Here is a 56,681-nt window from a genome sequence, read left to right as displayed (position 1 = left end):
CGGCCCGCACGCCGTACCCGCGACGGCGTAGGGAGCCGTACCCCTGGCGGCGCCCGGACCTGAGCGACCCGAGCGGAGGGAGATCCGCCGCATGGCCGAGCCGAGGATCCGCGACGACCGGGCGAACGGTCGCCTGGAGGCGTTCGAGGGCGACACCCCCGTCGGTGTCGTCGTCTACTTCGTCCTCGACGACGCGCCCCACGCGCTGGTGGCGGTGCACACGGTCGTCGAGGACGGCCACGAGGGGAAGGGCGTCGCCGGAGCGCTCGTGGGCGAGTTCTACCGGATCGCCGCCGCCGAGGGCGTACCCGTCGTGCCGCTCTGCCCGTACGCCGCGAGGTGGGCCGAGCGCCACCCGGACGAGGCCCCGGTCGCCCCGCCCGAGGTGGTCGGCGCGGCGAAGCGCCGGCTCGGGGCCACGCCCGGCCTGTGGTGAGCGCGGGGAGGGGCCCAGGGCTCTCCCCGCCGTCTCCCGCGTACACCACCGATCACGGGGTACCCGAAGAGCGGGGTTCGGCGGGCGGGACAGAGTCCGGCGCGCCACCCTGGAGAAGGAAGAACCCGTCGACCGAGAGGTCCGTGATGACCCAGCCCTACCCCGATCCCGTGCCCCCCTCGCCCATCCCGCCGCCGGTTCCCTCGCCGCCGCCCGTCCCCCCGCCCAACCCGGTGCCGACGCCCCCGAGCCCCGAACCGGGGCCGCCGCAGCCCGGCGGACCCGTACCGGAACCCGAGCCTCAGCCCCAGCCGGGCCCCGCCGGCCACCGCTGGGAGTCAACACAGAGGTGACGTAAGAGGGTTGGGCTTTGGCGAATCGCTTGTCACGGAGCGTGCGCCACCCCTAACTTGGACGGCTGCTGCTGTGTTCAAGGGGGGCCCATGGCCGTACGCGGACGTCACCGCCGCCACCAGCCGAGCCGGATCAACCGTGCCTCGCTGACCGTCACCGCGGGAGGCGCCGGAATGGCGCTGCCGCTGATCGGCGCGGGCGCCGTGCAGGCCGCCTCGCTCGATGTCTGGGAGAAGGTCGCGGCCTGCGAGTCGACCTCCACCTGGCACATCAACACCGGGAACGGCTACTTCGGCGGCCTGCAGTTCAGCCAGTCCACCTGGGAGCAGTACGGCGGGACGCACTACGCGCCGCGCGCCGACCTCGCCTCCAAGGACCAGCAGATCGCCATCGCCGAGCGGGTCCTGAAGGGCCAGGGGCCCGGCGCCTGGCCGTCCTGCGGGCCCCGGGCGGGTCTCGCCCGGGGCGGGGACGCGCCGGGCGTCACCCCGGCCGCCACGGCGGCGAAGCCGTCCGGCGGCGGGAACGCGGTGAGGACCGCCTCGGTGCCCGGGCAGCGCGCGTTGTCCGAGAAGCCCGCCAGGAACGTCGGCCCCACCGCCGTGCCCACCGTCCGCGAGATGTACACGGTCACGCCCGGCGACTCGCTGTCGAAGATCGCGCGGGAGGAGCGGGTCCAGGGCGGCTGGAAGGGTCTGTACGAGACGAACCGGCCCGTCGTGGGCGACGACCCCGACCTCATCCACCCCGGCCAGCGGCTGACCCTGCGCATCGCCGCGCCGAGGAAGCCGGACGAGGCGAAGGCGACCACGCCGTCCAGGGTCACCCCGCCGGCGAAGGCGACCCCGCCGAAGTCCTCCGCGCAGGCCGCCGTTCCCCGGACCCGGCCCGCCGCGCATCCGTCGACGAAGCCGACCACGAAGCCCACGGCCCGGCCGACCGCCCGGCCCGAGTCGCGGCCGAGCGCGAAGCCGAGCACCGGTCCGCAGTCGAGGCCGACGGCCAAGCCGCAGTCGAAGCCGGTCGCCCGGCCCGAGTCGAAGCCGACCACCAGGCCGCAGACCAACCCCCAGCCCAAGCCGCAGACCAAGCCCAAGCCGCGGTCGGTCTCCTCGGAGGTCCGCTTCTCCGCCCCCGTCTCGGCGGACATCGGGACCCGCTACGGCACCCGCGGCTCCTCCTGGTCCAGCGGATACCACACCGGCGTCGACTTCCCCGTGCCCACCGGCACCTCGGTCAAGGCCGTCGCCGGGGGCCGGATCGTCTCCGCCGGATGGGGCGGCGCGTACGGCTACCAGATCGTCCTCCGCCACGACGACGGCCGGTACAGCCAGTACGCGCACCTCTCCGCGCTCTCCGTCCGTGAGGGCCAGCGGGTCACCGCCGGTCAGCGCATCGGGCGCTCAGGATCGACCGGCAACAGCTCGGGACCGCACCTCCACTTCGAGGTGCGAACGGGTCCCGGGTACGGGTCCGACATCGACCCCCTGGCCTACCTCAGGGCGCGCGGCGTCTCCGTCTGACGCCGATGGTCCCGGCCCGGACTCCGGCTCACGCACGGGGTCTGACGCCACCGGCGCGCCGGTGGCGTCAGACATCCGGTCGAGCGTGAGCCGGACCAGGCCGCCCGCGGCGACCGCGCCGCAGATCAGGGCGGCGACGGTGCCCGCCGTGCCGTACCGGAAGCTCTCGCCGAACAGGGTCAGGCCCACGGCGGCGGCGACCACCGGGTTGACCACCGTGACCATGGCCAGCGGGGCGGCGAGCCCCGCGCCCCGGTACGAGGCCTGGGACAGGAGCAGGCCGGTCACGGCGAGCGCCGAGAGCACCAGCAGCCCGGTCCACTCGGCGAGCGGCGCGTCGGGCGTCCACTCCTCGGCCACCGCCTTCGTGAAGACCGAGGCGATGCCGAAGGAGACACCCGCCGCCGCGGCGAGCACCACGCTGCGCAGTACGGACCGGCCCGCCAGGTGAGCGGCCGTGAACAGGACGCCCACCAGGGCGAAGGTGCAGGCCGTGAGGAGCCAGCGGTCCCCGTCGGCCAGGGCCCGGCCCTCGGAGCCGCTCGTGAGGCTGAGCAGCCCCGCCAGGCCCACGGTGGCCATCAGGGCGCCGCGCCAGGCCCGGTGGCCGGCCCTGCGGCCGACGAAGAGCGCCGCCATGGGCAGCGCGAACACGATCGTGAGGGCACCCAGCGGCTGGACCAGGCTGAGCGGTCCGTACGCGAGGGCCGCGACGTGCAGGGTCGCGCCGACGCCGTTGAGCAGGACGGAACCCCACCAGGCCGGGCTGCGCAGCGGCGCGTAGCGCGGACCGGCGGCGGAGGCCGCGACCCGCTCCTGCACGATCGCCGCGGCCGCGTAGGCGACCGCCGAGACCAGGGCCAGGAGGACGGACAGCAGGAGGGGACTCATACCTTCCACGATCTCTCTTCCCGGCCGGTCGCGTCGTCGTACCAGGGGACGTCTTCGCGGCTACACCCTCCGCGGTACGTCGACCCGGCGTACTCCCTGAGATGTACACCTGTGCAGGTCAGAACGGGTGCAAAGCGACTTTTTCGAGTGTTCGGGGAGGGCTTCGAAAAGGCCGATACGGTAGCCGGAGGACATCGGAGGATTCCGGAAGTCGCCGGAGGAGACCGAGCGGGGCGAGCGGGTCAGGGGGGGATGTACGGGTGGATCTCGTCGAGAGCGGTCAGGTGGGCGGATTCTTCGCCCTGCGCACCACGGAGCCGGAGACCGCGGGAGCGCACCGCCCGCTCGCGCGCCTGTACGCGGGGGAGGACGGCCCCCTCCACGCGCGCGTGGACCGGGTCGCCACCCGGCTCGGCGCCCCCGAGCGACGCGTCGGAGCCTCCGTCGCCCACCTCGGGCTCGCCGCCCGGCTCTGGTCGACCGCCCTCGGCCCGGCCGCCCTCCACGGCCGCTTCCCCGCCCTCGACCCCGCCGAGCTGTACTGGGACGGGGCGCTGACCTCCCCCGACGACCTGTGGTGGGCCGGCTCCGAGACCCGCCCCGCGACCGTGGACGCGCTCCGCGCGGCCGTCCAGGAGGCCCACCTCGTGCCGCTTCACGCGGCCCTGCGCCGCGACGGCCGGATCTCCCCGCGCCTGCTCTGGGGCAACGCGGGCTCCGCCCTCGCCGGAGCCCTGCGCGAGCTGAGCCGCTGGGCGCACGCCCACGGCCGCCCGGAGGCGGCCGAACGGGCCGCCGTCCTGGTCTCCGGACTGCTCGACCACCCCGTCCTGGCCGGCACGGTCCGCGGTCCCCGGCTGCGGCGCGCCAGCTGCTGCCTCTACTACCGCTGCCCCGGCGCGGGGCTCTGCGGCGACTGTGTCTTCGACCACGCCCCCCGAACGGGTTTGGATACGCGGCCGTCCGCTCCGTAAAGTTGCCCTTTCGAAAGCCCACGAACGGCGACCCGCCCACGAACGGCGACGTACGAGCGAACGAGGAACCCGAAGGCCATGACGGTGACCGAAGAAACCCAGGACTACGGGCCGGGCGTCGACCCCGAGCGCCTGGCCGTCTGCCTCGCCGTCCTCGACGAGCTCGACAAGCTGGACGTGGACCACCCCGACGCGATCCGCGTCCGGCGCGCCACCGCCGGGATCTACCGGACGGTGAAGCAGCGCCGCCGCCAGGAGCGCCGCGCCGCCAAGACGGCCAACGACAAGGCGGTCACCGAGGCCACCGCCACCGGCTCCGCGCAGCGCATCGACGACGAGACCGAGGGCATCCTGCCCTCCTCCGTCACCGAGGAGGGCCGGATCGCCGGGATACTCCAGCGCCCCCGCTCCTGCTACGTCTGCAAGGCGCGGTTCGTCGAGGTCGACTACTTCTACCACCAGCTCTGCCAGAAGTGCGCCGCCGAGAACCGGGCCAAGCGCGAGGCCCGCGCCGACCTCACCGGCAAGCGCGCCCTGCTCACCGGCGGCCGGGCCAAGATCGGCATGTACATCGCGCTGCGGCTGCTGCGCGACGGCGCCCACACCACCATCACGACCCGCTTCCCCAAGGACGCCATCCGCCGCTTCAAGGCGATGGACGACTCGGCGGAGTGGATGCACCGTCTCGAGGTCGTCGGCATCGACCTGCGCGACCCCGCCCAGGCCGTCGCCCTCGCCGACCAGGTGAGCGAGGCGGGTCCGCTCGACATCCTCATCAACAACGCGACGCAGACCGTGCGGCGGCTGCCGTCCGCGTACGCCGCCCTGGTCGACGGCGAGAGCGCGCCGCTGCCGGCCGGTGAGCTGCCGGCCCACCACGTCATCGGTGCCTTCAACTCCGGCGCGGTCGGCGAGCTCGGCTCCGCCGCCGCGCTGCCCGCCGGCGTGAGCGACCTCGACGCCCAGCAGGTCGCGGACCTCGCCCTCGTCGCGGGCAACGCCAGCATCGCCCGGCACCTCGACGGCACCGCCATCGACGCGGGCGGCCTGGTGCCGGACGTCGTCGACTCCAACACCTGGGTGCAGAGCATCGAGCAGATCTCCCCGGTGGAGCTCCTCGAGACGCAGCTGTGCAACTACACGGCGCCGTTCATCCTGATCAGCAAGTTGCGACCGGTGATGGCGGAGGCCGCCAGGAAGGCCGCCAGCGGCCGTTCCTACGTCGTCAACGTCTCCGCGATGGAGGGCGTCTTCAGCCGCGGCTACAAGGGCGCCGGGCACCCGAACACCAACGCGGCCAAGGCCGCGATGAACATGGTGACGCGGACCAGCGGCCAGGAGATGTTCACGACCGACGGCATCCTCATGACCTCCGTCGACACCGGCTGGATCACCGACGAGCGTCCCCACTTCGACAAGCTGCGCCTCGCCGAGGCCGGCTTCCACGCCCCGCTCGACCTGGTCGACGGCGCGGCCCGCGTCTACGACCCGATCGTGCGCGGCGAGGAGGGCGAGGACCTCTACGGCTGCTTCCTGAAGGACTACGCCCCCGCCAACTGGTAGGAGCGCCAACTGGTGAAAGAGGGCGCCGACCGTCCTGACAAGAGCGCCCCACCGGCCCGGTGGGGCGCTTTTTCGGCTCCGTTCACCCGATCGCGTCACACTTGGAAGCCCGGTAGAGCGCGGATGCGCTCATTTGGTTACTCTGAGGACCACGGTCGGCCACCGAGGACACACACCGTCCTCACGGCCTTCCCGGGACAGGTCTGCCACCAAGGCCGCGGTCCCCGCCCGACGAACGGCGCCACCGCGACCGACCGGCACTGTCCCACAGGTACGCGACACAGAGGAGTGCGCGGTGACACCAGAACTGACGAAGCAGGATTCGCACCCGGCCGAACCCAACGACCGGACGCGTCGGAACGGCGAGCTGGGAAGCCTGGAAGTCTGGGCCCACGCGGCCCCGATCCGGCTCGCGGGCTACGAGGACGACCTCGCCGAGCCCCACATCCTGCCCAGCATCGACTGATCCTGCTTCACCCCGAGTGCCCCCGGCCGCCCACGGCCGGGGGCACTCGCACGTCTGGGAGCGCCCGCGCCCCGTTCACGGCGGCGGCCGGTGCGCCGGATCCCGGAGCCGGGTCGGCGGCAGGTACTCGCGCACCAGCGTCCGGTGCCACCAGGCGCCGGTCGCGCGCAGCTCGCGCCAGGTGGTGTACCGGTACCGGTACAGCCGGGCGCGGACGAGGACCGGCGGAGCCCCGGGGAAGGGGTTGTGGGCGAGCAGCCGCAGGGTGTCCCGGTCGCCGTCCAGCAGGCGCTCGACGAACGGGCCGAACCACGCGCGCGCGTAGCCGGGGCTGAGCGCCGCGAACCACATCAGCCAGTCGAGCCGCAGATGGTACGGGGCGAACTGCCGGGGCATCCGGCGCGGGTCCCCGGGCTTTCCCCTGAAGCCGTACTCCCGCCACACCGTGCCCGGGTGCGGCACCGGCTCGTCGGTGCCCTCGACGACGATCTCGTCCCGGACCCGGCCGACCGTGCCGAACGCCCCGTACGTGTTGACCAGGTGGAACGGGTCGTACGAGCGGTTCATCGCCTGGTGCCGGGAGAGCAGGTTGCGCACCGGGCGGTAGCTCCGTGCCAGGACGAGCGCGGTCACCGCGACGACGAGGACCACGTACCAGAGCGGCGGGTCCGGCCGCGGGTGCGCGCCGGTGAGTGGGGAGGCGTCGACGACGGTGAGCGCGAGCACGACGGTGAGCCAGTTCAGCCAGGCGAAGTTGCCGGAGAGCACCAGCCACAGCTGGGTGGCGACCATGAGTCCGGCGGCGACGGTGGCCACCGGCTGTGGGGCGAAGAGCAGGAACGGCACGAGCAGCTGCACGACGTGGTTGGCCGCCGCCTCCACCCGGTGCAGTGGGCGGGGCAGATGGTGGAAGAACCAGCTCAGCGGGCCGGGCATCGGCTGGGTCTCGTGGTGGTGGTAGAGGCAGGTCAGCTTCCGCCAGCAGGGATCACCGCGGATCTTGATGAGCCCGGCGCCGAACTCGACGCGGAAGAGCAGCCAGCGCAGCAGGAACAGGACGAGGACGGGCGGCCCGGTCTCGTCGTTGCCGAGGAGGACCGCCAGGAACCCGGTCTCCAGGAGCAGTGACTCCCAGCCGAAGGCGTACCAGGTCTGGCCCACGTTCACGATCGACAGGTACATCGCCCAGAGCAGCAGCCACAGCAGCATCGAGACCGGCAGCGGCACCGCGTCCCCGGCGCCGGCGACGAGCGCCAGGGCGAGCGCGGCGCCGGACCAGGCGACGGCCGCGAAGAGGCGGTCGGAGTAGCGCCAGTGGAAGAGCGAGGGGGTCTGCCGGGGCCGGGTCCGCCGCAGGTACTCCGGGACGGGGAGCATGCCGCGCTCCCCGATCAGCGCCCGGAACTGAAGGGCCGCCGAAAGGAACGCCACGCAGTACAGCCCGGCGAGGCCCCGCTGGAAGACGATCCGGCTCAGCCATAGGTCGGGTGCGGTGAACCACTCCATCGCTACCAGTATCGGCCTGGGATCAGGTCCTGACGAGGCGCCGGAGGGTACGGCCCAGGTGTTGGGCGTACGTCCGCTGGAGCAGCGGGACGAGGGGGCCGCCGAGCCGGGTGTACCAGGCGGCGGGGCGGCTGAAGGCGGTGACGGCGAACCGGACCGTGCCGTCGGGGTCGAGATGGACCATGAACGACTCCTCGCCGCGCTCCGGGTGTCCGGTCAGGGTCCCGTAGGCGAAGCCGACGCGGTCCTCCTCGTACGCGGTCCAGATCACCGAGCAGGGGGCGCCGAGCCGGAGCGGGCCGATGCCCGCCGAGACCTCCAGGGTGACGCCGGGCTCGGCGCGGTCGGCGTCGGTGAGGACGTCCGCCCCGGAGACGCGGTGCATCCGCCAGGTGGTGACGGCGGCGCCGGCGGTCTCGAAGGCGGCCCGTCCGTGGCCGACGACCGCGCTGTACCGGAGGTGGTGGTAGCCCTCGGGGAGGGCCGCCGGGGTGCGGGTGGCGCCCACCTCGCCATAGGTGAGGGTGGGGCGGGGGCGGTCGGGCCGGGACAGGCTTTTCATGAGGCGGGTCATGCCGGAAGCTCCGTTCGCGGGCGGGCCGGGTGCGGGGGCGTGGGCGGGAGGGGCGTGGTGCGGTCCGCCCGGAGGCGGCGGTGGGCGAGCAGGGCGCAGACGGTGAAGCCGAGGGCGTTGCCGAGCCCGTGCGTCGCGGCCGTCCAGGTCAGGCCGAGGTGGGGCAGTCCGGTCGCCTCGCCGACCGCCCAGCTCAGCGCGAGCAGCATGGTGACGACGAGGATCAGGGCCGAGACGGCGAGCAGACCACGGGTGAGACGGTCGGTCGCGGCCACCGTGCGGCGCTCGCGCATCGTCAGTACGGCGACCGCCGTCATGCCGGCGGTCAGGACGACGGCCCCGGCGAGCTCGGCCCAGTCGTCGACGAAGTAGCCGAGCAGGACCAGCAGGGTGCCCGCGGGGACGCTGAGCGCGGCGAAACGGGCGGCGGGGCCGTCGGAGACGCGGCAGAGGAGCCCGGCGACCAGGGCGGCGCCGAAGCCCGCGAAATGGAAGTGCGGGACGGTCAGGGCCAGGATGTCGAGGTCGAAGCCGAACAGCGGGTAGGAGGCCCGCTCGGCGACGAGCGCGAGACCGGCGACGGAGGGCGCGACCAGGGCGGTGAGGACGGCCACCTGGGCCGGCCGGAGGGAACGGGTCAGGAACAGCCGGGCCGGGGCCTGGAGCGCGAGTGCCAGGGTGGCGAGGGCGTAGACGGCGGCGAGCGCGGCCGACAACCCGGAGCGGGGCAGCCAGAGCGCCAGCGCCCCGGGGGCGGCGAACACCGGCCAGGCGCGCCGGAGCACGGTCCACCCCGGTGGTCGGGGGCCGTCCAGGAGGGCGAGCCCGGTCGGGACCACCCAGAACATGCCGAGCGTCACGACCGAGGCCACGAGGACCGACAGCGCGGTCATGTGCCACCACCCCCACTTGAACGCGTTCAACTGTCATTCGCAGCGTAGGCCCTTTCTTGAACGTGTTCAAGTGGGCTGCCGGTGTCGATCGACACGGTCGGCCGCCCTCCGCTTGCGGGACCCCGGGCGCTGCGACAGACATGAGGGACTGGCCGGAACCGGGCGCCGTGGCCCGGGGGAGAGAAAGCGGGAGAACCAGGTGCGCTCAGCCCCACGCCGGACACGGCGAACCCCCACTTCCGCCGCGCCCCCGCGCGCCGGGGCCCGCTCCGCACTCGCGGCGGTCACCGCCTCCGTACTGCTCGCGGGGTGCACCTCCGTGTGGGAGGGCTCCGGCGGCGGCGCCCCGCCCGCCGCGGCCGGAGCCCCCGACGTCCTCCTCCAGCCGGTCGCGGCCGGGGGCCCCGACCCCTTCACCGCCTCCACGGCCCGCCACACCGCCTCCGCGCCCTCCGGGGAGCGAACCCCCGACCCCACCGCCGAGTACGTCCGCGAGGTCACCGGCTCCACCCCCGGGCTCTACGGCGGCACCCGCGCGGAGGGCAGCTGCGACGTCGAGCGGCAGGTCTCCTTCCTCGCCGCCGACCAGGACAGGACACGCGCCTTCGCCGAGGCCGCCGGCGTCCCCGAGGCCGGCGTCGCCGCGTGGCTGCGCGGACTGACCCCCGTCGTCCTGCGCGCGGACACCAGGGTCACCAACCACGGCTACCGCGAGGGCGCGGCCAACGCCTTCCAGGCCGTCCTCCAGACCGGTACGGCGGTCCTCGTCGACCAGTACGGCTCCCCGCGCGTCCGCTGCGCCTGCGGCAACCCGCTCCGCACCCCCACCGCCGTCCCGGACGGCGTCCACCAGGGGGACCCCTGGGACGACTTCGACCCCGACCGGGTCATCGTCGTCCGGCCCACCACCACCGTCGTCACGAGCCTCGTCATCGTCAACGCCGCCGACCGCAGCTGGATCGAGCGGCGCACCGGCAGCGACGGCGCCGAGGACCGCAAGCCCGCCGTCGAGCCCACCTGCGACCCGGACACGTGCGCCCTGACCGGCCGGGGCACCCCCGACCCGACGGCGCCGGGCACCGCCCCGCCCACCTCCCCCGGCACCGGCTCCCGGCCTCCCGTCCCGCCGCCTCCCGTCCCGTCGAGCCCCGACGCCTCCGGGACCGGGGGCACGGACACCGAGCCGAGCCCCGCGGACCCGGCCCCGGACCCGTACCCGGTCCCCGAGACGGAGCCCTACCCCGACCCGTACGACGACCCCGGCACGGAGCCTTACCCCGACCCGTTCGCCGAGCCCCCGGCCGAGTCGCCCACCGTGCCGGACGGCGAGCTCCCGCCCGAGGAGCTCTTCCCGGCCGGGCCCGCCCCTGAGCAGCCCGAGACCTTCGAGGGATGAAGCGGATCTTCCTGGTGCGCACGGGCGGGGCTGCGCCTAGCGTGGCCCCATGAACGTGGGCAACGGGGGAGGGGAGCCGGCCGAGCGGCTCCCCCGCGGGCCGCAGGGGCCGGGAGAGCCGGGGGCGGGCGCCGGGCTCCTGTCGGAGTACGCCGCCGCCTTCCGGATGGGCGGCTTCGACTGGGACCTCGTCGCGGGCACGATGCTCATGGACGAGGTGGCCCTCGACGTCTTCGACTTCGATCGCGAGGAGTACGACGGCCGCCCCGAGTCCCTGGAGAGCCGGGTCCTCCCGGACGAGGGCCGCCGCCTCGACACCCTGGTCACCCAGGCGCTAAAGGACGGCAGCACGCAGTACGGCGCGTACTTCCGCATCCGCCGACGCGACGGCAGCCACCAGTGGACCCACACCCAGGGGCTCGTCCAGCGGGACGGCAGCGGCCGCCCGGTGCGCATCGTCGGCGTCGTCCGGGACGCCACCCACGAGCTCAGCGAGTCCGCCGCCCGGCTCGGCCTCGACGAGGGGCGCCGCCAGCGCGCCGGCGTCGTGGAGGGGACCACGGCCGCCCTCGCCTACGCGCGGACCGTGCAGGACGTCATCGACCTGCTCAACGACTCGCACGCCCTCGAACACTTCGGCGCCGCGAGTCTCGTCATGGGCCTCCTGGATGCCGGCCGCATCCAGCTGGTCGCCGAGGGCCCCGAGGGCGCCTTCGTGCCGGGCACCCGCTTCACCCGGGTGGACGAGCCGTACCCGATGAGCGAGGTGATCCGCACCCTGCGGCCGCGGTTCATCGAGTCGGGCCGGGACTTCGCCGAGTCCTTCCCGGTGCTCTGGCCGCACATCAGCGGACTCGGCATCACCGCCGCCGCCTACCTCCCGCTCATCGCCCAGGCCCGGCCCATCGGCGCTCTCGGGCTGCTCTACAGCGACAAGACCGGATTCAGCGAGGACGAGCGGACCCTGCTCGTCGCCCTCGGCAGCAGCATCGCCCAGAGCCTCCAGCGGGCCATGCTCTACGAGCAGGAGCACGACCTCGCGGAGGGGCTCCAGCAGGCGATGCTGCCGCGCCGGATCCCCGAGGTGCCCGGCGCCCAGACCGCCGTCCGCTACCGCTCGGCCCGGCTCGGCCGCGACATCGGCGGCGACTGGTACGACATCATCCCGCTGCCCGGCGGGCGGGTCGGCGCCGTGATCGGAGACGTACAAGGGCACGACACCCACGCGGCGGCCGTCATGGGACAGCTGCGGATCGTGCTGCGCGCGTACGCCGCCGAGGGGCACACGCCGGCCACGGTGATGGCCCGCGCCTCCGTCTTCCTGCACGAACTGGACACCGAACGCTTCGCCACCTGCACCTACGCGGAGGTCGACCTCGGCACCGGCGTCGTCCAGGTGGTCCGGGCCGGCCATGTCGACCCGCTCGTCCGGGAGGACGACGGGCGCTGCCGCAGGGTCCCGGTGGAGGGCGGGCTGCCGCTCGGGCTCTCCGCCGAGTTCGGCCGGCTCGACTACCCGGTCACCACCCTGGAACTGGACCCCGGACAGACCCTGATGCTCTACACCGACGGCCTGGTCGAGAAGCCCGGCGCCGACCTCGACGAGGGTCTCCAGTGGCTCTCCGCGCTCGTCCGGGGCGGACCCGCCGACCTTCAGGAACTCGCCGACCACCTGTGCGACGTGGTCGCCGACCGGGGCGGCGAGGACGACGTCGCGATCCTCCTGCTCCGTCGCGAGGGCGTGGTCGCCGGCCGCGGAGCAGGCCGGTTCCAGCAGCACGTGGCCCAGAGCGACCCCGAGGCGCTGAGCTCCGCCCGGCACATGATCAGGGCCGCCGTCCGGGCCTGGGGGGCCGAGGAGCGGGCGGACGAGATCGAGCTGGTCGCCGACGAGCTGATCACCAACGCCCTGATGCACACCGACGGCGGGGCGATCGTGACCCTGCGGATCCTCGGCGGCGCCGAGCGGCGGCTCCGGGTGGAGGTGGAGGACCGCTCCAGCGCCCTGCCCCGACGCCGCGAGGCGGGGGAGGCGGGGGTGTCCGGGCGGGGACTGCTGCTCGTCGACCAGATCTCCGACGTCTGGGGCGTGGAGCCGCGCGGCAGCGGCAAATGTGTGTGGTGCGAGTTCGCCGTGGAGAGCTGAACGCCGACTTCAGCGCGGAGGGGCCGAACCGCCGACTTCAGCGCGGAGGGGGTCGAGCCGATGAATCCACCATGGAGCGGCTGAAGCGACGACTTCACCACGGACCGGTGCGAGTGGACGACCTCACCACGGACGGGTCTAGCCGATGACTCCACCGTGGAGAACCGAACCGTCGGCCGAGCCGGTCGGCCGACTCGGTTAACTGAGCGTGAACTGATCGTACTTGACCGTAACTGTCTGTACGCGATTGACTTCGCTCTTCCAGCTTTTCGTGCAGGATGTGAGGACCCCCGTGAGCAGCGAGCTACTGGCACCGCTTGACCTGGCCTTCTGGCACCTCGAATCCACCGCGCACCCCCTGCACCTCGGGGCCCTCGCCCACTTCGGGCCCGCCCCCACCGACGGCGGCCACGAGCCGCCGGACGTCCTCGACCTGCTCGCCCGCCGCGCCGCCGCCGTCCCCCGGCTCCGGATGCGGGTCCGCGACGTCCTGATCCCCGTCGGCGGCGCCGCCTGGAGCGCCGACCCGGACTTCGACGTACGCCACCACGTCCACGAGCTCACCCTCCCCGGGGCCGACTTCCCCGCCGAGACCGCCCGGCTCGCCGCCGAGCTCATGGAACGTCCGGTCGCCCGCGGCCTTCCGCCCTGGGAGATGTACCTCCTCAGCGGCGCGCCCGACGGCTCCTTCGCCGTCCTCGTCAAACTCCACCACGCCCTCGCCGACGGCATGCGGGCCGTCGCCATCGGCGCCGGGATCTTCGACGAGATCGCGGCGGGCCGCCGACCCGCCCGACGCCCCCGCCCCGTGCCCCCGCGCTCCTGGCTCCCCGGCCCCGGACGGCTCCTCGGCATGGCCAGGGACCGGATCGGCGACCTCGGCCGGGCCGTCGAGGTCGGCGCCTCCGTCGTCCGCGCCAGCCGCCTCGACGGACGCCCCACCGCGGCGCTCGCCGCCGAGTCCAGCGGGACCCGCCGGATCGCCACCGTCACCCTCCCCCTCGACCGCGTCCAGCGGATCCGGCGCGCCACGGGCGGCACCGCCAACGACGTCCTCCTCGCGATCGTCGCCGGAGCGCTCCGCCGCTGGTTCGACGGGCGGGGCCTGCCCTTCCCCGGAGCCGACCCCCGGGCGCTCGTCCCCGTCTCCCGCCGCCGCCCCGGCGCCCCGGCCGGGCCCGGCAACAGCCTCTCCGGATACCTCCTCGACCTGCCCGTCACCGAGCCCGACCCGGCCGCCCGGCTCGCCGCGGTCCGGCGCTCGATGGACCGCAACAAGGCGGCCGGGCCCTTCCGGGGGGCCGGAGCCGTCGCCCTGCTCGCCGACCAGCTTCCCCCGCTCGCCCATCGCTTCGGCGCCCCCCTCGCCTCCGGCGCCGCCCGGCTCCTCTTCGATCTCCTGGTCACCCAGGTGCCGCTGCCCCGCTCGGCGCTCTCCCTCGGCGGCGCCCCGCTGCGCGCCCTCTACCCGATGGCCCCGCTGGCCCGCGGTCAGTCCCTCGCCGTCGCCATGTCCCCGTACGGCGGCCAGGTCCACATCGGTCTCGTCGCCGACGGCGAGGCGGTCCCGGACCTCGACGCGCTGGCCGCCGCGCTCACGGCCGAACTCGACCTGCTCGACCCGGCCGTCCTGCCGCACCCGGCGGACCCGGCGGACCAGACGGCGCCGACGGGCCCGACGACGGACCTCGTGGAGCCCGCGACGGACGCGACGGACGTGGTGGACATGGTGGAGGCGACGGACACGGTGGACGCGGGTCCGGACGCCGACGCGACGGACACGGTGGACGCGGCTCCGGAGCCCGGCGCGACGGAGACCACCGCCCCGACGAACCAGACGAACCATCCGGGGCAGAACACCTAGCCCTGTCCGGCGGGCGTCCCCGTCCCCCGTCGGGCAGGGTGGAACCATGCCCGAACTCCCCGAGGTGGAATCGCTCCGCGCGTTCCTCGACACGCACCTGGTGGGCAAGGAGATCGCCCGCGTGCTGCCCGTCGCGATCAGCGTCCTCAAGACGTACGACCCTCCCCTGAACGCCGTCGAGGGCGCCGAGGTCACCGCCGTCGGACGGCACGGCAAGTTCCTCGACCTCACCACCTCGGGACCCGCGGGCGAGCTCCACCTCCTCTTCCACCTGGCCCGCGCGGGCTGGCTCCGCTGGCACGACCCCCTGCCCTCGGGGCCGCCCAAGCCCGGCAAGGGACCGCTGGCCCTGCGTACCGCGCTCACCGGCGGCGACGGCTTCGACCTCACCGAGGCGGGCACCACCAAACGGCTCGCGGTCCACCTCGTGCGGGACCCCCAGGAGGTGCCGGGCGTCGCACGGCTCGGCCCCGATCCGCTCGCCGACGACTTCGGCCCCGAGGAGTTCGCCGCCCTGCTCGCCGGCGAACGGCGCCAGATCAAGGGCGCCCTGCGCGACCAGAGCCTCATCGCCGGCATCGGCAACGCGTACAGCGACGAGATCCTCCACGTCGCGAGGATGTCCCCGTTCAAACCCACCCAGAACCTCACCCCGGAGGAGACGGCCGCCCTGTACACGGCGATGCGGGCCACCCTCCACGAGGCCGTCGACCGCTCCCGGGGAGTCGCCGCCGGCAAGCTCAAGGCCGAGAAGAAGAGCAACCTGCGCGTCCACGGCCGCACCGGCGAGCCCTGCCCGGTGTGCGGGGACACCATCCGCGAGGTCTCCTTCAGCGACTCCTCCCTCCAGTACTGCCCCACCTGCCAGACCGGCGGAAAGCCCCTCGCCGACCGCCGCCTGTCGAAGCTCCTCAAGTAGGCCTCCGCCCCGGGGAAGGCCCACGGCCTCCCGTTACACTCCGCCGCATGCTGCGCGTACTGGCCGTCGACGACGAGGCACCCGCCCTCGGGGAGCTGCTCTACCTGCTGCGCGCCGACCCCCGCGTCCGCACCGCCGAAGGGGCCGGCGACGCCACCGCCGCCCTCCGCCGGATCGGGCGCGCCCTGGAGACCGGGCCCGACGGCGACGAGGCGATCGACGTCGTCTTCCTCGACATCCACATGCCCGGCCTCACCGGGCTCGACGTCGCCCGGCTGCTCGCCGGCTTCGCCCGCCCGCCGCTCGTCGTCTTCGTCACCGCCCACGAGGGCTTCGCGCTCCAGGCCTTCGACCTGAAGGCCGTCGACTACGTCCTCAAGCCCGTCCGCCGCGAGCGGCTCGCCGAGGCCGTCCGCCGGGTCCACGACCTGGTACACGCCACCGCCGCCCCGGCCGCGCCCGCCGCGCCCGAGCAGATCCCCGTGGAGCTCGGCGGGGTCACCCGCTTCGTCTCCGTCGACGACATCGCCTACGTGGAGGCCCACGGCGACTACGCCCGCCTCCACACCGACCACGGCAGCCACCTCGTCCGCATCCCGCTCTCCACCCTGGAGGAGCGGTGGGCCGCCCGGGGCTTCGTCCGCATCCACCGCAGCCATCTCGTCGCCCTCGCCCGGATCGACGAGCTCCGGCTCGACGGCGGTGCCACCTCGGTCCGTGTCGGCGACACCGACCTGGCGGTCAGCCGACGCCACGCCCGCACCCTGCGGGACCTGCTCATGCGGCGTGCCGGAGGCTGAGCGCCTCCCCGGCCACCCCCTACCGCAGGTGCTCCCACCTGCGTAGACTCCACGCGTCCCGGGCCCCGAGGGCCGCCGCCTCAAGGGAGTCGAGACATGCCGGAGCGGACGCCGATGCCCGAGCAGCACCCTCGCCCGGCCTCCGGCCGGGTGGACCCCCAGCGCAGACCCCGCCGCGAGACCGTCACGTACGCCTCCGCCCACGGCGCCGGGGCCGCGCCGGGGTCCGCCCGGCGGCGCGCCGTCCATCCGCCGGCCCGCTCCGAGATCGACGAGCAGACCACCCTCGGCCACACCTACGTACGCTCCCTGATGCGCAGCCAGCTGCGCGCCGCCCTCACCGCCCTCGGGGCGCTCGCCCTCCTCGTCGGCCCGCTGCCGCTGCTCCTGGCGCTGCCCGCACCCGAGGCCCTGGTCTGGGCCGCCCTCGGCGTCGGGGTCTACCCCGTCGTCTGGGCGACGGCCCTCTGGTACGTGCGCCGCGCCGAACGCAACGAGCGCGACTTCACCGGCCTCGTCGAACGGTGACGCGCCCCGCATGAACGAACCCTCCCCACGGGCCCCGGACCGAGCCCTCGGCGGTGCTCCCGCGCACGTGTCCCGCGCGGTGCACCCGTGAACCAGACCTACGCCGTCGCCGCCGTCACGGCCGTCGTCCTCGCCACCGTCCTCATCGGCGCCCTCGGGCTGCGGATCTCCCGTACCACCTCCGACTTCTACGTCGCCTCGCGCACCGTCCGGCCCGGCCTCAACGCCGCCGCGATCAGCGGCGAGTACCTCTCCGCCGCCTCCTTCCTGGGCATCGCGGGGCTCGTCCTCGTCCAGGGCCCCGCCATGCTCTGGTACCCGGTCGGCTACACCGCCGGCTACCTCGTCCTGCTCGTCCTCGTCGCCGCCCCCCTGCGCCGCTCCGGGGCGTACACCCTCTCCGACTTCGCGGAGGCCCGGCTCGAATCCCCGGGGGCCCGCAAGCTCGCCAGTCTCTTCGTCGTCGGCATCGGCTGGCTGTACCTGCTGCCGCAACTCCAGGGCGCCGGACTCACCCTGGAGATCCTCACCGGCGCCCCTGACTGGGTCGGCGGACTGCTCGTCGCCGTCGTCGTCACGGGGACGGTCGCGGCGGGCGGGATGCGCAGCATCACCTTCGTGCAGGCCTTCCAGTACTGGCTGAAGCTCACCGCGCTGCTCGTCCCCGTCCTCTTCCTGCTCGCCGCCTGGTACGGGGACGGGGCGCCGAGGGCCCGTTTCGACGCTCCCGCCGCGCTGCGCGGCCACACCGTCGTCACGGTCGCCGACTCCGTGCGCGTCGGGCTCGACGAGCCCCTCACCCTCACCGTCACCGGCAGCGTCGACTCCGTCCGGTACGAGGGCGGGACCGTGACCCTCGCGCCCGGCACCCACCACGTCCTCGGCGGCACCACGCTCGCCTTCGCCCCGGGGGCGGCGCTGCCCGAGCGGAGCGGCAGGGGACCGGCCGAAGAGGTGTCCGACGGGACCGACCCCCTCGGCTGGTCCCAGCCCCTGGCCGGGGGGCGTGACGGACACCAGCTGTACGCCACGTACGGACTGATCCTCGCGACCTTCCTGGGCACGATGGGCCTGCCGCACGTCGCCGTCCGCTTCTACACCAGCCCGCACGGCCGGGCCGCCCGCCGGACCACCCTCGTGGTGCTCGGCCTGGTCGGCGCCTTCTACCTGCTGCCGCCGCTCTACGGCGCACTCGGCCGGATCTACGCCCCCGAACTCGCCCTCACCGGCTCCGCCGACGCCGCCGTGCTCGTCCTGCCCGACCGCGTCATCGGCGGACTCCTGGGGGATCTCCTGGGAGCGCTCCTCGCGGGCGGCGCCTTCGCGGCCTTCCTCTCCACCGCCTCCGGGCTCACCATGTCGGTCGCCGGGGTCCTCACCCAGGACGTGCTGCCCTCCCGGGGCGTACGGCACTTCCGCCTCGGGACCCTGCTCGCCACCGCCGTCCCGCTCGCCGTCGGGGTGTTCGCGTCGAAGGTCCCGGTCGCCGACGCCGTCGGCCTCGCCTTCGCCGTCTCGGCCTCCTCCTTCTGCCCGCTGCTCGTCCTGGGCATCTGGTGGCGGCGGCTCACCCCGCCCGGCGCCATGGCAGGGCTGCTGCTCGGCGGCGGCTCCGCCCTCGCGGCCGTGATGGCGACCCGGGCCGGGCTCGCCCCCGTGGGCTGGCCGCACACCCTGATGGCCTGGCCGGCCGTCTGGTCGGTGCCGCTCGGCTTCCTCAGCATGGTCCTGGTCTCGCTCGCGACACCCCGCCGGGTCCCGCCCGGCACCCCGGCGCTCCTCGCCCGTCTCCATCTGCCGGAGGAGATCACCTTGTCGGAGCGGAGCGCCCTCGCGGAGACGACCGGGACACCGGAGGGGAGCGGTGTGCCGGAGGGGAGCAGAGGGCCGGCGGGGCCCGGCGCGTCGGAGGTCACCGACAGGCCGGAAGGGCCCGGCGCGTCGGAGACGACCGGCGGGCCGCGGGGGGCCGCCGGTCCCGGCCCCGCCCAGGAGGTACGCCGATGAGCGGCATCGCCCTCGCCGCCGCGGCCGCCGCCGGGGCCGTCCTGCTCGCGGTGGGCTTCGTCCTGGGGCGGCTCGCCGCCCGGCGCGCCGGGCGAGACGCCGACCCCGACCTCGGCACACCCGTCGAACGGGCCACTTTCCACACCCTGCACACGGCCTCTCTCGCCGCCCCGCCGCTGCGCGCCGGACTCACCGAGGAGACCGCCCGCAAGGCGGCCGGCACCCTCCGCTCGCTGCTGGGCACCGAGGCCCTCTGCCTGACCGACCGGGGCGCCGTCCTCGCCTGGGACGGACCGGGTGAGGAACACCACCGCGCGCACGTGCCGGAACAGGTGGCCGAGACGCTGGAGACCGGCCGCAGCCGGTCCGCGCACACCGGGTGCGCCGACCCGGCCTGCCCCTTGCGCTGGGCGGTGATCGCCCCCCTCGCGGGGGAGGACGGTGTGCTCGGCGCGCTCGTCGCCTACGGTTCGCGGGAGTCGGCCGTCCTGGTGCGGGCCGCGACCGAGGTGGCCCGCTGGGCCTCCGTGCAGCTGGAGCTGGCCGAGCTGGACCGCTCCCGCACCCGGATCGTGGAGGCCGAGATCCGGGCGCTGCGTGCCCAGATCTCCCCGCACTTCATCTTCAACTCCCTCGCCGCCATCGCCTCGTTCGTCCGCACGGATCCGGAGCAGGCCAGGGAACTCCTGCTCGAATTCGCTGACTTCACCCGCTACTCCTTCCGCAGGCACGGCGAGTTCGCCCAGCTCGCCGACGAACTGCGCTCCATCGAGCAGTACTTGGCGCTCGCCGGGGCACGCTTCGGGGACCGCCTCAAGGTGACCCTGCAGATCGCCCCCGAGGTGCTGCCGGTGACCCTGCCCTTCCTCTGCCTCCAGCCCCTGGTGGAGAACGCCGTGAAGCACGGCCTGGAGGACCGGGAGCGGGGCTGCCGGGTCACGATCGCGGCCCGGGACGCGGGCGCGGAGGCCGTGGTGACCGTCGAGGACGACGGCATCGGCATGGAGCCCGAGCTGCTCCGCGCCGTCCTGCGCGGCGAGCACCCGGCCGGCTCCGGCATCGGCCTCTCCAACGTGGACGAGCGGCTGCGGCAGGTGTACGGGGCGGAGTACGGGCTCGTCATCGAGACCGGGGTGGGGGCGGGGATGAAGGTGACGGTGCGCATCCCCAAGTACCGTCAGGGAGTGCACCGTTCGGCGCCCTGACGGAGACCGGCACCGGTCAGCGCAGGTGCAGCGAGAGATGGGCGAGCGGCAGACCCAGCCTCCAGGCGGGCAGCCAGATCTGCTCCTCCTCGTCGACCGGGTACCCGGTGTCGTCGTCCGTCCGGCCGTCGAGGTCCGTGGCGCGCATCCAGGTGTCGCGCAGACGCCGCCACGCGTTCTCCGCGAGCGCCAGGTCGGGACCGGCGCCACCGGTCGCGCGCCGTGCCGCGAGCCGCTCCTCGACCCAGGGCGGCCAGGGCCGGTCGTAGGCCGTGTGACCCAGCCACTCGTCGACCCGCCCCGCGGTCCACCTGTCCGCGGGCCCGTCGGGCTCCCCGGTGAGGTGGACGGTGAGGGCGAGGGCCTGGAGGCCCGCCCGGTACTCCAGTGAGCCGGGCGCGACGAGCGCGGCGGCCCGCAGGACCTCGTCGGCCAGGTACTCGGCGCACAGCCAGGCCATCGGGACGGCGAGTCCGCCGCCACTCGTGCCGCCGGCGCCGTTCGTGCTCTCGGGGCGCAACGCTCCCACCTTCTCCCGGACATCGGGGACCCGGACGTGTGGGACCCGGGGAGAGCTTCCTCCGTCGAGGGCGTCCACGGGTCCCGCTTTGCTCAACTCGCCCGTGTGGTTTCGGATACGTTTCCCGGCCGGATAGGTGCCGGTGGGATTCCCGACGTCACCGGAGGCGTACGGGGCGGGGGAGGCGTCTCAAGGGGAGGCGTCTCAGCCAGGCGCGTCTCCAGGAGGAGCGTCCCCGGGAGACGGACGGGCGCGCGGCGCCTCAGCCCAGCAGTGCGTACACCGCGGTCGCGTGGGCCGCGACCTCCTCCGTGCCCTCGGCCGTCATGGTGATGTCGGCGAAGGCCATCCGCTTCCCCGCCTTGGTGAGCCGGGCGCGCACGAGGACGTCCGCGCCGACGACCGCCCGCTGGAAACTGATGGACTGCTGGACGGTGGTCATCGGGACGAAACCGCCCCGGGCCGCGGCGACCGCGAGGACCGTCGCCGTGTCGGCGGCGGCCATCAGGGCCTGACCGGACAGGCCCCCGCCCTCCCGGGCGAGCCGGTCCGACCACGGGAGGCGGAGCACGGCCTCCTGGCCGTCGGCGGACTCGACGGATTCGACGGTGAGTCCGAGATCGAGCACCCAGGGGGCGAAGTTGTCGGCGAGGACCTGTTCGGCGGCGGTGAGTGTCAGCGTCACCGCGTCATTGTGGGGCCGCGACGCGGGGCCGGGCAACGCCCGCGCGGCGCGGCCGGTAGCCGGGCAGCGACCGGCCGAGCTGCCGCAGCGCGTAGTGCGAGCGGGACTTGACGGTCCCGGCGGGGATGCCGAGCTCGACGGCGGCCTCGTTGACGGTGAGGCCGTGGAAGTAGAGCCGGACGAGGACCGCGCGGTGCTCGGGGCTCAGCTCGCGGACGGCAGCCCGGACGTCGAGCGCCGCCTCGGCCGAGGTGGTGGCGTCGGCGGGGTCGGGCGTCACCGCGAGGACACCGTCCCCGATCTCGGCGGGCCGCGCCAGCCGTGAGCGCCGGGCGTCGATGGCGAGGCGGCGGGCCACGGTGAAGAGCCAGGGGCGCATCGACTCGTAGGGGCCGTCGAAGGCCTCGGGGTGGAGCCAGGCCCGTACCAGGGTCTCCTGCGCGAGGTCCTCGGCCCGCTGGCGGTCCCCGTAGGTGAGCCCGAGCAGGAAGGAGAGCAGCGCGGGGCCGTGGTCCCGCTGCAGTTGCTCCAGGGTCCGTTCGTCGGTGGTCGCCGTCGTCATGCTTCCCGCCTCTCCTGCGGCTCGTCGTCCGGGGCGTATCGGAACGCATCCGGACGGCGAGGGACAGGGAACGGACATCGGTGTGCGACGAACGGTCGCACCGAGCGGCGAGTGGTACGCCGAACGGTCACCCGGAGTCGCTGCGTCCGTTTCAGCGGGGTTGGTGACGCTCTGCGGCCTTGACCCTTGACTGCGGCTTTCCTAGACGATCAATTCGTCAGAACAGATGTTCATCCGATGAACAGGGGGAGTGTCGCCCATGACCTCACGCACGAGACCCGCGGGGGCGGTGGCGCTCGCCGCCGTCCTGCTCGCGGCGGCGACCGGCTGCGGCGACGGGAGCGCACCGGCGGTCGGCACTCCCACCCCCCAGGGCACGACGGAGCGCACCGCCGCCCCGTCCGCCGCGCCCGGCGGCGCCTCCGCGCCCGCCGGATTCACCCTCGTCGCCTCCGGTGACGTCCTCCCGCACGACTCGATCATCCGCAGGGCGGCACAGGACGCGGGCGGCACCGGCTACGACTTCGCGCCCATGTTCGCCGGCGTGAAGTCCGTCGTCTCCGGGGCCGACGTGGCCATCTGCCACATGGAGACCGTGTACGGGAGGGACGGCGGGCCCTACACCGGCTACCCGGCCTTCAAGTCACCGCCCGAGGTCGCCGCCGCGCTCGGCGCCACCGGGTACGACTCCTGCTCCACCGCCTCCAACCACACCCTCGACGACGGCGCCGAGGGCCTCGGCCGCACCCTCGACGCCCTCGACCGCGCCGGAGTCCGCCACGCCGGATCGGCCCGTACCGCCGAGGAGGCGCGCGAGACCACGCTGCTCAAGGCCGGCGGTGCCACCGTGGCGCAGCTCGCCTACACCTACGACACCAACGGCTACCCCATGCCCGAGGGGCAGCCCTGGGCGGTCAGGCTGCTCGACGAGCGGAAGGTGATCGCGGACGCCCGCGCGGCCCGCGCGGCCGGCGCCGACGTGGTCGTGGTCAGCGTCCACTGGGGCAGCGAGTGGCAGACCGAACCCGACGAGCGACAGCTCTCACTCGGCCGCGCGCTCACCGCGTCGCGCAGCGGCGGCCGCCCCGACATCGACCTGATCATCGGCACCCACGCACACGTGCCGCAGGCGTACGAGAAGGTCAACGGCACCTGGATCGTCTACGGGATGGGCGACCAGATCGCCGGGGACATGATCAACCACGAGGGTGTCTTCGACCCCCGCGGAACCCAGGGCAGCATCGGCCGCTTCACCTTCACACCGCCCCGGAACCCCGGGGGGCGCTGGGAGGTCGCCAAGGCCGAGTTCGTCCCCCAGTGGTTCGACACCGGGCGCGGCCGGGTGGTCAACCTCGGCGCCGCCGACGGCTCCGACCCGCGCCACGCCGGGATCCGCGACACGATCCGCCAGGTGGTGATGAGCCGGGGCGCCGGCGAGGACGGCCTGGTGATGGGCGGATGACGCGCGGGGCGTGAGGGCCGGTCGCGGGAGGACCGGGGCCGGCGCGCTATCGGCTCATCGGGTGCTTTCGGACGGGCGGCCGGTGTCGATGAGTCACGCCGACCCTCATCCGTACGAACCATTGGTCATGAAAAAGGATCAGATGACCAGTGGGCGTCGGGCGGTGCTGAGGCTCGCCGCCGCCCTCGGGGCCACCGCCACCGTCGGAGTCCTCGCGGCGGACCGGCTCACCGCGCCCGACGGGGCCACCCCACCCCCGGCCCCGCCCCACCGGGGCGGCACCGGAGCGGGCCCCGCCGCGGGCCCCCAGGCCCAGGCCGCCCGGCTGCGCCCCTCCGCCTACCGGCTCCAGCCGATGACCGCGTACGCGCCCCCGGCCTTCCGGCGCGCGGTGCCTCCGGTCCGGCAGCGCCCCTTCCTCAGCATGTCCGGCGTCGGCCGCTCCATGGTGCTGAGCTTCGACGACGGCCCCGACCCCCGCTACACCCCGGCCATCCTGGAGACCCTGCGCCGTCACGACTGCCGGGCGATGTTCTTCGTCTGCGGCGAGATGGCCGTCGAGAACCCCGACCTGCTGCGGGAGATGGCCACGGACGGGCATGTCGTCGGCAACCACACCTGGTCCCATCCTCTCGTCCCCAAGCTGCGGCCCTCCCTCATCCGTGACGAACTCGGCTCCACCAGCGAGGTGATCGAGCGGACCCTCGGAACGGCGCCGCTCTGGTACCGCGCCCCCTACGGGGCCTGGAACCGGCACTCCTTCGAGATCGGCGCCGAACTCGGCATGGAGCCGCTGGCCTGGACCGTGGACACCCTCGACTGGAAGGAGCCCGGCACCGACACCATCGTCCGCCGGGTCCTCGACGGCGCCGCCCCCGGCGCCGTCGTCCTCTCCCACGACGCCGGCGGCGACCGTGCCCAGAGCGTGGCCGCGCTCCGCCGCTATCTGCCCGAACTCCTCGACGCCGGCTACCACATCACCGTGCCCCGGCGCTGACCGTCGCGGTACGGCGAAGGGCCCCGGCACCTCGGGTGCCGGGGCCCTCCCTGTCCCGACGCCTACCGGGAGCCGACCAGACGCGCGTACACGACGACGTTCCCGTCGTAGCCACGCGCGCGCGTGTAGCCGCCGCCGCAGGTGATGACCCGCAGTTCGGGCGCACCGGTGTCGGCGTAGACCTGCACGCCCGGGAAGTTGTCCTTCGCGTACACCTCGACCCCGTAGATCTCGAAGATCGCGACCCGGCCGTCGTACCGCTCGACCTCGACGTGCTGGCCCTTCTCCAGGGACCCCAGGCCGTAGAAGACCGCCGGGCCCTGCTCGTTGTCGACATGGCCGACGACCACGGCGGTGCCGCGCTGGCCGGGGGAGATGCCGTTCTGGTACCAGCCGGCGAGGTTGGCGTCCTGGGGCGGAGGGGCCGCCACCCAGCCGTCCGGGTCCAGGCCCACGTCCATGATCGGGGCCGCGACCCGGATCGCCGGGATCTTGATCCGGGAGGCGGGGGCGAAGGTCAGCGGCTCCAGACCCTCGACCGACCCGGGCGGCGGGGCGACGGGGCGCGCCACCGGCCGGGCCGCCGCGGCCGGCTGCGGGGGCCCCGGCGCGATGTCGACTCCGTTGCGCATCATCGCGATCCCGGACAGCATGGCGAGGGCCAGGACGCCCCAGGGTCGGCGTCTCCTGCGGGCGAGGACGCGGAAGTCCTTCGGGGGCATGGTTCTCCCTTCGTGGCGTCGTCAGAACGGTAAGTGCGGTCCGACGGACCGTCGCGCCGGACGGCGCGAACGGGTGGGGACCGCTGCCGGACGGGTGTCGGGGGCCGCGGGGGAGTGTCGTCGACGTGCCCGGGGAGCGTCGTCGGAACGGGTCCGGGACGCGCGGGAGCGCGGGTCCTTCCGGGCTGCCCCGACGGCTGTCCGGGCCGCTCCTTGACGGCTCCCCGGGGCTCCCCAGACGGCTGCCCCGGCCGCCCCCTGACGGCTCCCCGGGGCTCCTTTCGCGGCCCGGGTGCGGGCGTGCGGAGGTCCCCGCCGCCGACGGGCGGAGGATGGGCCGGGGGCAGGCGGGTGACGGAGGGCTGACCCATCCGAGTATTCGTCAGATAAGCGGCCCAGTCGGCTCTGACCTGCGGCTCTGTCGTCCGCGAGGGGCTGATTCCGGGCGTGTCGCCTCACCGGGGTGGACCAGTGCCGACATGCACAGCTCGCCACGACTTGTGATGGTTCGTCATGGAAGGCGTACTCGTCGAAACTCCCGGAGCACCGCTCTGGGGCGTCTTCCACTGGAGGTTCAACCATGCGTGCTGCACGCACTCTGGCGGTGACCGCCACCGCGATCGCGGCGGTCGGGCTCTCGGCCCCCCTCGCCGCCGCCACCTACACGCCGGGCAACGTCCTCAGCGGTGGCTCGAACAACGGCCCGAGCGACGTCACCGTCAACCCCTTCGAGGTCCACCCCGGGTCGACGCTCACGATCACCGCCAGGGGCTGCAACCGCGGCGGCACCGTCACGTCCAACGCCTTCCCGGAGACCACCCTGTCGGGTAACAACAACGGGGTCTCTTCCGCGGTCGCCCGTGTCTACAACCACGCCACTCCCGGCAACTACAACCTGGCCGTGAGGTGCAACGGGAACAACTCCGTGGTCACGCAGCCGTTCCGGGTCCTCCCGGGCCGGGGTGCGCAGGGCGGTCTCGGTGGCTCGCTGGCGCCCAGCTCCACCGAGATGGCCGTCGGCGGCAGCCTCGTCGCCGCGGCCGCGCTCGGCGGCGGTCTCTTCATCGTCCGCCGTCGCCGTGTGACCGGTGCGGGGGTCTGACCGGCCGAACCTCCTGGTCGGCTCGCCGACCCCGTCGCCCCCGGGTCCTCACCAGGACCCGGGGGCGACGGGCGTCCGGGGACGACCGCGCACCGCTCCGGTCCGCGCCGCACCGGCCGTCAGTGCCGGCGGGACGCGGAGTCACGGCGGCGCACCACGTAGAAGACGCCGCCCGAGGCGGCCAGGACGAGCGCCCCGCCCGCGGCCAGGTCGACCGGCCCGACCCCGTTGTCCTGCGAGCCGCCGAGGCCGCCCTGGACACCGCGCGGGAGCGCGGTGATCGTGGAGCGGATCGTCGGGGTGGCGGTGGGCGTGCCGCTGATGGTGAGGGTGACGGTCTCCTGCACGCCGCCCGTGCAGTTGAACACCACCGTGTAGACGGCGCCCGGCCTCGCGTCCAGGTCCACGGTGGCGGTCGCCACCGAGCCGGGGGCGATGACGGCGGTGTCGAAGATGCCGGCCGAGGCCGTCGCCGTGCTGGCGCAGCCGGGGGCGCTGAGCGTCACCCGCCCGCCGGGGGCGACGAGCGAGGGCGACACGACGAAATCGCCCGGTGCCTTGGCCCGTGCCGCTCGCGGGTTGGGTGCGGGAGCACCGTCCGCCGCGACAGCGGCGGGGGCGGCCAGGGCGAGGGTGGCCGCCCCCAGTAGGGCAGTGGACGCGGCACGTATCGCGCGCATGGTGAATCCTCCGGGTCCCGAGGGGCAGCCGCGGAAGGGGATTTCCGCGAAAGGCCGTGCGTACACCTCGATGTCCGCCACGCTAGGAGCGCACTACCACAGCCGCGATCCCAGACGTGCGAATGGGGCACCGATGTCCCCCGGGTGGCTCACTCGGCCGGGTCATCTCACCGTGTGACCTGCGGGAACAGATCGGTGAACGGCGCGGCGGTGGCCGAGACGCCCCGGCCGAAGGGCGCGTCGAAGTCCCAGATGAGGAAGAGCAGGAACGCGATCAGCACGCTGAAGAGCCCGGCGAGCAGCAGTTCCCTTCCGGTCCTGCGGATCTGGAGCGTGAAGATGAGGCCGACGGTCACCAGGCCGCCGAGGATCAGGCCGAACCACACCACCCCCGGCATCGTCGCCCCCGCGTTCTGGCCCCGCGCCCCACGGGCGTCGTCGGCCACCGCGACCTGGTCCACCAGCGGCTGGTAGGCCTGCCCCTCGAAGTCGTCGGCGGGCTGGTAGTCGGTGACGCTGCGCCGCACCCGCTCCAGGAGCGCGGTGCCCTTCTCGCTCAGCGAGCCCTCCTCGGCCATGTACGCCCACTCGTCGTTGACCACGTACGAGACGTACGCGTCGACGTCGGCGCGGATGCGGTCGCGGACCTCCTGCGGATAGACCTCGACGCGGGCCGAGATCTCGTGCATCGCCTGCGCCTCCTGCCGCACGGTCTCCTGGGCGGCCCCGCGGGCCTCCCACACGCCGGCGATGGCCAGGCCGAGGACGATCGCGTAGATCACGCCGATCATCATCGTCATGTACTCGATGACGTCCGGGGTCTCGCTGGGGTCGTCGTCCTCGGTGATCCGACGGTTGTTGATGACGACGATGGTGAGGACGACGGCGCACGCGGCGGCCATCGCAAGGGTGAGAACAAGCCATTCAGACATGGATTCCTCCGGCGGGGATCAGCGGGAGCGGGGGCGCAGGATGGCGGTCGCGAGGACCGCGGGGGCGATGATCACCAGCGTCATGGTGACGACGGACGTACTGCCCTTCGGCTGGGGCCGTGCCGTGCGGCGGTAGTGGGGGAACGCGACGGGACCCGCCGCCGGTGGCCGCGGACCCGCGGTGGGCGCGGGCGCGGGAGGCGGCGCGGGTGCCGGGGTGCGCTCCGGCGGCCGGGTCGTGGGCGGTGCGGGGGACGCCGGGTCCGGGCTCGGTGCCGGTGTGCCGGCCGGGGGAGGCGGCGTCGTCGTCCGTACGGGAGGCGGGGGCGGCGCCGGGACCGGTGGGGGCGGCGGTGCCGGGGTGGGCCGGGGCGGGACGGGCGGCGCCGGTGGCGCGGGCTTCGTGGGACGCGGCGGCGGTGGCGGAGACGGCGGGGCGGGCGTGGGCGAGCAGGCGCCCGGCCCGATGACCGCCACCGACGTGTTCGACCCGCCGGGGCCGGTGGTGGCGTAGGCGCAGGAGTCGGCGGCGGCGGGCACGGGTGTGGCGAGGAGCCAGACGAGTGCGAGGGCCGCCAACGGCCGCGCGAGGAGTGATCCGTACAGAGGCACGCCGTCGAGCTTGATCACAGGGACGGCGCGCCGGGGCGGAATCCGGTGGGATTCGCCAGATGGAGGGGATCTCCGGATGCGCCGGTTTGACGTTTCGTCGGTCCGGGGGGCGACGAGACGCAATCAACGGCTGTCACAGGCCTCTTGAATGGGGCAGAGGCGGCCGGGTCGGCCCGTTCCGGCCTTCGATTCGATAACTGTCCGGTTGTCGCCCTGTCGGGGTGACGCCGAACGGGGCATCCTGCACCGGCGACCAGGCTCCGACGACGGCAACGACCGTGGTACGGGCCGGGGCTCGGGCGCCCACCGGGTGGAACCACGGCCGGCCGAGGAGCCGACGCACACTCATATGCACGTGAATTTGCACAGCCTGAAGGCGTGAACTCTTCGCTCGGAGACCACGTGACAATGGCGTGTGACCAAGAACGGACCGCGAATTTCCGTTTCTACTCGCTCTCCCGGCGGGCGATCAGTAGCCTCACCTCGAACACCGGCCGCGAACACATGGCCGCATCCCCCGGCGACTTGTTGGAGACATTGATGGAGCGTCCCGCCTGGGCTCCGCCTGGTATCGACATCTCGGTGCCGAGCGTGTCCCGTATGTACGACTTCTATCTGGGCGGCTCGCACAATTTCGAAGTGGACCGGGACGCGGCGCGCAAGGCCATGGAGTTCATGCCGGGCCTGCCCAAGATCATGCAGGCGAACCGTGCCTTCATGCGGCGTGCCGTCCGCCACGCCGTTGACAACGACGTCACCCAGTTCCTCGACATCGGCTCCGGCATACCCACCTTCGGCAACGTGCACGAGGTCGCACGCGCCGCCGACCCCGGCGCCCGCGTCGTCTACGTCGACCACGACCCGGTCGCCGTGGCCCACAGCCGCGCCGTCCTGGAGGGTGACGAGAGCGCCGCGGTCGTCGCCGCCGACCTGCGCAAGCCGGCCGACATCCTGCGCAGCCCCGAGGTGTCCCGACTCCTCGACCTGAAGCGGCCGGTGGCGCTGCTCCTCGTCGCCGTCCTGCACTTCCTGGAGGAGGAGGACCGGCCGTACGAGGCCGTCGGCGAACTGCTCGACGCCCTCGCGCCCGGCAGCCTCCTCGTCCTCACCCACGCCTCTTACGAGGGCGTCCCGCTCTCCGAGGAGGAGGCGGGCGGCACCGTCGGCGTCTACCGGAACATCCGCAGCCCCCTGGTGATGCGGACCAGCGGCGAGATCACCCGCTTCTTCGACGGCACCGACCTGGTCGAGCCCGGCCTCGTCGCGATGCCGCACTGGCGACCGGACAGTCCGGTCGAGGAGGAGGACCCCTACGCCTTCTCCGGTTTCGCAGGGGTGGGGCGCAAGGCGTGAAGGTCCCGTCGCAGCCGTCCGGCACGGTTGCCGAAGCCGACGGCCCCGAGGACAGACTCCGGCGGTTCGTCACCATCTGGAGCCGCGCGATCTTCCCGGTGACCGCCACCTCGCTGACCCGCGCCGAGTTCGAGGGCCACCTGCTGCCGCTGGCCCGCACCCTGTGCGACGCCCTGCACGCCCGGCCCTTCGACACGGCCCCGGCCCAGGGCGCCGGAGCGGCCCTCGTCGCCGCCCACTGCACCGACCCGGACGCCCTCGGCCGCAGCCTCGGGGTCGTCGACTCCTACCTGGTGCTCTACTGCGGCATGGATTCGGACCTGCCGGCCGAGGAGCTCCGCGCCCGCTGCGCCCGGCTCCAGCACGCCATGGCCACCGGCTACGCCCAGGCCCTGCGCGAGCGGACCCGCGCCGAGCAGGAGGCCATCGCCCGCTCCGCGCTCTCCGCCCGCAGCGCCGCCGAGATCGCCCTGCACGCCACCGAGAGCCGCTTCCGCGCGGTCTTCGACGGTGCGGCGATAGGGATCGGCATCGCCGACCTCGACGGCAACGTCCTGGAGGTCAACGAGACCCTCACCCGCATGTTCGGCGGCATGGAGGGCCCGCTCCGCAGCCGGAAGGTCAGCGAGTGGGTCCACCCGGAGGACGGCCCGCACGTCTGGAAGCTGTACGAGGAGCTCGTCCGCGGCGACCGCGAGCACTACCGCGTCGAGAAGCCGTACTACCGCGGCGACGGAACGGTTCTCTGGACCAACCTCACGGTCTCCCTCCTCCGCGACGCCGACGGCAACCCCCAGTACCAGCTGGCCCTCATGGAGGACACCACCGAGCGGCGCCTGCTCCACCTGCGCCTGCGGTACGAGGCCACCCACGACGCGCTGACGGGGCTGCCCAACCGGACCCTGTTCTTCGAGCGTCTGGAGAAGGCCCTCGCGCCCGGCGACAACGCCCGCTTCGGCCTCTGCTACCTGGACCTCGACGGCTTCAAGGTCATCAACGACAGCCTCGGGCACTCCACCGGCGACCGGCTGCTCGTGGAGGTCGCCGACCGGCTGCAGAGCTGCGTCACTGGGGCGGGGGAGATGGTGGCCCGGCTCGGCGGCGACGAGTTCGTCGCCCTCACCACCGCCGCCGGTGGCGAACGCGACGTCACCGCACTCGCCGACCGCATCCTCGCGGCCCTCGCCACCCCCCTCAGCATCGACGGCCGCGAACTGACCGTCCGCGGCAGCCTCGGCGTGGTCGAGGGACCGGCCGGCGAGCGGACCCCGGCCGAGGTGCTGCGGAGCGCCGACATCACCATGTACCGGGCCAAGTCCGCCGGCGGCAACCGCTTCGAGCTCGCCGACCCGGAGGCCGACGCCCGCGCCATCACCCGGCACGGCCTCACCACGGCCCTGCCGACCGCTCTGGAACGCGGCGAGTTCTTCATCGAGTACCAGCCGCTCGTCCACCTCGACGACGGCAGCGTGCACGGCGCGGAGGCGCTCGTCCGCTGGTGCCACCCGCAGCACGGCGTGCTCGGCCCCGACCGCTTCATCCCCCTCGCCGAGGACACCGGCCTCATCGTGCCGCTCGGCCGCTGGGTGCTTCAGGAGGCCGTGCGCCAGGCCCGCTTCTGGCAGACCCGGCACGCCGACGGCGGACCGCTGCGGATCAACGTCAACCTCTCCCCGACCCAGCTCCACCACCCGCGCCTGGTCGCCGACACCGTCGACGTCCTGGAACGGTCGGGGCTCGACCCGGGCGCCCTCTGCCTGGAGGTGACCGAATCGGCGCTCATCGGCGCGGACGAGGACCTGCTCAAGCCCCTGCGGCAGCTCGCCGAGATGGGCGTGGACATCGCGCTCGACGACTTCGGCACCGGCTACTCGAACCTGGCCAACCTGCGCCGTCTGCCGGTGAGCGTCCTCAAGCTCGACCGTTCCTTCACCCGGGGCATGCAGCAGCACCCGGTCGACCCGGTCGACCTGAAGATCGTCGAGGGGATCGTCTCCCTGGCGCACAGCCTGGAACTCGCCGTCACCGTCGAGGGCGTGGAGACCGGCACCCAGGCCCGCCAGCTCCGCGAGCTCGGCTGCGACACGGCCCAGGGCTGGTACTACGCCCGCCCCGGCGCCCCGGACCGCATCCACTCGCTGCTGCTGGCGGACGCGGTCTGACTCCCGGATCCCGCGAAACCGGCCTCCCCGCGCGAAGCGGGGAGGCCGGGAAGAGAGACGGGGGAGGAAAGCGGAGAGGCTATATCGGCAGAGATTTCTGAGAAGGAAGCCTCTCCATGGCCTCGCCCCGGAACGACCGTAACACTCACGCGGGCAGCAGGTCGCGCAGATTCTCCGGGGTGATCACCCGCGAGCCCGTGGGCAGCCCCTCGGGACGTTCCATGCCGAGGTACGTGACCGGCGCCTCCGGTACCGAACGGCCGTCCCACAGCGTCACCCGGGCGCCGGACTCCTCCATCAGCGACACCAGATGACGTACCGTCAGCGACTCCCGTCCGAGCAGGCCGCGCAGCAGGACCGCGATCGACACCCGGTGCTCCTCGACCTGGTTGGCCGACGGCCTCCCCCGCAGGTAGAGGTGGAGCCAGTGCGCGTGCCAGCGGCCCTTCTCGTCACGGCGGAACGCCAGCGGCAGCGCCACCCGGCCGGGGCCGCGCAGATCCGACTTCGTCCGCACCGTCCGCGGCTCGAACGGACGCCCCTCCTGTGCCGGCTCGCGCAGCATGAAGCCGAAGAAGCACTCGGCCGCCTCGTCGAAGCCCTCGCCCGCGTAGACGTGCACCTGTGGCACGACGAACGTGCCGCGCACCGCGCCCAGCCGCAGGTCGATGAACTCCGAGGCCCCGTCCGGCGCTTCGGTGATGTCGCCCGAGTGCACGCCCTCGACGTCGGAGAGCGCCGTGTACGACAGCCAGGTGACGGTCGCGTACTCCTTGTCCAGGACGAGGGCCGACAGGTCGTGGTCCGTGGTGTGCCGCTCCTCCCTCCAGTAGGTGAAGAACCGCAGCAGCTCGCCCTCGACCGGCGAGACCGAGCCGCGCGGCAGTACACCGAGCCCCGCCGGGGCCGCCCGCCCGCTCAACGGCAGTGCCACGTCCAGCATGTGAGGATCGATCAGCAGAGGCCCCGGGTCCGGCAGTCGGCGGCGGGTCTCCGCGTCGAGCACGGCCACCAGCCGCGCGCGGACGGTGTCCGGCAGCGGCGGACGCGTGTCGGAGCCGACCCAGGCCCGGCCCTCGCGGTTCACGAAGACCCGGCGCGGGGGAGCGTCCGCCCCCGGCAGGCCCGCCCGGTTGTGGACGTGCTCGCGCAGTGACAGCACCACCCGGCCCGACACCTCCGGCGCGGCCCGCTCCACGGCGGCGAGGACCGCCTCCCGCTCCGCGCCCTCCTTCGCGGTGCGCAGGAGCCGGTCCACGGCGCGGAAGAGCCGGCCCGGGGCGTGCGAGGCCAGCAGGTCCGCCGCGCCGGTGAGGTCACCCCGTACGAGGAGTTCCTCCACGCGGCCGTCGAGGGACGGCGCCTTCCGCTCGCCCCTGGCCACGGCGAACACCTCGGCCGCGTGCGGCCAGTGCGGGTACTCGTGAGGGTGCAGCCGCTCCCCGAGCCGCTTCCACGTCTCCCCGTGCGCGGAGACGTCCGCGAGCCTGCCCGGGGAGGCGGCGACGAGCGCGTCGAGGCCCGCGAGCAGGGCCCGGCGGTGCGGGCGGGACAGCGCGCGGAACCGGGTGGACCCGCGCAGGGTGACATCGCCGTCCACGAGCGCGCAGGCGAGCCGCAGGACATCGGTGACGGTGTCCAGGAGCGGGGCCGCGCCCGCGCGGAGCCGGCCCCGGTTGACCACGGCGCGGTTCTCGCGGACCGGGATGTCCTCGGGCTCGGCTCCGTGCGCGTGGTGCCCGGCGAGGAGCGCCAGATCCTCCAGGTGCTCCTCGCCCAGCGGGGTCGTGCTGCCGGCCAGGGCACGGTAGAGCGCCGCGACCTCCTCCTCGGCGTCGCCGCCGGGGTGGAGCACGGTCAGCCGGTCACCGGCCGCCGCGATCAGCTCGTCGTGCCTGGCGATCATCTCCTCGTAGGTGTGCGGGTAGCGGCCGTACGAGGGGAGGCTCAGCAGGTCGAGAAGGCCCGTGCGCAGCCGCCGGAACAGACCGGCGCGGGCGTCGCCCCCGTCGACCGCCCGGGCGAAGCACTCCGTCCAGAAGTCGAGGGTGTCCGGCACGTTGGCCGGGAAGTCGACGAAGTAGACGTTGTGCCGGACGTGGTCGCCGACGAGCTCGCGGACCGAGGCCAGGGTGCGGACGGCGGTCTCCTCGACCACCGGCTCGGCGAGGGCCGAGAGGCGTGCGGTCAGTTCGGCCGACAGCTTGAACCCGGCTGTCATCAGGGCCGCGTCGAACCGGCGCGCGGCGGCGCTCCCGTCCCCGGCGGGGCCGGCGGGAAGGGGGAGGCGGCGGGTGTGCCGGACGACCAGGTGTTCGAGGGCGTGGACCATGGGGGCATGCTGGCAGTCACCGACGGTCCGTCGCACGCGGATTTACCGGGGTCCGGGGGAGGCGGTGGGGCGGGCGACGACCGCCTCAGCCGATGGTCACGGCCCCTTCCGGGCCGCCCCGCCGCGAGGCCAGCAGCATCCGCTGGAGCTCCCGGGCCGCGCGCGGCGGAGCCACGTCGCTGCGGTGGGCCAGCGCGATGGTCCGGCGCAGGCCCGGCCGGCCGAGGGCGGTCACCCGGAGGTCCCGGCCCGCGCGCGCCGCCACCATCGCGGGGACGACCGCGAGCCCGAGCCCGGCCCGTACGAAGCCGAGGACCGCGTCCAGCTCGCCGCCCTCGACCGTGAACGTGGGCTCGAAGCCCTCCGCCCTACAGGCCGCCACGGTCAGCTCCCGCAGGTCGTAGCCGTGCCGGAACATCACGAGAGGCTGGTCGCGCAGGTCCGTGATCCGCACCGGCCGACGGGGCGCCGGGGCCGAGGCGGCGGAGACCACCACCAGGTCCTCGCGGAGCAGCTCGACCGTCGTCAGGGCCGGTGACGGGGTCGGCAGCGGCAGCACCACGAGCGCCAGGTCGAGGGCCCCGCGCGCCAGCTCCCGTACGAGATCGTGCGAGCCGCCCTCCTCGATGAGGAGCTCGATCCCCGGGTGCAGGTCGTGGAAGGCCCGCAGCACGTCCGGCAGCAGTCCCGTGCACAGGCTCGGGGTCGCGCCGAGCCGCACCCGGCCCCGCTTGAGCTGGGCCAGCTCCTGTACCTCGATGCGGGCCGTCTCGGTGTCGGCGAGGATCCGCCGGGCGAGCGGGAGCAGCGCCTCGCCCGCGTCGGTCAGCGTGATGTTGCCCCGGGCGCGGCTGAACAGTTCGGCGCCCAGTTCCTGTTCCAGGGCCTTGATCTGCTGGGAGAGCGAGGGCTGCGAGACGTGGACGCGCTCCGCGGCCCGGGTGAAGTGACGGGTCTCGGCCACGGCGACGAAGTAGAGGAGCTGCTGGAACTGCATGTCCCCAGGGTAGGGCACATGAATAGGCTGCACCTATCGAGATCAGCCGGACCATGTCTTGGACCTCTCGGGCCCTTCGGCCCTAGCGTCGTGGACATGGCTCTGGCACCCACGAGGGACCGGACGACGGGCCGCCCGCCGTCCCCCACACCGTCACGCGGATTCCTGTCATCGACCCTCGGCAAGAAGACGGTCATGGCCGTCAGCGGGCTGCTCATGCTCGGCTACCTCGTCGCCCACGTCGTCGGCAACCTCAAGGTCTTCTTCGGCCCCGAGGAGTTCAACGCCTACGGCCACTGGCTGCGGGTCATGGGCGCCCCCGTCCTCCACCACGAGTGGGCGCTCTGGATCGTCCGGATCGTGCTCCTCGCCGCCGTCGTGGCCCACGCCGTCTGCGCGTACCAGCTCAGCCGCCGCGACGTGAAGGCCCGCCCCGTCGCGTACGCCCACCGCCGCCGGCGCGCCTCCTACGCCACCCGCACCATGCGCTGGGGCGGGATCATCCTCGCCCTCTTCATCGTCTGGCACGTCCTCGACCTGACCACCGGCACCGTCCACCCCGGCGGCTTCGAGGAGGGCAGGCCCTACCAGAACGTCGTCGACACCTTCTCCACCTGGTACGGCAACGTGATCTACATCGTCGCCATGCTCGCCGTCGGACTCCACGTCCGCCACGGCTTCTGGAGCGCCGCCCAGACCCTCGGCGTCGGCAGCGCCCGTCGCGAGCGCCTCCTGCGCGGCCTCGCCGACACCCTCGCGCTCGTCCTGACCGCGGGCTTCGTCTCCGTCCCCGTCGCCGTCATGACCGGAGTGGTGAGCTGACCATGACCTCCACCGAATTCGCGGAGTACGCCACCGGCGCCCCGCTCGCCGACACCAAGGCTCCCGCCGGGCCCGTCGCCGAACGCTGGGACACCCGCCGCTTCGAGGCGAAGCTGGTCAACCCCGCCAACCGCCGCAAGCACCGGATCATCGTCGTCGGCACCGGCCTGGCAGGCGGCTCGGCCGGCGCCACCCTCGCCGAACAGGGCTACCACGTCGTCCAGTTCTGCTTCCAGGACTCCCCGCGCCGCGCCCACTCCATCGCCGCCCAGGGCGGCATCAACGCCGCCAAGAACTACCGCAACGACGGCGACTCGATCCACCGCCTCTTCTACGACACCGTCAAGGGCGGCGACTTCCGCGCCCGCGAGTCCAACGTCCACCGCCTCGCCCAGATCTCCGTCGAGATCATCGACCAGTGCGTCGCCCAGGGCGTTCCCTTCGCCCGCGAGTACGGCGGACTCCTCGACACCCGCTCCTTCGGCGGCGTCCAGGTCTCCCGCACCTTCTACGCCCGGGGCCAGACCGGCCAGCAGCTCCTCCTCGGCGCCTACCAGGCGCTGTCCCGGCAGATCGCCGGCGGGAACGTCGAGATGCACGCCCGTACCGAGATGCTCGACCTCGTCGTCGTCGACGGCCGGGCCCGGGGCATCGTGGCCCGCGACCTGATCACCGGCGAGATCTCCACCCACTACGCGGACGCCGTGGTCCTCGCCAGCGGCGGCTACGGCAACGTCTTCTACCTCTCCACCAACGCGATGAACTCCAACGCCACCGCCGTCTGGCGGGCCCACCGGCGCGGCGCGTACTTCGCCAACCCCTGCTTCACCCAGATCCACCCCACCTGCATCCCGCGCACCGGCGACCACCAGTCCAAGCTGACCCTGATGAGCGAGTCGCTGCGCAACGACGGCCGCATCTGGGTCCCGAAGGCCAAGGGCGACACCCGGCCCGCGGCCGCCATCCCCGAGGACGAGCGCGACTACTACCTGGAGCGGATCTACCCCTCCTTCGGCAACCTCGTCCCCCGGGACATCGCCTCGCGCGCCGCGAAGAACGTCTGCGACGAGGGCCGCGGCGTCGGGCCGGGCGGCCAGGGCGTCTACCTCGACTTCGCCGACGCGATCCGGCGGATGGGACGCGAGGCGGTCGAGGAGAGGTACGGCAACCTCTTCGACATGTACGAGCGGATCACCGCCGAGAACCCGTACGAGGTCCCCATGCGGATCTACCCCGCCGTCCACTACACGATGGGCGGCCTCTGGGTCGACTACGACCTCCAGACCACCGTCCCCGGCCTCTTCGCCATCGGCGAGGCCAACTTCTCCGACCACGGGGCCAACCGGCTCGGCGCCTCCGCCCTCATGCAGGGCCTCGCCGACGGCTACTTCGTCCTCCCCGCCACGATCAACGACTACCTGGCCCGCCACCCCCACGCCGAACCCGTCACCGACGAGCACCGGGCGGTACGGGAGGTGCTCGCCGAGACCGAGGACCGGCTCGACCGGCTGCTCGCCGTCGACGGCGACCGCACCCCCGACTCCTTCCACCGCGAACTCGGCGCGCTCATGTGGGAGTACTGCGGGATGGCCCGCACCGAAGCCGGGCTGCGCACCGCCCTCGCCCGGATCCCCGAGATCCGCGCGGAGTTCTGGAGCCGCGTCAAGGTCCCCGGCACCGGCGAGGAGTTCAACCAGTCCCTGGAGAAGGCCAACCGGATCGTCGACTACCTGGAACTCGCCGAACTCATGTGCCTCGACGCGCTCCACCGCGCCGAGTCCTGCGGGGGACACTTCCGCGAGGAGTCCCAGACCCCCGAGGGCGAGGCCGCCCGCCGCGACGAGGAGTTCGCCTACGCGGCGGCCTGGGAGTTCGGCGGCACCGGCGAGGCCCCCGTCCTCCACAAGGAGGACCTCACCTTCGAACACGTCCACCCCACCCAGCGGAGCTACGCATGAGGCTCACCCTGCGCGTCTGGCGCCAGCGCGACGCCGACACCCCCGGCGCCATGTCCAGCTACGACGTCGACGGCATCTCCGCCGACATGTCGTTCCTGGAGATGCTCGACACCCTCAACGAGGACCTCATCCTGCGCGGTGAGGACCCCGTCGCCTTCGACCACGACTGTCGCGAAGGCATCTGCGGCGCGTGCAGCCTCGTCATCAACGGCGACGCCCACGGCCCCGAGCGCACCACCACCTGCCAGCTCCACATGAGGTCGTTCGACGACGGCGACACCATCGACGTCGAACCGTGGCGCGCCTCCGCCTTCCCCGTCGTCAAGGACCTGGTGGTCGACCGCTCGGCCTTCGACCGCGTCATCCAGGCCGGCGGCTACATCACCGCGCCGACCGGCGCGGCCCCCGAGGCCCACGCGACCCCCGTCCCCAAGGCCGTCGCGGACTCCTCCTTCGAGCACGCGGAGTGCATCGGCTGCGGCGCCTGCGTGGCGGCCTGCCCCAACGGCTCGGCGATGCTCTTCACCTCCGCCAAGATCAACCACCTGAACGTCCTGCCCCAGGGTTCCCCCGAACGCGAGACCCGCGTCCTCGACATGGTCGCCCAGATGGACGCGGAGGGCTTCGGCGGCTGCACGCTCACGGGCGAGTGCGCGACGGCCTGCCCGAAGGGGATCCCGCTGCCGTCGATCGCGGCGATGAACCGGGAGTGGCTGCGGGCGCAGCGAAAGGGAGGCCGCGGCTGAGTCCGGATCAGGACAGTCTCGCGGCGTGGGCTCCGCCACACCGCACACTCCGGGGCGAAAGATCGTTCACCAAATGATCACTTTCTCCGTAAGATCTTCGCTGCAGGGCGCCCCCAGCCGACCCGACAGCAAGATCAACTCTGTTCAACTCTGTACATTTCATGACAAGTTGTCCACTTCGCAGCCAACCGGCCTCAGGCGATTTCCGCCGCGCCGACACCCCCCGGTACTGATGACGGCTGCCGGGGGCATATGACCAAACCCCCGGTCGCACAGACCACTTGGGGGTTCCATGTCCAGCATCACCCGCCGCCGGGCACTCGGCGTCGCGGCCGGCGCAGCAGGCGCCGCCGCGGGCCTCGCCCTGGCCGGCAACGCCGCCGCCGACGCCACCCGCCCCGCCGCTCCGGCGGCCGGCCCGGCCCCGGCCTCCTTCAACGAGGTCTACCAGGGCCGCCGCATCCAGGGCGGGCCCTCGCACGGCGGCGGCCACCACGGGGGACACCACGGAGGCGGCTACTCCGTGACGATCGACGGTGAGGAACTGCACGTCATGCAGAACGCCGACGGCACCTGGATCAGCGTGATCAACCACTACGAGCCCGTCGCCACGCCCAAGGCGCTCGCCCGCGCGGCCGTCCGTGAACTCCAGGGCGCCCCGCTCGTACCCCTCACCCTCAGCTGATCGTTCCAGGAGCCGCACCATGACCGTACGCAAGAACCAGGCCACCCTCACCGCCGACGAGAAGCGGCGCTTCGTCAACGCCCTCCTGGAGCTCAAGCGCTCCGGGCGGTACGACACCTTCGTCACCACCCACAACGCCTTCATCATGAGCGACACCGACAGCGGCGACCGCGTCGGCCACCGTTCGCCGTCCTTCCTGCCCTGGCACCGTCGCTTCCTCATAGAGTTCGAGCAGGCGCTCCAGTCCGTCGACCCGACGGTCAACCTCCCCTACTGGGACTGGACGGCCGACCGCACCTCCCGCTCCTCGCTCTGGGCCCCCGACCTCCTCGGCGGCACCGGGCGGGCCCGCGACGGCCAGGTGCTCGACGGCCCGTTCGCCCGCAGCGGCAGCCGCTGGACGATCAGCGTCCGCGTCGACGGGCGCGACTACCTCCGGCGCGACCTCGGGGCGGGCGGCCGCCAGCTCCCCACCCGTGCCGAGGTGGACTCGGTCCTCGCCATGGAGACGTACGACACCGCCCCCTGGAACAGCTCCTCGGACGGCTTCCGCAACCACCTGGAGGGCTGGCGCGGAGTCAACCTCCACAACCGCGTCCACGTCTGGGTCGGCGGACAGATGGGCACCGGAGTCTCCCCCAACGACCCGGTGTTCTGGCTGCACCACGCCTTCATCGACAAGCTGTGGGCCGACTGGCAGGCCCGCCACCCCCGGTCGACCTACCTGCCGGCCGCGGGCACCGCGAACGTCGTCGACCTCCGCGACACCATGCGCCCGTGGAACGACGTGACCCCGGCGGACATGCTCGACCACACGCCGCACTACACCTTCGACACGGCGGCCTGACCCGCCGGACGGCGCCGGGGCGGGGCGGGGAACCTCCGCCCCGGCACCGCCGGCCGCGGGATCCCGCGCGGCGGACCGAGCCGTCAGTCGATCCCCAGGGACCGGGCCAGATACGGCGCGGTACGGCTGTCCGCCGCCCGGGCCACCCGGTCCGGGGGCCCCGCCGCCACGATCCGGCCGCCCTTGTCGCCGCCGCCCGGGCCGAGATCGACGACCCAGTCGGCGGTGGCGACGACGTCCATGTCGTGCTCGACGACGATCACCGAGTGCCCGGCGTCCACCAGGCCGTGGAGCTGGCGCATCAGGACCTCGACATCGGCCGGGTGCAGGCCCGTCGTGGGCTCGTCCAGCACGTACAGGGTGGGGGAGCGGTGCGGCCGCTGGAGTTCCGAGGCGAGCTTGATGCGCTGCGCCTCGCCGCCGGACAGTTCGGTGGCGGGCTGCCCCAGCCGCAGATAGCCGAGGCCCACGTCGAGCAGCGTGCGCAGACTTCGGGCGGCGGCCGGCGTGTCGTCGAAGAAGGCCGCGGCGGACTCGACGGTCAGATCGAGGACCTCGGCGATCGTCAGACCGCGCATCCGCACCTGGAGGGTCTCGGGGTTGTAGCGCGCGCCGTGGCAGTCGGGGCAGGGCGCGTACGTACTGGGCAGGAAGAGGAGCTCGACGGAGACGAAACCCTCGCCCTGGCAGGTCTCGCAGCGCCCGCCCGCGACGTTGAAGGAGAAGCGCCCCGCCTTGTAGCCGCGGGCCCGCGCCTCCCCGGTCTCCGTGAACAGCCTGCGCACGACGTCGAACAGGCCCGTGTACGTGGCCAGGTTGGAGCGCGGGGTGCGTCCGATCGGCCGCTGGTCCACCGTCACCAGGCGCTCCACCCCGGAGAGTTCCTCGGTCAGGGCGCCGACGAGCGTCGACTTCCCCGAGCCCGAGACGCCGGTGACGGCCGTCAGCACCCCGACCGGGAAGGCCGCGTCGACCGCCCGCAGGTTGTGCCGGGTGACCGGCCCCGTCCGCAGCCAGCCGGCCGGTTCGCGCACCTCCCGCGCGGGCGCGGGCGCCCGGCCGAAGAGGAACCGCCGGGTCGCGGACGCCTCGACGTCCGCAAGCTCGCTCGGCGGGCCGCTGTGCAGCACCCGCCCGCCGTGCACCCCGGCGCGCGGGCCGACGTCCACGAGCCAGTCGGCGTGCCGGATGACGTCGAGGTGGTGCTCGACGACGAAGACGGAGTTCCCGGCGGCCTTGAGCCGGTCGAGGACCACGAGCAGCGCCTCGGTGTCGGCCGGATGCAGTCCGGCGGAGGGCTCGTCGAGGACGTACACCACGCCGAAGAGCCCGGAACGGAGCTGGGTGGCGAGCCGCAGCCGCTGCAGTTCGCCGTTGGAGAGGGTGGGCGTGGCGCGGTCCAGGCTCAGGTAGCCCAGACCGAGCTCGGTCACCGTCGCGATGCGCGAGACGAGGTCCTCGGTCAGGACCCGCGCGGTCTCCCCGTCCCCGGCGGCCGCACCGGAGAGGAGCGCGGACAGGGTCGTCAGCGGCAGCGAGGCGAGGTCGGCGATGGACCGGCCGGCGAACGTCACCGCGAGGGCCTCGGGCCGCAGCCGCCCACCACCGCACACCGGGCACGGCGCGCTGGTGAGGAAGCGCTCCGCCTTCGCGCGGAGCGACGTGCTCTTCGAGTCGGAGAAGGTGCGCAGGACATAGCGCCGGGCGCTCATATACGTGCCTTGGTAAGGGCGTTGGATGCGATCGGCGTCCCGCACCGGATGGACGGTGACCACCGGCTGCTCGTCCGTGAAGAGGATCCACTCCCGGTCCTTCGCGTCGAGGTCGCGCCAGGGCCGGTCGACGTCGTAGCCGAGGGCGTCGAGGACGTCCCGCAGGTTCTTCCCCTGCCAGGCGCCCGGCCAGGCCGCCACGGCACCCTGGCGGATCGACAGCTCGCGATCGGGGACGAGGAGTTCCTCGCTGGTCTCGTGGACCCTTCCCAGGCCGTGGCAGGAAGGGCAGGCGCCGGCCGCCGTGTTGGGGGAGAAGGAGTCGGAGTCGAGCCGCTCGGCACCCTCCGGGTACCGCCCCGCCCGCGAGAACAGCATCCGCAGGGAGTTGGAGAGGGTCGTCACCGTACCGACGGAGGACCGGGCGTTCGGGGAGGACCGGCGCTGCTCCAGGGACACGGCCGGCGGCAGCCCCGTGATCTCGCCGACCGCGGGCGCCCCCACCTGGTGGATCAGCCGTCGCGCGTACGGGGCCACCGACTCGAAGTAGCGCCGCTGCGCCTCCGCGTAGATCGTGCCGAACGCCAGGGACGACTTGCCGGAGCCCGAGACCCCGGTGAAGGCGACGAGCGCGTCGCGGGGGATGTCGACGTCCACCCCGGTGAGATTGTGCTCGCGGGCACCGCGGACACGGACGTACGGATCATGGGGGCTGTCTGGCATGGGATGATTTTATCCTTTGGTCCCCCTCGCGGCCCGGTGGCACCAGGCGCCCGGGGGCGGGCGGACGTCGCGGCGCGAGACCCCTGGACGCGGGTCGCGCGGCGCCGCCCCAGGGCTTCCCCTCCCGCGTCAGGCTCACCGCGGTGTCAGGCCGACCGCGTGCGCGAGCCGCCGGTACGACTCGCGCAGCGCCACCCGGTCGCACGTGCTCGTGCCGACCAGCACCTCCTGCGCGCCGGTCTGCCTCACCGCCCGCTCCAGCGCCTCCGCTCCCAGCGGACACGGAGTGCGGAGGGGACAAGCCATCAGGCCGCGGCCGGGGACGGCTCGCAGGTGTTCGCCAGGTCGATGCGGACCGTCCGGTCGCAGAGCCGTTCCACCTGCGCGGGGTCGTGCGAGACGAGCAGCACCGTCCGGTTGCCCCGCAGAGCCGCCACGGACTTCTCGACCGTGTCGCGGCTCCGCTCGTCCAGGGCGCTCGTCGGCTCGTCGAGAAGGAGGGCCGCCGGTTCGAGAGCCAAGGCCCTTGCCAGACAGAGCCGTTGGCGCTGCCCGTTGGACAGCGTCCGGGCCGGCGTGTCCAGTCGGTCGGAGACCTCGCTCCACAGGCCCGCCTCGCGCAGTGCCTGCTCGACGCGGTCGTGCATCTCCGTGCGGGACGCCCGCACCAGGTGACGGAGGCCGAACAGGGCGTTGTCCAGGATGCTGCCGCCGAAGACCACGGGGGTCTGCGGCACCAGGACGACTGTGCTGCGCAGGTCGGCGTCCCCCTTGCCGTAACGGACCGGACGCCCGAGGACCTCCACCTCACCCTGACGGCGGAGCCCGTGGGGCAGCAGGTCGACCAGGGCGCGGAGCACGGTGGACTTGCCGGCGCCCGACGGGCCGCACAGGCCGGTGGTGGATCCGGCGGCCAGCTCGAACGTCACTGGTCCGACCAGGCGCTTGGTGCCGTCGAGGATCTGCAGGTCGCGGACCGCGATGACGGTCCCGTCGACCATCTTGTCCGTGGTCGTGGCACCTGTCGTCACGTCGTCCATCGTCGTGCTCCTTCGAAGCGGTTGCGCAGGAGGACCGCCAGGCTGAGCAGGCCCGCGGTGATCAGGACCAGGACGAGGGCGCTGCCCCATGCCTGGGCGATCGCCTCGGGGGCGCCCGAGTCCTGCGACAGGGTGAAGATGTGCGTGGGCAGGGCCTGGACCGGAGCGTTGACGACGCCGGTCGGGAGGGCGGGCGCCCCGAAGAACACCGTGGCGGTGAAGATCAGGGGCGCCGTCTCGCCTGCCGCGCGGGCCAGGCCGAGCAGCAGGCCGGTGAGCGTGGCCGGCCAGGTGTAGGGGATGACCACGGAACGGACGTACTGGGAGCTGGTGAGGCCCAGGGCGAATGCGGCCTCGGTGATCTCCGCAGGCATGCTCCGGATCCGGCCCGCGGTGGTGAGGGCGACCACCGGCACCACCACGGGCACCAGGACCACGGCGCCGGCCAGCCAGGAACGGCCCCAGCCCATGGTCGTGCAGAAGAGGACGTACCCCGCGAGGCCCAGCAGGATGGTCGGCGTCCCGCCGATCGCCACGGTCAGCGTCTCCAGGACGCGGGCGGTCTTCGCGGAGGCACGCGTGCCGATCACGATGCCCGCTCCGTAGCCGAGCGGAAGTGCGATCAGCGCCGTCGTCGCGAGGAGCAGGAGCGTACCGAGGATCTGGTCGCGGATGCCGCCACCTGCCGCGCCCTCGGAAGGTGAGACCCAGAAGACCGGATTGAGTGCCGCGCCGCCGCGGGCCAGCAGGATGCCGAGCATGCCGACGAGCAGGGTCCCCGGCAGCAGCAGGGCCCCGAGACGGACGACGGTGGTGACCCTGTCCTTCGGAGTGCGCAGCCACGCGGAGGACCGACGGGCACGCGGGGCGCGCGCGGTCCGTCCCGTGGAGCCGCGGGTCCCCCATACGGTGGCTACGGCGACCAGGGCCAGCAGGATGACGCCCAGTCCGCACAGTGCTGCGAAGTACGCGCCGGAGGTACCCGCCAGCATCGGCTCGGGGCCTGCCAGCTTGGTGGTGAGCGTCTGACCGGGGCGTACGAGGGAGGAGAAGACGTCCCCCAGCGATTCCGGCAGCCGTCCGTCGGCGCGGCCGATGACCATGAAGACCGCGATGGCCTCACCCAGTGCGCGGGCCAGGCCGAGGAGGACGCCGGCGCGCATGCCCGACCGGGCCTGGGGCAGGACGGCGGACCGGACCACCTCGCGGCGGGTCAGGCCGAGGGAGTACGCCGCCTCCCGGTACCGGCCGGGTACGGCGGCCAGTGCGTCCACGCTGACCGCCACGATCGTCGGCATGATCATCACGGCGAGGACGATGCCGGCGGCGAGGAGGCTGTCGCCGCCTGGCACGTCACCGAGGTCCGCCACGAAAGGCCGGATCACCATGATGCCGATCAGGCCGTAGACGATGGAGGGGACCGCTGCCAGGAGTTCGATGCTCAGGCGCAGTGGCTTGGCGAGACGGGGCGGCAGGTACTCGGACAGGGCGATGGCCGCCGCCCAGCCGATCGGGACGGCGAGCACCAGTGCCAGGACGCATACGGCCGCCGAGCCGTAGATCATGGCCAGGCCGCCGAAGGCGAGGGTCCCCGGATTCCAGGTGGACGAGGTGAACAGGGCCGCCCAGTCGACGGTACCGCTCGCGATGCCCGTGACCAGGTAGCCGAGCAGGACCGCGAGGGTGAGCAGTACGGACAGGATGCCGCTGTACGCCCAACCCCAGACCCATCTCGCCCGGCTGCCGCGGCCGCTCCCGGAGGAGGGCCGCGGCAGGGTGGGTCCGGGCGCCTGGGCGGGGCGCTCCAGAGTCAGACCCATGGTCAGAGGCCCATCTGCTCGCGCGTGAGGTAGCCGTGCTTGGGCAGCAGCTTCTGGCCCTCGGGCGAGAGGATGTAGTCGATGTACTGCTTGACGGTGCCCTTCGGCTTGCCGTTGGTGATCATGTACAGCGGGCGGGTCATCGGGTACGTGCCGGACGCGACGTTCGCCAGGGTGGGGGCGACGCCCTCCAGAGGCACGGCGACCAGTTCAGGGTGACCGTCGATGAAGCCGGTCGACAGCGGGGCGACGGAACCGCGGGTGGACTTCAACTTGTTGCGGGTCTCCAGGTTGCCGCCGACGATGGCGTAGTTCGCGGACTTGGGCGGGGCCGGCGGCTCGTCCTTGCCGTAGATGAACTTGTCGAGCACCTCACGGGTGCCGCGGCCGGGCTCCTTGTCGTACACGAAGACCTGGAGGTCGGGGCCGCCGACCTCCTTCCAGTTGGTGATCTTCCCCTCGAACAGGCCCGCCACCTGCGCCTTGGACAGGCCCTTGACCCCGCCGTCGGCCACTTCCTTCGTGATGATGACGCCGACGGCGTCCGCGCCGATCTGCGTGGTGACGAAGTCCGTGTCGGGGTACGCCTTGTGGTCCTTCTCGGACAGGGGCTTGGAACTGAGGGCGATGTTGATCTGGCCGGTCCCGAGCTGGGAGATGCCGCCGGCGGAGCCGCCCTGAGTGGCGACGGTGATGTTCAGGCCCTTGGCCTTCAGTGCCTCGGCTGCGTCGGAGGCGACCGGAGCGACGGTGGTGGAGCCACTGGCCTGGATGGCGTCCGAGTCGGCCTTCGCGGAGCCGGCGCAGCCGGTCAGGGCGGCTGAGAGGAGGAGAGCGGCGGAGGCGGCAGAGGCGCTCTGGCGGACACGCCGTCCGGTGAGGCGCGATGCTCTGCTGCGGGTTTCGGTGGACGTGAAAGACATGGCGGTGCCTTTGCGGTGATGGAAGGGGTGGGAGTCGGGGAAGGCCGTCGGCGGATCGCCGAGGCTGGGGCCCATGTGGCAGGCAGGTCTGGGGGCGGGACGTAGAGGGGGCGCAGCCGTGCCGAAGGTGGCACCCCCGCCGCGTGGACGAGGGGGCGGACACCTGGCGAGCCTGCAGGCGCTCCGCGGGCGCGGCGTGGGACACCGAGGGTGCGGGTGATGGCTGCCGGCGACACGCAGCCGAGATGTCCTTGCGATCCTTACCGCGTTCCCCGTTGAACCCGCTCAGGACCCTTGAGCTGCCGTAGGGCGCTTGCGAGCTGAGCGATGATGCTCGGCCCACTCCCCATTGACAGGGCTGAAGCATCGAAGCATCGGTACCCGTTCACCCGCTGACCCCGGGTGCGGACCGCGATGCCGTGGGCGAACGCTACCGCCTCGGAGTCGCCCTGGCGAGAACTTGAGGGGCGAAATCATCGATGATCAGCGATTGAATTTGAGTCACACGCCAGGTCGGCGGGTGCACTGCCGGAGGTCGGCCACGAATTCCGAAGGCGCATGGGTCGCTGGTGGACAGCCTCGCTCCACACAGCTTCAAGCTGTGTGAACAACCGGATTCAAGCGCGTGACCTCTCTTCGCAACCAGCTACAGACGAGGGCGTATCGGGGCAGCGGTGCTCTGTGGCAACGGAGGGTCGGGGAGATGGTCTTCAGTCATTCATCGATCTATTGACATACATCGCTCAACGCTGGCAGGGTTCCGGCCGTCGGTCGACAGCGTCGCTACCGACCTGGGCTCTGACCCGGCCCCAACTCGATCCGTCACGCTCCTTGATCACTCCCTGGGGGGAAGTGTGAGTAGTCCCCGTGTTCTGGTTGCCTCCGCGTTCGAAGCGGAGCTCCAGCCCTTGACGTCCGCGTGTGCGGCCGCCGCTCTACAGCAGCACGGCGCCGACGTCGTCGGCTGGGACGCGCACCTGCTTCCCGACGCCATTCCGGAAGGCCCCTTCGACCTCACGCTCGTCTCGGTCCAGCAGTTCGAGGGTCTCGAGCGGGGAATCGCCCTGGCGCGCAGGGTCTCGGAGGCGTACGGCACCACGGTCGTGACCTTCGGCCAGTACGCGCAGATGAACCACCGGGAGTTCCTCGAGGTCGCCGACGGCATCATCATGGAGGAGCCCGAACTCATCAGTGAGGAGCTGGCCCAGCTCGCCGCCGGCACCATCGCTCTCGACGGGGTGCCCGCCCTGATGACCCGCACGGGCATGCGGCCCAAGCCCCCGCGCCGGCGCATCTCGGTCACCAAGCCCGCCCGGGACCTCTTCCCCTCCCTCGTGCACTACCCGGCGCATCACTCGCCGTTCGGCCTGATGGGCAACATCGAGGCGTCCCGCGGCTGCCACCACAAGTGCACGTACTGCTCCGTCTACGGCGCGTACGACGGCGGCGTCGCCGCCTACGACGCCGACAGCGTCCTGGCCGACGCACTGCAGCTGGCGGAGGAGGGCGTCCGACACTTCTGCTTCATCGACGCCGAGTTCTTCAACTCCCGCACCATCGGCATCGGTGTGGTCGAGCGACTCGTCGAGGCCATCGGCCCCATCACGTTCGAGTTCACCACCCGCGTCGACCACGTCCTCGACTACACCAAGGAACTGGAGAAGCTCGTCTCGCTCGGGCTGCGCCGCGTCACCTGCGCCCTCGAGTTCCCCTCCAACCGCATCCTGCGCATCTTCGACAAGCACATCGACGTCGACCACATGCGCGAGGCGGTCGACGAGGCCGAGCGGATCGGCTTCGAGCTCTACCCGACGTTCATCCCGTTCACCCCGTGGATTGAGTACGAGGAGCTCCTCGGCTTCGAGGACTGGCTGGTCGAGACGGGCCTCGCCCGCGTCACCGACCCCACCGCCCTGCAGACCCGACTGCTGCTGTTCAAGGGCTCCCCGCTGCTCTCCTCGCCCTGGATGGAGGACATCGCCACCGTCGACCGCGGCTTCTGGGTGGAGTGGACCCACCCCGACAAGCGCGTCGAGGAGCTCTGGCAGGAGCGCCGCACCGACGCCGAGGACGCGGGCAAGATCCGCTGCTGCGTGAAGTGCTGACCCACCCGCTCACAAGAAAAGGACACTGACATGGGTGGATCACCCCGCGTCGTCATCTCCACCGGCCAGGCCCTCCCGGACATGGACTGGACCGGCGAGCTCGACGGTCTCACCGACTCGTGGCCGTACCTCGGACCCACCTGGCTCCGCGCCACGGAGAAGGTACTCCCCGACGTCCAGCCCTGGCACACCCTCGCTCACCGTGCCCGTGGCGAGCTGGCCCTGCTGCCCGGCTACATCCTCACCGCCCCGCCGGTCGTCGACCACGAGCCGCGCACCTACCTCGGATGGCAGGCGCCCTCCGGTGAAGAGGTGTGCTGCGGCGCCGAGACCGACGCCGCGCGCAGCGCCGAGGTCGACGCCCTGGGAACCGAGCCCTTCTTCCCGACGCTCCTGCTCGGCTCCCCGCTGGGCTACCGCACCGAGGTCGCCTACAACTTCTGGACCCCCACCCTGATGGGGTCCATCGTCGAGAAGCTCGTGCCCGCCGCGTTCGAGGCGGGCATCCGCTGCATCGTCGCCCCCTGGATCCCCAGCCGACGCGGCAACGACGCCCTCGTCGACGCGCTCGACGCCGCCGGCGCGTCCACCACTTTCTGGGGCTACGAGGACTTCATGAGCCTCGACGCGCCGAACTGGGAAGGACACCTCGCCGCCCTGCCGCTGAAGAAGCGTCAGCGCATCAAGGGCGACGTCCGCCGCGCCGAGGCCGCCGGTGTGACGATCGAGCGCGTCGACGGCCCCGACATCCGCCCCTACGTCGCCCGCATCGCCGAACTCACCTGTCTCAACCGGGAGAAGAACGGCGCCGGTGAGGAGCCCGAGCACATCATCGGCATCCTCTCCGCGCTCATCGACGAGGGCGCGGACGTCCGCGCCTACCTCGGCTACAAGGACGGCGCGCTGGTCGCCACGTGCGTCACCATCCGCAAGAACCACCGCCTCTTCCCGAAGTGGGCCGGGTTCGACTACGCCGCGATCGGCGAGCGCAGCGGCATCTACTTCGCCCTCGTCCTGGACGCGCCCGTCCGGGACGCCTACGCCGAGGGTCTGCGCACCGTCGAGTTCGGCGCCGGAGCCCACCAGGCGAAGGCCCTGCGCGGCTGCACCCCGCGCGAAGTCCGTACGTCGATGCTGCTCTCCGACCCGGCGCTGCGGCCGCAGGCGAGCGCCTGGCTCGACGCCTTCGGCAACAGCAGGCGCGTCGCGTTCGGCGCCGCGTCCCCCGCCCCGGCCCAGCCCGCGAACCTGCCCCTGCTGGGCGGCGCCGGCGACGGCTGCTGCGGCTGACCCCGCCCGGCTCCACGACAAGGACGAGAAGGACCACATGATCACCTTCATCCCCCTGACCGGATTCCTCGGGGCGGGCAAGACCACGACCATGACCGCCGCCGCCCTCGCGCTCCAGGAGCAGGGCCGCAAGGTCGCCGTCATCACCAACGACCAGGGCGTCGAACTGGTCGACACCAAGCTGGTGCGCAGCAAGCTGGACAGTGTCGCCGAGGTCACCGGTGGCTGTTTCTGCTGCAAGTTCGAGGACCTCGTCGAGGCCATCGTCGCGCTGGTCGCCTCCGACAGCGTCGACACCGTGATCGCTGAGGCCGTCGGCAGCTGCACGGACCTCCAGGCCACCGTCGTACGACCGTTGCGCCAGTACTACGGCGACGACATGGTCGTCGCCCCGCTGACCACCGTGGTCGACCCGCTGCGGCACCTGGCGTTCGCCCGCGCCGCCGAGCGGGGTGAGCCGGAGTCGGACCTGTCGTACCTCTTCCGCCAGCAGGTCACCGAGGCCGACGTCATCGCCGTGAACAAGCTGGACACCATCAAGCCGGACCGGGCCGAGGAACTCATCGCCTCGCTCCGTACGAGCAACCCGAAGGCGACCGTCGTCGGTTACTCGGCCACCACGGGCGCCCACCTGGACACGCTGCTCGACGCGTGGCAGGCGCCGGCCACGAACGAGGACGTCGTCCTCGACATCGACTACGACCGCTACGCGGCCGCCGAGGCCCAGCTCGCCTGGATGAACCAAGAGCTCGACCTCACGGCCGCCGGGGACGGTTTCGACGCGACCGCGTGGGCCCGAACCGTCCTTCAGGAGCTGTCCGTCTGGGCCGCGGAGCACGACGCCGTGATCGGCCACGCCAAGATCACCGTGGAGACGGCCGACGGCGACTTCGCCAAACTCAGCCTCACCGAGTCCGGCGCGCAGCCCACTCTCGACCGCGCAGCCGACGCACACGCGGCGGCCGGGCGGGCCGTCGTCAACGCCCGGGTCGCCTGCGAGCCCGACGCCCTGGACGCGGCCGTCACCGAGGCCGTCAAGGCCGCCGACCTGGCCACCGCCGTCACCTCCTCGGCGACCACCCCGGTGTCGTTCAAGCCCTCCTATCCGCGCCCCGTGCACCGCCTCGCCCCCGCCGGCACCTGACCGAGAAGGACCACCCGTCATGAGCGACACCACCACCGCCGGCAGCCTGCAGGACGAGGTCCGGGAGTACTACCGGGCCAAGGCCGCCGAAGCCGAGACGAGCGGCGCCTGCTGCTCGCCCGACCCGCAGACCTTCGGCCCCGCCGCGTACGACGAGATCGGCCCCGGCACCGCCCCGGACGCCGCCCTCCTCGCCAGCCTCGGCTGCGGCAACCCGAGCGCCGTCGCCGAACTGCGCGAGGGCGAGACGGTCCTGGACCTCGGGTCCGGCGGCGGCCTGGACGTCATCCTCAGCGCCCGGCGCGTCGGCCCCGACGGCCGCGTCTTCGGCCTGGACTTCCTGGAGGAGATGCTCGCCCTCGCCGCCCGCAACGTCGCCGACGCCGAGATCGACAACGTAGTCCTCCTCAAGGGAACGATCGAGTCCATCCCGCTGCCCGCCGCCACCGTCGACGTGATCATCTCCAACTGCGTGATCAACCTGTCGCTGAACAAGCCCGCCGTCTTCGCCGAGATGGCGCGCGTCCTCACCCCCGGCGGCCGCCTCGGCATCAGCGATGTCGTCGCCGAGGACCGGCTCAGCCCCGCGGAGCGAGCCGAACGCGGCGGGCACAGCCAGTGCATCGCCGGTGCTCTCTCGGTCGCCGAGTACAAGGAACTCCTTGACGCGGTCGGCCTGAAGGACGCGGAGGTCGTCTTCACCCAGGAGGCGGCCGACGGCCTCCACGCCGCGATCATCCGCGCCCACAAGCCGGTCGACAGCACTGCCGGCGTGCAGGAGTGCGAGCCCGGCGGCACCTGCTGCTGACCACGTCGTCACGGCCAGGTGTCCGTGGCCGGAGCCGAAGCTCGGGCCGCGGACACCTGGCCACGTGGTGCACCCTCGTGCTCGCCGTGTGCCGATCCCGGCGCGCGCAACAGCCGACAGCTCTTGATTGCACGGCCGGTCTGCGGCGCGCCGCAGACCGGCGGGGCGTTCTCCTCGTGGTCCGTTAAGGATGCCCATGTCCGAAACGTCGCTCGACCGGGAGACCGTCGAGGAGTACGCCCGCTGGTTCCGAGCCCTGGCAGACCCGACGCGCATCCGCATCATGCGGTTCCTGAGCGGTCGGCCGGAGCCCGTGCCGGTGGGCGAGATCGTCGACCATCTTCGACTCAACCAGTCGACCGTCTCGCACCACCTGAAAATCCTCCACACCGTCCGCTTCCTGACCCGGCGCCGTGCCGGTGCCAGCATCCGGTACGCCATCAACCCCCGCTGCATGACCGAGTTTCCCAGCGCTGCCGACATCCTTATCGGCGCCCCGGTCCACTCCTGCCCGGAGCCGGGATCCAGCTGAAGGCCCCTCGGTCGCTGTCGTGAGAGCAGATCAGCCGGCAACGAGTCTCGTTGCCGGCTCCTTGTGCTTGCCCGTGGCCGTGGAGCAGGCGGGAAGACCGGCCGGAGTACGACTCACCATGCCGACCAGGGAGAGGGCCAGCTCCTGCCCGTCAGGTCCGCCAACGTGACGGGCAGGGGCTGGTGTTCATGGGAGGTCCACAGCTCGGCCGCGGTGTGGCCTCAGGCTGTGGCGGCGACGCTCGCCGCGGCCTTGCTCCTGTCGGCAAGGGCGGCGAGGTATCGCTCCGCGTCGAGTGCGGCCTGGCAGCCGGAGCCTGCCGCGGTGATCGCCTGCCGGTAGGTGTGGTCGACGACGTCACCAGCGGCGAAGACCCCGGGCAGGTTCGTGTGGGTGGAGGGCGACTCCACCGTGATGTAGCCCTCGTCGTCGAGGTCGATCTGGCCGGTGAAGAGTTCGGTGCGCGGGTCGTGGCCGATGGCGATGAAGAGTCCGGTGGCGTCGAGGGCGCGGGTCTTGCCGGTGAAGGTGTCGCGCAGGACGACGCCGGCGAGCATGCCGTTCTCTGACCTGATCTCGGCGATCTCGCTGTCGAAGGCGAAGGAGATCTTGTCGTCCGCGAAGGCCCGGTTCTGCATGACCTGGGAGGCGCGCAGGGTCGAGCGCCGGTGGACGACGGTGACGGAACGGGCGAAGCGGGTGAGGAAGGTGGCCTCCTCCATGGCGGTGTCCCCGCCGCCGACCACGACGATGTCGCGGTCGCGGAAGAAGAAGCCGTCGCAGGTGGCGCACCACGAGACGCCGCGGCCCGAGAGCTCGTCCTCGTTCGGCAGGCCGAGCTTGCGGTAGCCGGAGCCGGTCGCGATGATCACGGCCTTGGCGCGGTGGACAGTGCCCTCGCTGTCGGTGACTTCTTTAGTGTCGCCGGTCAGGTCGACGGAGACGATGTCGTCGTCGATCATCTCGGCGCCGAAGCGCTCGGCCTGGGCCCGCATGTTGCCCATGAGGTCGGGGCCTTCGATGCCGGTGGGGAAGCCGGGGAAGTTCTCGACCTCTGTCGTCGTGGTCAGGGAGCCGCCGACGAAGATCGAACTGCCGAAGAGCAGGGGCTTGAGCTGGGCTCGGGCGGTGTAGAGGGCGGCGGTGTATCCAGCGGGTCCGGAGCCTATGACGATGACCTCACGGACGTCGTCACCGGTGGCCGTGGTCGGGCCGGTCACTGAGGTCACGCCTCCTGCTTCGCGTCGATCTCGGCGATGAGGCCCTCGATCAGCATCTTGATCTCGTCACGGATGGGGCGGACGGCCTCGACACCCTGGCCGGCCGGGTCCTCCAGGGCCCAGTCGAGGTACTTCTTGCCGGGGAAGATCGGGCAGGCGTCTCCGCAGCCCATGGTGATGACGTAGTCGGATGCCTGGACGGCCTCGGTGGTCAGCACCTTCGGCTTCTGGCGGGAGATGTCGACGCCGGCCTCGGCCATGGCCTCGACGGCGGCCGGGTTGACCTGGTCGCCCGGGATCGAACCGGCGGAGCGGACCTCGATGCGGTCGCCGGCCAGGTGGTTGAGGAACCCTGCGGCCATCTGGGAGCGGCCGGCGTTGTGGACGCAGACGAAGAGCACGGAGGCGAGCGGAGCGGTGGTCATCGGTTCTTCCTTGCCGGCAAGAGGTCAGCCCCGGCTGGTATCAGCAGCGGGTGATGTGACAGTATCAGCCTATGATGACGTCAGTCGATACTGATCTGATCCGGGTTCTGGCCGATCCCCTCAGGCTCCAGATCGTGACCCTGCTCGCCCGAGAGACCCTCTGCACCACCCACCTCGTCGAGGAGACGGGCGCCAAGCAGACCAACCTCTCCAACCATCTGCGCGTGCTGCGCGAGGCCGGTGTGGTGGAGACCGAGCCCTGCGGCCGCTTCACGTACTACCGCTTGAAGCCGGACGTCATCGCCCAGCTCGCCGGCCAGTTCGCCGACCTGGCCGAGTCCGCCCGTACCGCTGCAGAGAACAAGAGGGCCTGTCCGTGACCCCCACCCAAGCGCCCGCTCCGGCGGCGGATTCCTCGGTCGTCGCGAAGCTGTCGACGCTTGACCGATTCCTCGCCGTCTGGATCCTCATCGCCATGGGCCTCGGTATCGGGCTCGGGCGGCTGATCCCCGGCCTGAACGACGCGCTGGCCAAGGTCGAGATCGGCGGCATCTCGCTGCCCATCGCCGTCGGCCTGCTGATCATGATGTACCCGGTCCTCGCCAAGGTCCGGTACGACAAGCTCGACGCCGTCACCGGCGACAGGAAGCTCATGGTCTCGTCGCTCGTCATCAACTGGATCGTCGGCCCGGCACTCATGTTCGCCCTCGCCTGGATCTTCCTGCCGGACCTGCCCGAGTACCGCACGGGCCTGATCATTGTCGGCCTGGCGCGGTGCATCGCCATGGTGATCATCTGGAACGACCTGGCCTGCGGCGACCGTGAGGCCGCCGCCGTCCTCGTCGCCCTGAACTCGGTCTTCCAGGTCATCGCCTTCGGCGTCCTGGGCTGGTTCTACCTCGACCTGCTGCCCGGCTGGCTGGGCCTCGGAAAGGGCGAGACGCTCGACATCTCGATGTGGAAGATCGCCCTGAACGTCGTCATCTTCCTCGGCGTCCCCCTGGTCGCCGGCTTCCTGACCCGCCGCATCGGCGAGAAGCGGATGGGGCGGGAGTCGTACGAGACGACGTTCCTGCCGAAGATCGGACCGTGGGCGCTCTACGGGCTGCTCTTCACGATCGTCATCCTCTTCGCCCTCCAGGGGAAGACCATCACCTCGCAGCCGCTGGACGTCGCGAGGATCGCCCTCCCGCTCCTCGTCTACTTCGCGGTCATGTGGTTCGGCACCTTCGCGCTCGGCAAGGCCATCGGCCTCACCTACGACCGCACCGCGACGCTCGCCTTCACCGCCGCCGGAAACAACTTCGAACTCGCCATCGCCGTCGCCATCGCCACCTTCGGCGTCACCTCCGGCCAGGCGCTCTCCGGAGTCGTCGGCCCCCTCATCGAGGTCCCGGTCCTGGTCGCGCTCGTGTACGTGTCGTTGGCCTGGCGCAAGAAGTTCGTCCCTGCCCAGCATTAGCCCCGCCAAGTCGCTATTCTGCGCCGCGCCCCTCTGCCGGGGCGAGGCGCGGCCGTGTGAAGGGAAGCCGAGGAGATGAGCAAGGCACTCGACGTCGTCGTGATCGGCGGTGGCCAGTCGGGACTCGCCGCCGGATACCACCTGCGCCGCCTCGGTGGCCTCGACTTCGCCGTCCTGGACGCCCAGCCCACGCCGGGCGGGGCCTGGCAGCACACGTGGGACTCGCTGCACCTCTTCTCGCCGGCCGCGTACTCCTCCCTGCCCGGTCGCCTCATGCCACCGCAGCAGGGGGAGACGTACCCCGACGCCGCCCACGTCGTCGACTACCTGACCGACTACGAGCAGCGATACGAGCTCCCCGTCCACCGGCCCGTTCGCGTTCAGGCGGTCCGCCGAGACGGCGAACATCTTCGCGTCGAGACGGACTCCGGCACCTGGCGCGCCCGCGCCGTCGTCAGTGCCACCGGAACGTGGTCACGGCCGTTCCTTCCCACCGTCCCAGGCCGCGACGTCTTCCAGGGGCGGCAGCTTCACACCGTTGAGTACCGCAGCGCCGGCGAGTTCGCCGGAATGCGGGTCATCGTCGTCGGAGGCGGGAACTCCGGAGCGCAGGTCGCCGCCGATCTCGCGTACGACACCGACCTCACCTGGGTCACCCAGCGACCCGCGCGGTTCCTCCCCGACGACATCGACGGTCGTGCGCTCTTCGACCACGCCACCGCCCGCCGCCGTGCCCTCGACGAAGGCCGTACCGACGGCGGGGGAGTCGCGTCGCTCGGCGATATCGTCGCCGTACGGCCTGTACGCGAGGCCCGGGATGCGGGCCTCCTCAAGGCGCAACCGATGTTCACTCGTGTGACGGGGACCGGTGTCGAGTGGGCTGACGGTACGCGGGCCGAGGCCGACGCGATCATCTGGTGCACCGGCTTCCGTCCCGCTCTCGCCCACCTCGCCCCGCTCGGGCTTCGCGGTCCTCGCGGACACATCCCCACCCGGGGAACAGAGGCCTTCGGAGAGCCCCGACTTCATCTGCTCGGGTACGGCGACTGGACCGGGCCCGCGTCGGCCACCCTTGTCGGCGTCGGCCGTCCCGCCCGCGAAGCCACGAGGGCCATCGCGGCCCTTCCGTGATGAGGCTGCGCGGGTGAACGAACGGTGAACGCCTGACGGATATCGATCCTCGGATTCGCCGTGCGATCTTGTCGGCTCGTATGGTGTCCGGATGGCAACTCCGTTGGCGGGCATACCGATCGAGG

General features: G+C 72.7%; 51 protein-coding genes and 1 pseudogene (2 of these 52 only partly in view). 33 read left to right on the top strand and 19 right to left on the bottom strand.

Annotated features, from left to right (window positions below; all coding sequences use genetic code 11):
* From panD to ACRRSS_RS22535, 3 genes are all read left to right on the top strand, one after another.
* A protein-coding gene (gene panD / locus ACRRSS_RS22545) for an aspartate 1-decarboxylase (protein ID WP_435972933.1) crosses the window boundary here: on the top strand, positions 1–31 show its final stretch. The gene continues 395 nt to the left of window position 1, outside the view; the window shows 31 of its 426 coding nt (coding positions 396–426); its start codon lies off the left edge, out of view; it ends in the stop codon at positions 29–31.
* Between the two features lie 60 nt (positions 32–91).
* Positions 92–436: a GNAT family N-acetyltransferase gene (locus tag ACRRSS_RS22540; protein WP_435972932.1), complete on the top strand. Its 345-nt coding sequence runs from the start codon at positions 92–94 to the stop codon at positions 434–436.
* 443 nt (positions 437–879) lie between these two features.
* Complete coding sequence (locus ACRRSS_RS22535) at positions 880–2,313, top strand: transglycosylase family protein (RefSeq protein WP_435972931.1); 1,434 nt, start codon at positions 880–882, stop codon at positions 2,311–2,313.
* On the opposite strand, the gene ACRRSS_RS22530 is transcribed toward ACRRSS_RS22535, so the two are convergent.
* Complete coding sequence (locus ACRRSS_RS22530; RefSeq protein WP_435972930.1) at positions 2,194–3,204, bottom strand: DMT family transporter; 1,011 nt, start codon at positions 3,202–3,204, stop codon at positions 2,194–2,196. The genes ACRRSS_RS22535 and ACRRSS_RS22530 overlap by 120 nt on opposite strands.
* 260 nt (positions 3,205–3,464) lie before the next feature.
* Here ACRRSS_RS22530 and ACRRSS_RS22525 point away from each other — a divergent pair, with 260 nt between their 5' ends.
* From ACRRSS_RS22525 to ACRRSS_RS22515, 3 genes are all read left to right on the top strand, one after another.
* A complete protein-coding gene (locus tag ACRRSS_RS22525) occupies positions 3,465–4,178 on the top strand; it encodes a (2Fe-2S)-binding protein (protein WP_435972929.1) in 714 nt (237 codons plus the stop codon).
* Between the two features lie 78 nt (positions 4,179–4,256).
* Complete coding sequence (locus ACRRSS_RS22520; protein WP_435972928.1) at positions 4,257–5,741, top strand: SDR family NAD(P)-dependent oxidoreductase; 1,485 nt, start codon at positions 4,257–4,259, stop codon at positions 5,739–5,741.
* 295 nt (positions 5,742–6,036) lie between these two features.
* Positions 6,037–6,207 (top strand): hypothetical protein, encoded by a 171-nt coding sequence (locus tag ACRRSS_RS22515; RefSeq protein ID WP_351904179.1) that lies wholly within the window; start codon positions 6,037–6,039, stop codon positions 6,205–6,207.
* 75 nt (positions 6,208–6,282) lie between these two features.
* Here the strand turns inward: ACRRSS_RS22515 and ACRRSS_RS22510 are convergent, their stop codons facing one another.
* Genes ACRRSS_RS22510 through ACRRSS_RS22500 form a run of 3 tightly spaced genes read right to left on the bottom strand, consistent with a single transcriptional unit; the run spans position 6,283 to position 9,171 of the window.
* Entirely contained in the window at positions 6,283–7,713 is a 1,431-nt protein-coding gene (locus ACRRSS_RS22510; RefSeq protein ID WP_435972927.1) for a lipase maturation factor family protein, read from the bottom strand.
* 22 nt (positions 7,714–7,735) lie between these two features.
* Positions 7,736–8,287: a DUF1990 family protein gene (locus ACRRSS_RS22505; protein ID WP_435972926.1), complete on the bottom strand. Its 552-nt coding sequence runs from the start codon at positions 8,285–8,287 to the stop codon at positions 7,736–7,738.
* Positions 8,284–9,171: a YndJ family protein gene (locus tag ACRRSS_RS22500; protein ID WP_435975399.1), complete on the bottom strand. Its 888-nt coding sequence runs from the start codon at positions 9,169–9,171 to the stop codon at positions 8,284–8,286. The genes ACRRSS_RS22505 and ACRRSS_RS22500 overlap by 4 nt, the downstream gene beginning before the upstream one ends.
* Positions 9,172–9,379: 208 nt before the next feature.
* On the opposite strand from ACRRSS_RS22500, the gene ACRRSS_RS22495 reads away from it, so the two are divergent.
* The 8 genes and pseudogenes from ACRRSS_RS22495 (at position 9,380) to ACRRSS_RS22460 (ending at position 20,045) form a co-directional block, all read left to right on the top strand.
* Positions 9,380–10,576: a DUF6777 domain-containing protein gene (locus ACRRSS_RS22495; RefSeq protein ID WP_435972925.1), complete on the top strand. Its 1,197-nt coding sequence runs from the start codon at positions 9,380–9,382 to the stop codon at positions 10,574–10,576.
* Between the two features lie 49 nt (positions 10,577–10,625).
* Positions 10,626–12,722: a SpoIIE family protein phosphatase gene (locus ACRRSS_RS22490; RefSeq protein WP_435972924.1), complete on the top strand. Its 2,097-nt coding sequence runs from the start codon at positions 10,626–10,628 to the stop codon at positions 12,720–12,722.
* 292 nt (positions 12,723–13,014) lie between these two features.
* A pseudogene (locus ACRRSS_RS22485) lies at positions 13,015–14,355 on the top strand (wax ester/triacylglycerol synthase family O-acyltransferase); the annotation flags it as partial.
* A 277-nt stretch (positions 14,356–14,632) separates the two neighbouring features.
* On the top strand, positions 14,633–15,505 hold the full coding sequence (locus ACRRSS_RS22480; protein ID WP_435972923.1) for an Fpg/Nei family DNA glycosylase: 873 nt from the start codon (positions 14,633–14,635) through the stop codon (positions 15,503–15,505).
* Between the two features lie 47 nt (positions 15,506–15,552).
* Positions 15,553–16,305, top strand: a complete 753-nt coding sequence (locus ACRRSS_RS22475; protein ID WP_435972922.1) for a LytR/AlgR family response regulator transcription factor — start codon at positions 15,553–15,555, stop codon at positions 16,303–16,305.
* Positions 16,306–16,419: 114 nt separating this feature from the next.
* On the top strand, positions 16,420–16,833 hold the full coding sequence (locus ACRRSS_RS22470) for a hypothetical protein (protein ID WP_435975398.1): 414 nt from the start codon (positions 16,420–16,422) through the stop codon (positions 16,831–16,833).
* An 87-nt stretch (positions 16,834–16,920) separates the two neighbouring features.
* Positions 16,921–18,840, top strand: coding sequence for a cation acetate symporter (locus ACRRSS_RS22465; RefSeq protein WP_435972921.1), 1,920 nt, complete (start codon positions 16,921–16,923; stop codon positions 18,838–18,840).
* Positions 18,837–20,045 (top strand): histidine kinase, encoded by a 1,209-nt coding sequence (locus ACRRSS_RS22460; RefSeq protein WP_435972920.1) that lies wholly within the window; start codon positions 18,837–18,839, stop codon positions 20,043–20,045. Before ACRRSS_RS22465 ends, ACRRSS_RS22460 begins: the two co-directional genes overlap by 4 nt.
* A 16-nt stretch (positions 20,046–20,061) precedes the next feature.
* Here the strand turns inward: ACRRSS_RS22460 and ACRRSS_RS22455 are convergent, their stop codons facing one another.
* From ACRRSS_RS22455 to ACRRSS_RS22445, 3 genes are all read right to left on the bottom strand, one after another.
* Positions 20,062–20,565, bottom strand: coding sequence for a hypothetical protein (locus tag ACRRSS_RS22455; RefSeq protein ID WP_435972919.1), 504 nt, complete (start codon positions 20,563–20,565; stop codon positions 20,062–20,064).
* Positions 20,566–20,827: 262 nt separating this feature from the next.
* Positions 20,828–21,250 carry a PaaI family thioesterase gene (locus ACRRSS_RS22450; RefSeq protein ID WP_435972918.1) on the bottom strand — a complete coding sequence of 141 codons (423 nt, stop codon included), beginning with the start codon at positions 21,248–21,250 and terminating at the stop codon, positions 20,828–20,830.
* A 4-nt stretch (positions 21,251–21,254) separates the two neighbouring features.
* A complete protein-coding gene (locus tag ACRRSS_RS22445) occupies positions 21,255–21,812 on the bottom strand; it encodes a sigma-70 family RNA polymerase sigma factor (RefSeq protein ID WP_435972917.1) in 558 nt (185 codons plus the stop codon).
* A 259-nt stretch (positions 21,813–22,071) separates the two neighbouring features.
* Here ACRRSS_RS22445 and ACRRSS_RS22440 point away from each other — a divergent pair, with 259 nt between their 5' ends.
* Together ACRRSS_RS22440 and ACRRSS_RS22435 are read left to right on the top strand one after the other, a co-directional pair.
* Positions 22,072–23,274: a CapA family protein gene (locus ACRRSS_RS22440; protein WP_435972916.1), complete on the top strand. Its 1,203-nt coding sequence runs from the start codon at positions 22,072–22,074 to the stop codon at positions 23,272–23,274.
* An 88-nt stretch (positions 23,275–23,362) separates the two neighbouring features.
* Positions 23,363–24,271 (top strand): polysaccharide deacetylase family protein, encoded by a 909-nt coding sequence (locus ACRRSS_RS22435; protein ID WP_435972915.1) that lies wholly within the window; start codon positions 23,363–23,365, stop codon positions 24,269–24,271.
* A 62-nt stretch (positions 24,272–24,333) separates the two neighbouring features.
* Here the strand turns inward: ACRRSS_RS22435 and ACRRSS_RS22430 are convergent, their stop codons facing one another.
* Positions 24,334–24,993 (bottom strand): class F sortase, encoded by a 660-nt coding sequence (locus ACRRSS_RS22430; protein WP_435972914.1) that lies wholly within the window; start codon positions 24,991–24,993, stop codon positions 24,334–24,336.
* A 580-nt stretch (positions 24,994–25,573) separates the two neighbouring features.
* Here ACRRSS_RS22430 and ACRRSS_RS22425 point away from each other — a divergent pair.
* The gene (locus ACRRSS_RS22425) at positions 25,574–26,095 is read left to right on the top strand and encodes a hypothetical protein (RefSeq protein ID WP_435972913.1); all 522 of its coding nucleotides are present in this window, start codon (positions 25,574–25,576) and stop codon (positions 26,093–26,095) included.
* Between the two features lie 119 nt (positions 26,096–26,214).
* Here the strand turns inward: ACRRSS_RS22425 and ACRRSS_RS22420 are convergent, their stop codons facing one another.
* From ACRRSS_RS22420 to ACRRSS_RS22410, 3 genes are all read right to left on the bottom strand, one after another.
* Complete coding sequence (locus tag ACRRSS_RS22420; protein ID WP_435972912.1) at positions 26,215–26,775, bottom strand: hypothetical protein; 561 nt, start codon at positions 26,773–26,775, stop codon at positions 26,215–26,217.
* 167 nt (positions 26,776–26,942) lie between these two features.
* Positions 26,943–27,707: a DUF4239 domain-containing protein gene (locus ACRRSS_RS22415; RefSeq protein ID WP_435972911.1), complete on the bottom strand. Its 765-nt coding sequence runs from the start codon at positions 27,705–27,707 to the stop codon at positions 26,943–26,945.
* 18 nt (positions 27,708–27,725) lie between these two features.
* A complete protein-coding gene (locus tag ACRRSS_RS22410; RefSeq protein WP_435972910.1) occupies positions 27,726–28,319 on the bottom strand; it encodes a hypothetical protein in 594 nt (197 codons plus the stop codon).
* 540 nt (positions 28,320–28,859) lie between these two features.
* Here ACRRSS_RS22410 and ACRRSS_RS22405 point away from each other — a divergent pair.
* Both ACRRSS_RS22405 and ACRRSS_RS22400 read left to right on the top strand, forming a co-directional pair.
* Positions 28,860–29,672 (top strand): SAM-dependent methyltransferase, encoded by an 813-nt coding sequence (locus tag ACRRSS_RS22405; RefSeq protein ID WP_435972909.1) that lies wholly within the window; start codon positions 28,860–28,862, stop codon positions 29,670–29,672.
* Positions 29,669–31,834, top strand: coding sequence for a putative bifunctional diguanylate cyclase/phosphodiesterase (locus ACRRSS_RS22400; RefSeq protein ID WP_435972908.1), 2,166 nt, complete (start codon positions 29,669–29,671; stop codon positions 31,832–31,834). Before ACRRSS_RS22405 ends, ACRRSS_RS22400 begins: the two co-directional genes overlap by 4 nt.
* Before the next feature lie 145 nt (positions 31,835–31,979).
* On the opposite strand, the gene ACRRSS_RS22395 is transcribed toward ACRRSS_RS22400, so the two are convergent.
* A complete protein-coding gene (locus tag ACRRSS_RS22395) occupies positions 31,980–34,166 on the bottom strand; it encodes a hypothetical protein (RefSeq protein ID WP_435972907.1) in 2,187 nt (728 codons plus the stop codon).
* 85 nt (positions 34,167–34,251) lie between these two features.
* Positions 34,252–35,163, bottom strand: a complete 912-nt coding sequence (locus tag ACRRSS_RS22390; protein ID WP_435972906.1) for a LysR family transcriptional regulator — start codon at positions 35,161–35,163, stop codon at positions 34,252–34,254.
* A gap of 195 nt (positions 35,164–35,358) precedes the next feature.
* Here ACRRSS_RS22390 and ACRRSS_RS22385 point away from each other — a divergent pair, with 195 nt between their 5' ends.
* From ACRRSS_RS22385 to melC2, 5 genes are all read left to right on the top strand, one after another.
* Positions 35,359–35,985, top strand: coding sequence for a succinate dehydrogenase cytochrome b subunit (locus ACRRSS_RS22385; RefSeq protein WP_435975397.1), 627 nt, complete (start codon positions 35,359–35,361; stop codon positions 35,983–35,985).
* Between the two features lie 2 nt (positions 35,986–35,987).
* A complete protein-coding gene (locus ACRRSS_RS22380; RefSeq protein WP_435972905.1) occupies positions 35,988–37,943 on the top strand; it encodes a fumarate reductase/succinate dehydrogenase flavoprotein subunit in 1,956 nt (651 codons plus the stop codon).
* Positions 37,940–38,689 (top strand): succinate dehydrogenase/fumarate reductase iron-sulfur subunit, encoded by a 750-nt coding sequence (locus ACRRSS_RS22375; RefSeq protein WP_435972904.1) that lies wholly within the window; start codon positions 37,940–37,942, stop codon positions 38,687–38,689. The genes ACRRSS_RS22380 and ACRRSS_RS22375 overlap by 4 nt, the downstream gene beginning before the upstream one ends.
* A 292-nt stretch (positions 38,690–38,981) precedes the next feature.
* Positions 38,982–39,374: an apotyrosinase chaperone MelC1 gene (melC1, locus tag ACRRSS_RS22370; RefSeq protein ID WP_435972903.1), complete on the top strand. Its 393-nt coding sequence runs from the start codon at positions 38,982–38,984 to the stop codon at positions 39,372–39,374.
* A gap of 19 nt (positions 39,375–39,393) precedes the next feature.
* Positions 39,394–40,221, top strand: a complete 828-nt coding sequence (gene melC2 / locus ACRRSS_RS22365; protein WP_435972902.1) for a tyrosinase MelC2 — start codon at positions 39,394–39,396, stop codon at positions 40,219–40,221.
* A gap of 83 nt (positions 40,222–40,304) precedes the next feature.
* On the opposite strand, the gene ACRRSS_RS22360 is transcribed toward melC2, so the two are convergent.
* The 4 genes from ACRRSS_RS22360 to ACRRSS_RS22345 all read right to left on the bottom strand — a co-directional run bounded on the left by ACRRSS_RS22360 (position 40,305) and on the right by ACRRSS_RS22345 (position 46,439).
* On the bottom strand, positions 40,305–42,656 hold the full coding sequence (locus tag ACRRSS_RS22360) for an ATP-binding cassette domain-containing protein (protein ID WP_435972901.1): 2,352 nt from the start codon (positions 42,654–42,656) through the stop codon (positions 40,305–40,307).
* Positions 42,657–42,961: 305 nt separating this feature from the next.
* Positions 42,962–43,696 (bottom strand): ATP-binding cassette domain-containing protein, encoded by a 735-nt coding sequence (locus ACRRSS_RS22355; protein ID WP_435972900.1) that lies wholly within the window; start codon positions 43,694–43,696, stop codon positions 42,962–42,964.
* On the bottom strand, positions 43,684–45,516 hold the full coding sequence (pstC, locus tag ACRRSS_RS22350; RefSeq protein ID WP_435972899.1) for a phosphate ABC transporter permease subunit PstC: 1,833 nt from the start codon (positions 45,514–45,516) through the stop codon (positions 43,684–43,686). The genes ACRRSS_RS22355 and pstC overlap by 13 nt, the downstream gene beginning before the upstream one ends.
* Before the next feature lie 2 nt (positions 45,517–45,518).
* Positions 45,519–46,439 (bottom strand): phosphate ABC transporter substrate-binding protein, encoded by a 921-nt coding sequence (locus ACRRSS_RS22345; RefSeq protein ID WP_435972898.1) that lies wholly within the window; start codon positions 46,437–46,439, stop codon positions 45,519–45,521.
* Positions 46,440–47,293: 854 nt separating this feature from the next.
* Here ACRRSS_RS22345 and arsL point away from each other — a divergent pair.
* From arsL to ACRRSS_RS22320, 5 genes are all read left to right on the top strand, one after another.
* On the top strand, positions 47,294–48,544 hold the full coding sequence (gene arsL, locus ACRRSS_RS22340; RefSeq protein WP_435972897.1) for an arsinothricin biosynthesis radical SAM protein ArsL: 1,251 nt from the start codon (positions 47,294–47,296) through the stop codon (positions 48,542–48,544).
* Between the two features lie 30 nt (positions 48,545–48,574).
* Positions 48,575–49,834 (top strand): GNAT family N-acetyltransferase, encoded by a 1,260-nt coding sequence (locus ACRRSS_RS22335; protein WP_435972896.1) that lies wholly within the window; start codon positions 48,575–48,577, stop codon positions 49,832–49,834.
* Positions 49,835–49,871: 37 nt separating this feature from the next.
* The gene (locus ACRRSS_RS22330; protein ID WP_435972895.1) at positions 49,872–50,978 is read left to right on the top strand and encodes a GTP-binding protein; all 1,107 of its coding nucleotides are present in this window, start codon (positions 49,872–49,874) and stop codon (positions 50,976–50,978) included.
* 19 nt (positions 50,979–50,997) lie between these two features.
* Entirely contained in the window at positions 50,998–51,786 is a 789-nt protein-coding gene (locus tag ACRRSS_RS22325; protein WP_435972894.1) for a methyltransferase domain-containing protein, read from the top strand.
* A 196-nt stretch (positions 51,787–51,982) separates the two neighbouring features.
* Positions 51,983–52,318, top strand: a complete 336-nt coding sequence (locus ACRRSS_RS22320) for an ArsR/SmtB family transcription factor (RefSeq protein WP_435972893.1) — start codon at positions 51,983–51,985, stop codon at positions 52,316–52,318.
* Positions 52,319–52,539: 221 nt separating this feature from the next.
* On the opposite strand, the gene trxB is transcribed toward ACRRSS_RS22320, so the two are convergent.
* Both trxB and ACRRSS_RS22310 read right to left on the bottom strand, forming a co-directional pair.
* Positions 52,540–53,538, bottom strand: coding sequence for a thioredoxin-disulfide reductase (gene trxB, locus ACRRSS_RS22315; RefSeq protein ID WP_435975396.1), 999 nt, complete (start codon positions 53,536–53,538; stop codon positions 52,540–52,542).
* Positions 53,539–53,543: 5 nt separating this feature from the next.
* Positions 53,544–53,963, bottom strand: a complete 420-nt coding sequence (locus ACRRSS_RS22310; RefSeq protein ID WP_435972892.1) for an arsenate reductase ArsC — start codon at positions 53,961–53,963, stop codon at positions 53,544–53,546.
* A 71-nt stretch (positions 53,964–54,034) separates the two neighbouring features.
* On the opposite strand from ACRRSS_RS22310, the gene ACRRSS_RS22305 reads away from it, so the two are divergent.
* The 4 genes from ACRRSS_RS22305 to ACRRSS_RS22290 all read left to right on the top strand — a co-directional run.
* On the top strand, positions 54,035–54,343 hold the full coding sequence (locus ACRRSS_RS22305) for an ArsR/SmtB family transcription factor (RefSeq protein ID WP_187620930.1): 309 nt from the start codon (positions 54,035–54,037) through the stop codon (positions 54,341–54,343).
* Entirely contained in the window at positions 54,340–55,425 is a 1,086-nt protein-coding gene (gene arsB, locus ACRRSS_RS22300; protein WP_435972891.1) for an ACR3 family arsenite efflux transporter, read from the top strand. Before ACRRSS_RS22305 ends, arsB begins: the two co-directional genes overlap by 4 nt.
* A gap of 75 nt (positions 55,426–55,500) precedes the next feature.
* Entirely contained in the window at positions 55,501–56,556 is a 1,056-nt protein-coding gene (locus ACRRSS_RS22295; protein ID WP_435972890.1) for an ArsO family NAD(P)H-dependent flavin-containing monooxygenase, read from the top strand.
* Positions 56,557–56,647: 91 nt separating this feature from the next.
* Positions 56,648–56,681 carry the beginning of an ArsR/SmtB family transcription factor gene (locus tag ACRRSS_RS22290; RefSeq protein WP_435972889.1) on the top strand. 347 nt of this gene lie beyond the right edge of the window, so 34 of the gene's 381 nt are visible here — the first part of the coding sequence; the start codon lies at positions 56,648–56,650; the stop codon falls past the right edge of the window.

The organism is Streptomyces sp. Qhu_M48 (genome assembly GCF_051305195.1).
Classification (GTDB): domain Bacteria; phylum Actinomycetota; class Actinomycetes; order Streptomycetales; family Streptomycetaceae; genus Streptomyces.
The sequence above is the reverse complement of the archived record's forward strand: the minus strand, read 5'-3'. Positions and strand labels throughout refer to the sequence as shown.

Coding starts and splice junctions, on each gene's coding strand:
- ACRRSS_RS22540 (WP_435972932.1), top strand. CDS start 92: ATGGCCGAGCCGAGGATCCGCGACGACCGGGCGAACGGTCGCCTGGAG.
- ACRRSS_RS22535 (WP_435972931.1), top strand. CDS start 880: ATGGCCGTACGCGGACGTCACCGCCGCCACCAGCCGAGCCGGATCAAC.
- ACRRSS_RS22530 (WP_435972930.1), bottom strand. CDS start 3,204: ATGAGTCCCCTCCTGCTGTCCGTCCTCCTGGCCCTGGTCTCGGCGGTC.
- ACRRSS_RS22520 (WP_435972928.1), top strand. CDS start 4,257: ATGACGGTGACCGAAGAAACCCAGGACTACGGGCCGGGCGTCGACCCC.
- ACRRSS_RS22510 (WP_435972927.1), bottom strand. CDS start 7,713: ATGGAGTGGTTCACCGCACCCGACCTATGGCTGAGCCGGATCGTCTTC.
- ACRRSS_RS22505 (WP_435972926.1), bottom strand. CDS start 8,287: ATGACCCGCCTCATGAAAAGCCTGTCCCGGCCCGACCGCCCCCGCCCC.
- ACRRSS_RS22490 (WP_435972924.1), top strand. CDS start 10,626: ATGAACGTGGGCAACGGGGGAGGGGAGCCGGCCGAGCGGCTCCCCCGC.
- ACRRSS_RS22480 (WP_435972923.1), top strand. CDS start 14,633: ATGCCCGAACTCCCCGAGGTGGAATCGCTCCGCGCGTTCCTCGACACG.
- ACRRSS_RS22475 (WP_435972922.1), top strand. CDS start 15,553: ATGCTGCGCGTACTGGCCGTCGACGACGAGGCACCCGCCCTCGGGGAG.
- ACRRSS_RS22470 (WP_435975398.1), top strand. CDS start 16,420: ATGCCCGAGCAGCACCCTCGCCCGGCCTCCGGCCGGGTGGACCCCCAG.
- ACRRSS_RS22460 (WP_435972920.1), top strand. CDS start 18,837: ATGAGCGGCATCGCCCTCGCCGCCGCGGCCGCCGCCGGGGCCGTCCTG.
- ACRRSS_RS22445 (WP_435972917.1), bottom strand. CDS start 21,812: ATGACGACGGCGACCACCGACGAACGGACCCTGGAGCAACTGCAGCGG.
- ACRRSS_RS22440 (WP_435972916.1), top strand. CDS start 22,072: ATGACCTCACGCACGAGACCCGCGGGGGCGGTGGCGCTCGCCGCCGTC.
- ACRRSS_RS22435 (WP_435972915.1), top strand. CDS start 23,363: ATGAGTCACGCCGACCCTCATCCGTACGAACCATTGGTCATGAAAAAG.
- ACRRSS_RS22430 (WP_435972914.1), bottom strand. CDS start 24,993: ATGCCCCCGAAGGACTTCCGCGTCCTCGCCCGCAGGAGACGCCGACCC.
- ACRRSS_RS22425 (WP_435972913.1), top strand. CDS start 25,574: ATGCGTGCTGCACGCACTCTGGCGGTGACCGCCACCGCGATCGCGGCG.
- ACRRSS_RS22420 (WP_435972912.1), bottom strand. CDS start 26,775: ATGCGCGCGATACGTGCCGCGTCCACTGCCCTACTGGGGGCGGCCACC.
- ACRRSS_RS22415 (WP_435972911.1), bottom strand. CDS start 27,707: ATGTCTGAATGGCTTGTTCTCACCCTTGCGATGGCCGCCGCGTGCGCC.
- ACRRSS_RS22405 (WP_435972909.1), top strand. CDS start 28,860: ATGGAGCGTCCCGCCTGGGCTCCGCCTGGTATCGACATCTCGGTGCCG.
- ACRRSS_RS22395 (WP_435972907.1), bottom strand. CDS start 34,166: ATGGTCCACGCCCTCGAACACCTGGTCGTCCGGCACACCCGCCGCCTC.
- ACRRSS_RS22390 (WP_435972906.1), bottom strand. CDS start 35,163: ATGCAGTTCCAGCAGCTCCTCTACTTCGTCGCCGTGGCCGAGACCCGT.
- ACRRSS_RS22385 (WP_435975397.1), top strand. CDS start 35,359: ATGGCCGTCAGCGGGCTGCTCATGCTCGGCTACCTCGTCGCCCACGTC.
- ACRRSS_RS22380 (WP_435972905.1), top strand. CDS start 35,988: ATGACCTCCACCGAATTCGCGGAGTACGCCACCGGCGCCCCGCTCGCC.
- ACRRSS_RS22375 (WP_435972904.1), top strand. CDS start 37,940: ATGAGGCTCACCCTGCGCGTCTGGCGCCAGCGCGACGCCGACACCCCC.
- melC1 (WP_435972903.1), top strand. CDS start 38,982: ATGTCCAGCATCACCCGCCGCCGGGCACTCGGCGTCGCGGCCGGCGCA.
- melC2 (WP_435972902.1), top strand. CDS start 39,394: ATGACCGTACGCAAGAACCAGGCCACCCTCACCGCCGACGAGAAGCGG.
- ACRRSS_RS22360 (WP_435972901.1), bottom strand. CDS start 42,656: ATGCCAGACAGCCCCCATGATCCGTACGTCCGTGTCCGCGGTGCCCGC.
- ACRRSS_RS22355 (WP_435972900.1), bottom strand. CDS start 43,696: ATGGACGACGTGACGACAGGTGCCACGACCACGGACAAGATGGTCGAC.
- pstC (WP_435972899.1), bottom strand. CDS start 45,516: ATGGGTCTGACTCTGGAGCGCCCCGCCCAGGCGCCCGGACCCACCCTG.
- ACRRSS_RS22345 (WP_435972898.1), bottom strand. CDS start 46,439: ATGTCTTTCACGTCCACCGAAACCCGCAGCAGAGCATCGCGCCTCACC.
- ACRRSS_RS22335 (WP_435972896.1), top strand. CDS start 48,575: ATGGGTGGATCACCCCGCGTCGTCATCTCCACCGGCCAGGCCCTCCCG.
- ACRRSS_RS22330 (WP_435972895.1), top strand. CDS start 49,872: ATGATCACCTTCATCCCCCTGACCGGATTCCTCGGGGCGGGCAAGACC.
- ACRRSS_RS22325 (WP_435972894.1), top strand. CDS start 50,998: ATGAGCGACACCACCACCGCCGGCAGCCTGCAGGACGAGGTCCGGGAG.
- ACRRSS_RS22320 (WP_435972893.1), top strand. CDS start 51,983: ATGTCCGAAACGTCGCTCGACCGGGAGACCGTCGAGGAGTACGCCCGC.
- ACRRSS_RS22310 (WP_435972892.1), bottom strand. CDS start 53,963: ATGACCACCGCTCCGCTCGCCTCCGTGCTCTTCGTCTGCGTCCACAAC.
- ACRRSS_RS22305 (WP_187620930.1), top strand. CDS start 54,035: ATGATGACGTCAGTCGATACTGATCTGATCCGGGTTCTGGCCGATCCC.
- ACRRSS_RS22295 (WP_435972890.1), top strand. CDS start 55,501: ATGAGCAAGGCACTCGACGTCGTCGTGATCGGCGGTGGCCAGTCGGGA.